The organism is Streptomyces sp. NPDC037410, assembly GCF_055602235.1.
Genome location: NZ_JBVJWR010000032.1, coordinates 1 through 57,671, shown reverse-complemented (window position 1 = coordinate 57,671; position 57,671 = coordinate 1). Strand labels below are relative to the sequence as shown.

General features: G+C 71.5%; 44 protein-coding genes and 1 pseudogene. 13 read left to right on the top strand and 32 right to left on the bottom strand.

Annotated features, from left to right (window positions below; translation table 11 throughout):
• Positions 1 to 191 precede the first annotated feature (191 nt).
• A complete protein-coding gene (locus tag ACZ7HT_RS34725; protein WP_471173424.1) occupies positions 192 to 560 on the top strand; it encodes a hypothetical protein in 369 nt (122 codons plus the stop codon).
• A 63-nt stretch (positions 561 to 623) separates the two neighbouring features.
• Here the strand turns inward: ACZ7HT_RS34725 and ACZ7HT_RS34720 are convergent, their stop codons facing one another.
• From ACZ7HT_RS34720 to ACZ7HT_RS34700, 5 genes are all read right to left on the bottom strand, one after another.
• The gene (locus ACZ7HT_RS34720) at positions 624 to 5,291 is read right to left on the bottom strand and encodes a hypothetical protein (protein WP_471173422.1); all 4,668 of its coding nucleotides are present in this window, start codon (positions 5,289 to 5,291) and stop codon (positions 624 to 626) included.
• A gap of 56 nt (positions 5,292 to 5,347) precedes the next feature.
• Complete coding sequence (locus tag ACZ7HT_RS34715) at positions 5,348 to 6,250, bottom strand: hypothetical protein (protein ID WP_471173421.1); 903 nt, start codon at positions 6,248 to 6,250, stop codon at positions 5,348 to 5,350.
• Positions 6,247 to 6,789 carry a hypothetical protein gene (locus ACZ7HT_RS34710; RefSeq protein WP_471173418.1) on the bottom strand — a complete coding sequence of 181 codons (543 nt, stop codon included), beginning with the start codon at positions 6,787 to 6,789 and terminating at the stop codon, positions 6,247 to 6,249. Before ACZ7HT_RS34710 ends, ACZ7HT_RS34715 begins: the two co-directional genes overlap by 4 nt.
• Positions 6,786 to 8,330, bottom strand: a complete 1,545-nt coding sequence (locus tag ACZ7HT_RS34705; RefSeq protein WP_471173417.1) for a hypothetical protein — start codon at positions 8,328 to 8,330, stop codon at positions 6,786 to 6,788. The genes ACZ7HT_RS34710 and ACZ7HT_RS34705 overlap by 4 nt, the downstream gene beginning before the upstream one ends.
• 88 nt (positions 8,331 to 8,418) lie before the next feature.
• Entirely contained in the window at positions 8,419 to 9,123 is a 705-nt protein-coding gene (locus tag ACZ7HT_RS34700; RefSeq protein ID WP_471173414.1) for a GntR family transcriptional regulator, read from the bottom strand.
• Positions 9,124 to 9,346: 223 nt separating this feature from the next.
• On the opposite strand from ACZ7HT_RS34700, the gene ACZ7HT_RS34695 reads away from it, so the two are divergent.
• The 3 genes from ACZ7HT_RS34695 to ACZ7HT_RS34685 are packed head-to-tail and all read left to right on the top strand — an operon-like array spanning position 9,347 to position 11,588.
• Positions 9,347 to 10,111 (top strand): LamB/YcsF family protein, encoded by a 765-nt coding sequence (locus tag ACZ7HT_RS34695; protein WP_471173411.1) that lies wholly within the window; start codon positions 9,347 to 9,349, stop codon positions 10,109 to 10,111.
• Positions 10,108 to 10,728 (top strand): 5-oxoprolinase subunit B family protein, encoded by a 621-nt coding sequence (locus ACZ7HT_RS34690; protein ID WP_471173409.1) that lies wholly within the window; start codon positions 10,108 to 10,110, stop codon positions 10,726 to 10,728. Before ACZ7HT_RS34695 ends, ACZ7HT_RS34690 begins: the two co-directional genes overlap by 4 nt.
• A complete protein-coding gene (locus ACZ7HT_RS34685) occupies positions 10,725 to 11,588 on the top strand; it encodes a 5-oxoprolinase subunit C family protein (protein WP_471173406.1) in 864 nt (287 codons plus the stop codon). The genes ACZ7HT_RS34690 and ACZ7HT_RS34685 overlap by 4 nt, the downstream gene beginning before the upstream one ends.
• A 99-nt stretch (positions 11,589 to 11,687) precedes the next feature.
• Here ACZ7HT_RS34685 and ACZ7HT_RS34680 read toward each other — a convergent pair whose 3' ends face one another.
• From ACZ7HT_RS34680 to ACZ7HT_RS34655, 6 genes are all read right to left on the bottom strand, one after another.
• Positions 11,688 to 15,281 (bottom strand): hydantoinase B/oxoprolinase family protein, encoded by a 3,594-nt coding sequence (locus tag ACZ7HT_RS34680; protein ID WP_471173404.1) that lies wholly within the window; start codon positions 15,279 to 15,281, stop codon positions 11,688 to 11,690.
• On the bottom strand, positions 15,278 to 16,165 hold the full coding sequence (locus tag ACZ7HT_RS34675; RefSeq protein ID WP_471173402.1) for an SGNH/GDSL hydrolase family protein: 888 nt from the start codon (positions 16,163 to 16,165) through the stop codon (positions 15,278 to 15,280). The genes ACZ7HT_RS34680 and ACZ7HT_RS34675 overlap by 4 nt, the downstream gene beginning before the upstream one ends.
• Complete coding sequence (locus ACZ7HT_RS34670) at positions 16,162 to 17,346, bottom strand: glycosyltransferase (RefSeq protein ID WP_471173401.1); 1,185 nt, start codon at positions 17,344 to 17,346, stop codon at positions 16,162 to 16,164. The genes ACZ7HT_RS34675 and ACZ7HT_RS34670 overlap by 4 nt, the downstream gene beginning before the upstream one ends.
• On the bottom strand, positions 17,343 to 18,464 hold the full coding sequence (locus ACZ7HT_RS34665) for a glycosyltransferase family 4 protein (protein WP_471173399.1): 1,122 nt from the start codon (positions 18,462 to 18,464) through the stop codon (positions 17,343 to 17,345). The genes ACZ7HT_RS34670 and ACZ7HT_RS34665 overlap by 4 nt, the downstream gene beginning before the upstream one ends.
• 240 nt (positions 18,465 to 18,704) lie before the next feature.
• Positions 18,705 to 20,120 carry a HEAT repeat domain-containing protein gene (locus ACZ7HT_RS34660; protein ID WP_471173397.1) on the bottom strand — a complete coding sequence of 472 codons (1,416 nt, stop codon included), beginning with the start codon at positions 20,118 to 20,120 and terminating at the stop codon, positions 18,705 to 18,707.
• 258 nt (positions 20,121 to 20,378) lie between these two features.
• Entirely contained in the window at positions 20,379 to 20,771 is a 393-nt protein-coding gene (locus ACZ7HT_RS34655; RefSeq protein WP_471173395.1) for an ankyrin repeat domain-containing protein, read from the bottom strand.
• Positions 20,772 to 21,079: 308 nt separating this feature from the next.
• Here ACZ7HT_RS34655 and ACZ7HT_RS34650 point away from each other — a divergent pair, with 308 nt between their 5' ends.
• Positions 21,080 to 21,274 (top strand): hypothetical protein, encoded by a 195-nt coding sequence (locus ACZ7HT_RS34650; RefSeq protein WP_352024406.1) that lies wholly within the window; start codon positions 21,080 to 21,082, stop codon positions 21,272 to 21,274.
• A gap of 37 nt (positions 21,275 to 21,311) precedes the next feature.
• Positions 21,312 to 23,015, top strand: coding sequence for a hypothetical protein (locus ACZ7HT_RS34645; RefSeq protein WP_471173393.1), 1,704 nt, complete (start codon positions 21,312 to 21,314; stop codon positions 23,013 to 23,015).
• Positions 23,016 to 23,141: 126 nt separating this feature from the next.
• On the opposite strand, the gene ACZ7HT_RS34640 is transcribed toward ACZ7HT_RS34645, so the two are convergent.
• Positions 23,142 to 24,644: an SCO1417 family PLP biosynthesis transcription factor gene (locus ACZ7HT_RS34640; RefSeq protein ID WP_471173391.1), complete on the bottom strand. Its 1,503-nt coding sequence runs from the start codon at positions 24,642 to 24,644 to the stop codon at positions 23,142 to 23,144.
• 64 nt (positions 24,645 to 24,708) lie between these two features.
• Between ACZ7HT_RS34640 and yczE the strand changes: the two genes are divergently transcribed.
• From yczE to ACZ7HT_RS34620, 4 genes are all read left to right on the top strand, one after another.
• A complete protein-coding gene (gene yczE / locus ACZ7HT_RS34635; RefSeq protein WP_471173389.1) occupies positions 24,709 to 25,449 on the top strand; it encodes a membrane protein YczE in 741 nt (246 codons plus the stop codon).
• Positions 25,446 to 26,210, top strand: a complete 765-nt coding sequence (locus tag ACZ7HT_RS34630; protein WP_471173387.1) for a glycerophosphodiester phosphodiesterase — start codon at positions 25,446 to 25,448, stop codon at positions 26,208 to 26,210. The genes yczE and ACZ7HT_RS34630 overlap by 4 nt, the downstream gene beginning before the upstream one ends.
• 56 nt (positions 26,211 to 26,266) lie before the next feature.
• Entirely contained in the window at positions 26,267 to 27,622 is a 1,356-nt protein-coding gene (locus ACZ7HT_RS34625) for an MFS transporter (protein ID WP_471173453.1), read from the top strand.
• Positions 27,623 to 27,877: 255 nt separating this feature from the next.
• Positions 27,878 to 28,252, top strand: coding sequence for an RNA polymerase-binding protein RbpA (locus tag ACZ7HT_RS34620; protein WP_015032218.1), 375 nt, complete (start codon positions 27,878 to 27,880; stop codon positions 28,250 to 28,252).
• Positions 28,253 to 28,389: 137 nt separating this feature from the next.
• Here ACZ7HT_RS34620 and fxsA read toward each other — a convergent pair whose 3' ends face one another.
• From fxsA to ACZ7HT_RS34600, 4 genes are all read right to left on the bottom strand, one after another.
• The gene (gene fxsA, locus ACZ7HT_RS34615; protein ID WP_471173386.1) at positions 28,390 to 28,983 is read right to left on the bottom strand and encodes an FxsA family membrane protein; all 594 of its coding nucleotides are present in this window, start codon (positions 28,981 to 28,983) and stop codon (positions 28,390 to 28,392) included.
• An 85-nt stretch (positions 28,984 to 29,068) separates the two neighbouring features.
• Positions 29,069 to 29,845 (bottom strand): polyprenol monophosphomannose synthase, encoded by a 777-nt coding sequence (locus ACZ7HT_RS34610; protein WP_086824078.1) that lies wholly within the window; start codon positions 29,843 to 29,845, stop codon positions 29,069 to 29,071.
• Between the two features lie 467 nt (positions 29,846 to 30,312).
• A complete protein-coding gene (locus ACZ7HT_RS34605; protein ID WP_471173384.1) occupies positions 30,313 to 31,950 on the bottom strand; it encodes an amidohydrolase in 1,638 nt (545 codons plus the stop codon).
• A gap of 94 nt (positions 31,951 to 32,044) precedes the next feature.
• Positions 32,045 to 32,485 (bottom strand): Lrp/AsnC family transcriptional regulator, encoded by a 441-nt coding sequence (locus tag ACZ7HT_RS34600; protein ID WP_116162068.1) that lies wholly within the window; start codon positions 32,483 to 32,485, stop codon positions 32,045 to 32,047.
• Between the two features lie 225 nt (positions 32,486 to 32,710).
• Between ACZ7HT_RS34600 and ACZ7HT_RS34595 the strand changes: the two genes are divergently transcribed.
• On the top strand, positions 32,711 to 33,079 hold the full coding sequence (locus ACZ7HT_RS34595; RefSeq protein ID WP_471173382.1) for a hypothetical protein: 369 nt from the start codon (positions 32,711 to 32,713) through the stop codon (positions 33,077 to 33,079).
• 9 nt (positions 33,080 to 33,088) lie between these two features.
• On the opposite strand, the gene ACZ7HT_RS34590 is transcribed toward ACZ7HT_RS34595, so the two are convergent.
• From ACZ7HT_RS34590 to ACZ7HT_RS34555, 8 genes and pseudogenes are all read right to left on the bottom strand, one after another.
• On the bottom strand, positions 33,089 to 34,180 hold the full coding sequence (locus ACZ7HT_RS34590) for a phosphotransferase family protein (RefSeq protein WP_471173380.1): 1,092 nt from the start codon (positions 34,178 to 34,180) through the stop codon (positions 33,089 to 33,091).
• A gap of 10 nt (positions 34,181 to 34,190) precedes the next feature.
• Positions 34,191 to 35,252, bottom strand: coding sequence for an Rv3169 family protein (locus ACZ7HT_RS34585; RefSeq protein ID WP_471173451.1), 1,062 nt, complete (start codon positions 35,250 to 35,252; stop codon positions 34,191 to 34,193).
• 99 nt (positions 35,253 to 35,351) lie between these two features.
• Positions 35,352 to 35,852, bottom strand: a complete 501-nt coding sequence (locus tag ACZ7HT_RS34580) for a hypothetical protein (protein ID WP_471173378.1) — start codon at positions 35,850 to 35,852, stop codon at positions 35,352 to 35,354.
• A 172-nt stretch (positions 35,853 to 36,024) separates the two neighbouring features.
• Positions 36,025 to 37,197: an acyl-CoA dehydrogenase family protein gene (locus tag ACZ7HT_RS34575; protein ID WP_471173377.1), complete on the bottom strand. Its 1,173-nt coding sequence runs from the start codon at positions 37,195 to 37,197 to the stop codon at positions 36,025 to 36,027.
• Between the two features lie 165 nt (positions 37,198 to 37,362).
• A complete protein-coding gene (gltX, locus tag ACZ7HT_RS34570; RefSeq protein ID WP_471173450.1) occupies positions 37,363 to 38,748 on the bottom strand; it encodes a glutamate--tRNA ligase in 1,386 nt (461 codons plus the stop codon).
• 303 nt (positions 38,749 to 39,051) lie between these two features.
• On the bottom strand, positions 39,052 to 39,474 hold the full coding sequence (locus ACZ7HT_RS34565; protein WP_471173375.1) for a hypothetical protein: 423 nt from the start codon (positions 39,472 to 39,474) through the stop codon (positions 39,052 to 39,054).
• Entirely contained in the window at positions 39,471 to 39,929 is a 459-nt protein-coding gene (locus ACZ7HT_RS34560; RefSeq protein WP_471173374.1) for a hypothetical protein, read from the bottom strand. Before ACZ7HT_RS34560 ends, ACZ7HT_RS34565 begins: the two co-directional genes overlap by 4 nt.
• A 442-nt stretch (positions 39,930 to 40,371) precedes the next feature.
• Positions 40,372 to 40,512, bottom strand: a pseudogene (locus ACZ7HT_RS34555) (peptidase C39 family protein); the annotation flags it as partial.
• A gap of 275 nt (positions 40,513 to 40,787) precedes the next feature.
• Between ACZ7HT_RS34555 and ACZ7HT_RS34550 the strand changes: the two are divergent.
• Positions 40,788 to 40,967: a helix-turn-helix domain-containing protein gene (locus ACZ7HT_RS34550; RefSeq protein ID WP_471173372.1), complete on the top strand. Its 180-nt coding sequence runs from the start codon at positions 40,788 to 40,790 to the stop codon at positions 40,965 to 40,967.
• 82 nt (positions 40,968 to 41,049) lie between these two features.
• Here the strand turns inward: ACZ7HT_RS34550 and drmC are convergent, their stop codons facing one another.
• The 4 genes from drmC to ACZ7HT_RS34530 form a co-directional block, all read right to left on the bottom strand.
• Positions 41,050 to 41,784, bottom strand: coding sequence for a DISARM system phospholipase D-like protein DrmC (gene drmC, locus ACZ7HT_RS34545; RefSeq protein ID WP_471173369.1), 735 nt, complete (start codon positions 41,782 to 41,784; stop codon positions 41,050 to 41,052).
• On the bottom strand, positions 41,777 to 43,804 hold the full coding sequence (drmB, locus tag ACZ7HT_RS34540) for a DrmB family protein (protein WP_471173367.1): 2,028 nt from the start codon (positions 43,802 to 43,804) through the stop codon (positions 41,777 to 41,779). The genes drmC and drmB overlap by 8 nt, the downstream gene beginning before the upstream one ends.
• Entirely contained in the window at positions 43,801 to 47,523 is a 3,723-nt protein-coding gene (drmA, locus tag ACZ7HT_RS34535) for a DISARM system helicase DrmA (protein ID WP_471173365.1), read from the bottom strand. The genes drmB and drmA overlap by 4 nt, the downstream gene beginning before the upstream one ends.
• Before the next feature lie 202 nt (positions 47,524 to 47,725).
• Positions 47,726 to 48,508 (bottom strand): tyrosine-type recombinase/integrase, encoded by a 783-nt coding sequence (locus ACZ7HT_RS34530; RefSeq protein ID WP_471173363.1) that lies wholly within the window; start codon positions 48,506 to 48,508, stop codon positions 47,726 to 47,728.
• A gap of 134 nt (positions 48,509 to 48,642) precedes the next feature.
• Here ACZ7HT_RS34530 and ACZ7HT_RS34525 point away from each other — a divergent pair, with 134 nt between their 5' ends.
• Entirely contained in the window at positions 48,643 to 49,518 is an 876-nt protein-coding gene (locus tag ACZ7HT_RS34525) for a type IIL restriction-modification enzyme MmeI (RefSeq protein ID WP_471173362.1), read from the top strand.
• Between the two features lie 42 nt (positions 49,519 to 49,560).
• Here ACZ7HT_RS34525 and ACZ7HT_RS34520 read toward each other — a convergent pair whose 3' ends face one another.
• The 4 genes from ACZ7HT_RS34520 to ACZ7HT_RS34505 all read right to left on the bottom strand — a co-directional run bounded on the left by ACZ7HT_RS34520 (position 49,561) and on the right by ACZ7HT_RS34505 (position 57,469).
• A complete protein-coding gene (locus ACZ7HT_RS34520; protein ID WP_471173359.1) occupies positions 49,561 to 53,175 on the bottom strand; it encodes a DNA methyltransferase in 3,615 nt (1,204 codons plus the stop codon).
• A 28-nt stretch (positions 53,176 to 53,203) separates the two neighbouring features.
• A complete protein-coding gene (locus ACZ7HT_RS34515) occupies positions 53,204 to 53,530 on the bottom strand; it encodes a hypothetical protein (protein ID WP_471173357.1) in 327 nt (108 codons plus the stop codon).
• On the bottom strand, positions 53,527 to 56,730 hold the full coding sequence (drmD, locus tag ACZ7HT_RS34510; protein ID WP_471173355.1) for a DISARM system SNF2-like helicase DrmD: 3,204 nt from the start codon (positions 56,728 to 56,730) through the stop codon (positions 53,527 to 53,529). The genes ACZ7HT_RS34515 and drmD overlap by 4 nt, the downstream gene beginning before the upstream one ends.
• A gap of 610 nt (positions 56,731 to 57,340) precedes the next feature.
• Positions 57,341 to 57,469 (bottom strand): hypothetical protein, encoded by a 129-nt coding sequence (locus ACZ7HT_RS34505; protein WP_471173354.1) that lies wholly within the window; start codon positions 57,467 to 57,469, stop codon positions 57,341 to 57,343.
• Between the last annotated feature and the right edge of the window lie 202 nt (positions 57,470 to 57,671).

Here is a 57,671-nt window from a genome sequence, read left to right as displayed (position 1 = left end):
ATTTCTCCGGCCTGCGCGGATGGCTGGAACTGTTTGTTCCGCGGGGACGCGGGCCGCGTTCATCCCCACCCGGACGAAACCTTTTCCCTCACTCGTGCGTCAATGAGTGCGGGGCGGGTTGTGTCCGTGTAAAGGCGCTCATGACGGGCAGCCAACCCTGAGGTCGTTCAGTGGTGGGGAGTGACGGGACAATGGAACACGAGGCGCGGCCGGCGCGGCAGTTGTGGGTCGAGGAGGAGCGGGGTCGGCGGCGGATGCCCGATCCCGTGCGCGGCGCCGCCGTGCGGGCCGTGATGATCACATCGGTGACGCTCATCCAGGCCGTGGTGGCCTTCTTCGGTACGGTCGCGGGCTCCTGGCTCGGCTTCCCGGTGACCGTCACCGCGGTGGCGTCGACGGTCGTGGCCACCTGGAGCGTCCTCGACGTCTGGATCACCCGTCAGGTGTGGCGTCAGCGCAACGGCGTGGTGTCGGAGCCGAGCAGCACGGCCCGTCCGTCGATACGGACGCGACGCGAGGAGAGCCGGGCGGAGACGCCGCCGCTGACCGAGGCGGCCTGAGACGACGGCGACGGCCCGGCCCCCTTTCGAGGGAGCCGGGCCGTTCGTCATCGTTCAGACCGGCTACGCGTCCACCGCCGGGGCGCCGTCGTCGGACTGGTGCCGGCGGAACATCCGCGTCGCCGTGATCTCGCCGTGGATCGTCTCCCCCTCCGCGGCGGGCTGCGGAAGTCCGGGGCGCAGGTGCTCCTCCACGCTGATGTACTTCAGTCCGGCCCGCAGGTCCGCGTCGTTGCGCAGCCGGATCACCAGCGGGAACTCGGCGAGCGCGGTCGTGTCGAACAGGCCCGTCGTGTAGAGGAGCTGGACGCCCAGCGCGTCCGACACGGCCCGCTGGAGCTCCAGGAGGTACGTGGCGTTGGCGCGGCCGATCGGGTTGTCGAGGAACAGCGTGCCCGCGTGCCGGTGCTTGTCGCGGCCCCGGTCGTTGGAGCGGAGCGCCGCCATCGTGCAGTACAGGGCGATGGCCGCGGTGAGCAGCTGGCCGCCGGAGAAGACGTCGCCCATCTGACCGACGGGGACCCGCTCGGCGCGCAGCACCGCGTCCGGCTTGAGGATCTCGACCGAGACGCCCTTGGGTTCCAGCGCGGCCTGGACGCCCCTGAGGAGCAGGGACATGCCGTCGCGCCGCAGGTCGGAGTTCTTCCTGACGGCGGCGCGGGTCGCCTCGTCGACGACCTCGCCGAGCCGCTCGGCGAGCGTGGCCTGGTCGGGTTCCTCGAAGCGGATCCGCAGGAACTCCTGGCCCGACCACTCACCGAGGCCCTCGGGGAGCCGGGAGAGCCGCTGGGCGGAGCGGAGCGTCGCGAGCGAGGACTCCACGAGGCCGCGCAGCCGGTCCACGATGGAGTCCCGGTTGCGCTCCAGCTGCTCCAGCTCGTCGGTGAGGACCCGCAGCCGGGGCGCGAAGGCCTCGGCCCACTTGGCGGCGTGCTCGGGCAGCGCGGACGCGGGCAGTTCGCGGATCTGCTGGCGGGCGGGGGTGCGGACCTGCTCGTAGCGGGTGGAGTTGGCGTGCCGGACGAGGATGTCGCTCGCCTCGCGCACGGAGGCGTCGGCGGCGGACAGTTCGGCGGTGCAGGCGCGCAGGGCGCGGCGCGCCTCGGCGGCCGTCGTGCGGGCCTCCTCCAGGGTGCCCGGGTACGGCTCGGTCTCCTCCTGCTCCTCGTCGGTGTGGTCGCGGAGCAGGTCCCGCAGCAGGGCGGCCGTCTCGTCGAAGCCGCCGGCGGCGTCCTCGGCGGCCCGGTGGTCGCGGAGCAGTCCGGCGTGGGCGGACCGCGCGGCCTCCAGGGCGTCGGTGCGGGTGGCGAGTTCGGTGGTGGCGGTACGGAGCAGGGCCTGGGCCCGCTCGGCGTCGGCGGGTACGAGCTCCTCGGGCAGTTCGGTGTGCGCCTCGCCGTCCTCGGGGGCCAGGCGCTCGGCCTCGCCGCGGAGCCGGCCGAGCTTCTCGCTCGCCTCGGAGGCGCGGGTCTCCAGCATCTGGACCAGGGCCTCGGCGCGGGCGGCGGCCGCCTGCCGGGAGGGGCCGTCGGCGCCGTCGGTGGACTCCAGGAGCTGTTCGGCGCGGGTGCGGACCTTGTTGGTGAGGCGGTCGAGCTCGGCGAGGGCGGCGGACTCGTCGCTCTCGGCGCGGGCCTGCTCGGCGCGCAGGTCGGCGCCGACGCCGACCTTCTCGTACACCTGGGAGGCGGCCCGGTACGCCTCGCGGAGGGTGGGCAGCGCGGCGCGCGGGGCGTCGGCGTCCTCCTCCGGGAGGTTCTCGGGGGCGCCGGCGATCTCGGCGCGCTCGGCCCGCAGGGCGCGGGCGGTGCGGTGGGCGTCGTCGGCGGCGCGCTGGGTCGCGCGGCGGTCCTCGTCGGCGGCGCGGGCGCGCTCCAGGCAGGTCTGGGCACGGGCCTCGGCCTCGGTGGCGTCGTCGGCGAGTTCGCGGAGCTTGGCCTGCCAGGCGGACCGCTCGCGCAGCCGGAACGCGAGGCCGGCGAGGGCGTCGGCGGCGCGGCGGGCCCGCTGGGCCGCTTCCTGGCGCTCGTCCCGGAGCCGGGCGGCTTCGGCGGCGGCCTCGTCGGCCTCCGTACGGGCCGTGCGGGCCTCGTCGAGGGCGGCGGCCGCGGCCTCGGCGGTCTCGCGGGCGGTGGAGGCGACGGACGCGAGCTCGGCGAGCATCCCGAACGGGCAGTCGGCGCGCCAGGCGCCGATCCGGGACGCGAGGGCCCGGTCACCGGCGAGGCGGCCGGCGAGGGTGCGGATCTCCTCGTCGCGGGCGGTGGCGCGGGCACGCAGCGCCTGCCGCTCCTCGTCGGCCGCGTGCTCGTCGTGCATGGCCGGGTTCGGCGGTACGAGGAAGACACCGGTGTCCTCCGACTGCTCCTGCGCCGGTACGGGGGCGAGCAGGGCGGCGGCGGTGCCGACGGCGACGGCGGAGCGGGGCAGCAGGGCGGCGCTGCCGAGGACCTCGCGGGCGCGTCCGTACGAGACGGGGTCGGTGATCACGACGCCGTCGACGAGCTCGGGCCGGGCGGCGAGGACCCGGGCGTGGTCGGCGGGATCCACCGCCTGGGCGAGGTAGCGCCAGCCGGGGAGGGCGGGGATGCCGTGCTCGCCGAGGTACTCGACGGTGGCGAGGACGTCGGGGCCGGGCGGCAGCAGGCCGCCGTCACCGAGGGCCCCGAGGATGCGGGAGTCGTCGGCGGCGGCGGTGCGCAGTTCGAAGAGCTGCCGCTCGGCGGAGGTGACGGCCTGGTCGAGCAGGCCGCGCAGCTCGTCGGCGTACCGGTCGAACTCGGTGACGGTGAGCGGGCCCTGGGGCTCCGCACGCGTCCCGGCGTCCTCCTCGGGTTCGGCCTCGGAGCCGGTGGCGGCGCGCTGGCCGGGGAGCGGGGAGCCGGAGGACGGCAGGCTGAGGAGTTCGGCGAGGCGCTCCTCGGAGGCGAGGGACTCGGCAGCGCGGCGCTCCGCGTCGTAGGCGTTCCCCGCGGCCTCGGCGGCGTCCGCGGCGCGGGCGGCGGCGAGTTCGGCGCGGGACTCGGTGCCGGCGGCCTCACGCGCGCGTTCGGCCGCGGTGCGGGCGGCTTCGCGGGCGGTGTCCCAGGCGGCGACCGTCGTCTTCTCGGCGTCGCTCGCGGCGAGGGCGGCGCGGGCCGGGTCGGCGTCCGGCGCGGTGTCGTCGAGCCAGCCGGCGCGGACGGCCTCGGCGGTCTCCTGCTCGACCTCGGCGAGCCGCTGGCGCAGGTGGCCGGCCTCGCTGCGGGCCCGCTGGGCCTCGGTGGCGGCTGCGGTGGCGTCCCGGTGGGCGGTCTCGCCCGCGTCCTGGAGGGCGGTGGAGCGTTCCTCCTCCTCGGCGGCGTGGCGCTCGCCCTCCTCGGCGGCGGCGGCGAGGGCCCGTACGAGATCGGCGGCGGCCTTGGCGCGGGCGGCCAGGGCGGGGGCGGCGTCGCGCTCGGCCTCGCGGATGGCGGCGGCCACGCGCGCGGAGCGGTCGCCGGCGGCCCGGTGGCGGAGCACCGCCTCGGCGGCCTGCCAGGCGGAGTACAGGGTGCGGGCGTCGGTGAGTTCACGGCGCTGGGCGGCGGCGCCCTTCTCGGCGGCGGTCAGCGCCAGGGAGGCGTGCCGGTAGGCGAGTTCGGCGGCGATGAGGGAGCTGCGGCCGCGGGCGGTCTCGGCCTCGGCGACGGCGTGCCCGGCGGAGGTGACCTGCTGGGCGAGTTCGGCGGCGCGGCCGCGCTCCTCGGCGGCGCGGGCGGAGAGCCGGCGGGCGAGGGTGCGGGTGCGGCGCTCGGCGCCGGCGTGGACCTCGCGCGCGTGGGCACGGGTTCCGCCGGCCTCGACGATCCGGCCGAGGAGGTCGACGGAGCCGGCGGTGAAGTCGCGCTCGGCGGTCAGTTCGGCGCGGCGGCCGAGCTTGTTGCCGAAGCCGCCGACGAGGTCGGCGAGGCCGTCGGTGTCACGGGTGTCGGTGACGGCCCGCAGCAGCAGGTCGGTGAAGTCGGAGTCCTTCTTGACCGCGAAGAGGCCGGCGGCCTCGCCCTCGTCGGCGTTCATCTCGCGCTGGTAGCGGAAGAGTTCGGGGTCGAGGCCGAGGTCGCCGAGGTGCTCGTTCCAGCGGTCGTGGATCTCCTCCCAGACCACCTCCAGGTGCGGGTACGCCTTCCCGGCCTCGGTGAGCGCGTCGCGGAAGCCCTTCATGGTGCGGCGGCGGCCGCGCGCGCCGGAGGCGCCCTCGACGGGCGGGCGGACGGAGGTCGCCTCGGCGACGGGGAGGTTGTCCAGGCTGAGTCCGGGGCCGGGACGGAAGGAGTACCAGGCCTCGGCGAACTTCCGCGGGTCGTTCGAGACCTGGCGGCCGCGCCACTCGCTGGCCTTGCCGACGACGACGAGTTCGCCGGTGAGGGTGTGCTGCCACTCCAGGGCCACATGGCCGCAGTCGTCGGCCAGCAGGAACTTGCGCAGCACGCCGGAGCTGGCGCCGCCGAGGGTGTTGCGGTGGCCGGGGAGCATGACCGAGAAGATCAGCTTGAGGAGGACGGACTTGCCGCCGCCGTTCTCCAGGAAGAGGACGCCCGCGGGGGCCGGGCGGCGCGGCGGGCCGACCGGCTCCTCCTCGAAGAACTCCGCCTGGGTGGGGGCGGGGTGCGGCACGGGTGCGCCGACTCCGCGCAGGTCCAGGACGGTGTCGGCGTAGCGCGCACCGGCGGGACCGATGGAGTAGAGGCGGACCCGGGACAGCTCGTACATGCGGCGGACTCTCGTACTGGAAGGGGGCGGTGGCGCGGGGCGGTCAGGCGGGGCGGTCACGCATGGAACGGCAGTCCCGCGTCGGCGGCGAGTTCCAGGTCGTCGCCCTCGGGCGGCGGGAGGAGGGTCGCGGAGCCGTCGCTGACGGGGACCACGCCGAGTTCGAGGAGCTCGGCCATGGCGGCGGAGCCGGCCATGTCGCGGACCTGGAGCTGGTAGCGGGCGGTGGTGCGGTAGGAGCCGCCGCCCTCGTCGCCGGTGCGCTGGAGGAAGCCGGAGTCGGTGAGGAACGCGGCGGCCTTGCCGACGATGCCGGTGGTGGATCCGGCGAGGCGGCGGGCGTCCTTGGTGGCGCCGGTGGCGCTGCGGCGCGCGTAGATCCGCCAGGCGGCCTCCAGGCCGGGGGCGTCGGAGGCCGGGTCGGTGTTCTCGCCCTGCTCCTCGGCGCGCTGCTCCAGGCGCAGACAGGCCTGGCGCACGAAGGCGTCGACGCCGTTGACCGTGAGGCGGCCGATGTACGCGTCGTCGGCGAGGTCCTCGGGCCGGGGGAAGGCCATGGCGGCGACCGCGAGGTGGGCGAGGCCGTGCAGGAAGCGGTCGGCGGAGTCGGTGTTGGCCCGGCGGGCGTAGTCGCCCATGCGGACGGCGAAGACGGAGTCCTCGCCGGCGGTGACGGCCATCCCCGCGCGCGGGGAGACCTCCAGGACGACGAGGCCGAGGCCGGTGGCGACGGCGTCGGCGAGGCGCGCGAAGGCGGGGTCCTCGCGGTAGCGGCGCAGGAGTTCGGTGTACTCGGCGTCGCGGGCCGGGAGCAGCTTGGGCTGGAGGCCGAAGGAGACGAGCCGGGCCGCGTCGGCGGCGTCGGCGGGGGTGACGGCGGAGGTGGTGGACGCGGCCGGGGGCTGCGGGGGCTCCTGCTCGCTCCACGCGTCGGTGTACTCGGCGTGGGTTTCGCTCACGGCTGGGGCTCCTCGGTACGGCTCTCGGTCGGTGCGGCGCGGGGTACGGGCAGCGGGACGGGGGTGACGGCCGCGGCGCCGGCCGCGGGCCGGTCCACGGGCGCGGGCGGCTCGTCGGTGAGCCGCACGGCCCGCACGGCCGGGAGGTCCCGGCGCCGCGCGGGCGGGGTCCGGACCGGCTCGGGAACGGACACGGTCCCGAACCGCGGCCGTCCGGCGGAGGCGGGGCCTGCGGCGCCGGGCGCGGGGGTCGGCTCGGGTACGGGTACCGGTATGGACTCGGGCTCGGGTACCGGTACGGACTCGGGCTCGGACTCGTGTACCGGTACGGACCCGGACTCGGGCTCCGACTCGGGTACCGGTACCGACTCGGGCTCGGGCTCGGGTACCGGTACGGACTCGGGGCCAGGTACGCGCTCCGCCTCGGGCTCGGGCGCGGCCTCGGGCACGTTCTGTCGTGCGGACTCGGTGTCCGGCACCGGAGCGGGTGCGTGCCCGGGGGCGGCCGCGCTCGGCCGGGCCTGGGGGACGAGGGTCACGAGGCCTCCGTGCGGTCCGCGGCCATGCCCGCCGCGTCGAGCATCGCCGTACCGACGATCAGGTCGGCGCCGCCGAACTCGTGGTCGTCGAGCGGGGTGCCGTCGTCGACGGCGAAGAGGAGGCGCTCCTCGCCCTGGCGGTAGGCGGTGCCGACCGGGGGGCTCGCCGCGTGGACGGCGAGGAGGGCGACGAGGTACGGAAGGTCGGGGTCGAGGCGGCGGGCCTCGGCGAGCAGGCCGGAGAGGCGGCGGGGCGCGTCGTGCTCCAGGTCGAGCAGGCGCATGGCGCTCGCGAGCTGCTCCTCGCTGAAGCGGGAGTCGTCGGGGGTGGCGATGAGGTCGGGCTCGGGCATCTCCGCGCCGAGGTGCTCGCGCTCGACGGGCGGGGTGAGGAGCAGGTCGACGAGGTCGCCGAGGCGGACGGAGGCGGGGGTGCGCAGTCCGGTGCCGCGGGCGAAGAAGGCGTCGGTGACGCGGGTGGCCTGCTCGACGGGGAGCGGCAGGACGGGGGCGACCAGCTGCCCGTACAGGTCGAGGCCGGTGTACGCGGTGGGGGCGGCGAAGGCCTGCCGGTCCTGCTCGGCGCGGAAGAGCGGCCCGGCCTCCAGGAGGCGGGACTGGAGCTGGGTGTGGCGGCGGATGCAGTCCTTGACTATGTCGACGAGCTCGGCGGCGCGCCGCTTGTGCTCCGCGGTCTTCGCGTCGGTCGCGGCCTCGGCCTCGTCGCGGGCCTTGCGGATGTTGGTGAGGATCGCGTTCTCGTGGCGGTAGCGGTCGGCCACGTGGTCGAGCGCCTCGGCGATCATGTCGGGGACGGTGTGGAGCCAGTCGACGGCGCGGACGTTGCGCCGGGTGGCCTCCAGGGTCTTGCGGAGGGTCTCGGCGTACTGCACGGTCCGGTAGCGCGCCTGCTCGGCGGCGAGCTGGGCGTCGGCGAGGCGGCCCCGGTTGATGAGGACCTCCAGCTTCACCTCGGCGGCGATCTGGGCGCTGGTGACGTCGGTGTCGAGGGCTCCGACGAGGACGTTGACCGCTTCGTCGGTGGTGCGGAGGTAGACCCCGCCGCCGTAGCCGGGGACCTCTTCGATGAGCTTGAAGTCGTAGTCCCTGCGGACGTAGACCCCGTCGGTGCCGAAGGTGCCGTAGACGGCGCGGAAGCCGCGGTCGACGCTGCCGACGTTGATCAGGTTCTCCAGGACCCAGCGGGCCACGCGCTCGTGCTCGGCGGCGGGGCGGGCGGGTGCCTGGGCGGCGACGCGGGGCAGCAGGCGGGCGACGATCTGCTCGTGGTCGGCGCCCGTGTCGAAGTCCATGTTCAGCGTGATGAGGTCGATCGCGGAGAGGGCCACCTCGGCCATCGCGTAGACCGTGTACTCGCCGGCCAGGTTCGCCTTGCGCGCGTCGAGGTCGTGCAGCGGGGCGGTGCACGCGAGCGCGCGGAGCCGCCGCGCGAGCCCTTCGTCGGCGGCCGGGCCCTGCGCGGGGCGCGGCCCCGCGCTGAGCTGGGGCGGAGCGAGGTCCGTCGAGGCAGGCGAAGTCACGGTGGACAGATTAGGTCCTCACCCTGACAACGGTCGAAACGGCGCAGATACGCCCGGCCCCCTCGGTGGCCTCGTACGGGCTCCGCCCTCAGCCGTCGGAGCCCGCCGGAGCGTCGACGGCCCGGGCGTAGACGGCGACCACGCGTGCGCGTGAGTCGTCCAGATAGCGGGCGAGCAGCCGCTCCGCGGAGGCCCGTTCCCCGGCCCGCAGGGCGTCCAGGATCTCCCGGTTCCTCCGGAGGTAGGGCTCGTGCAGGGCGCGCGGGTCGTCGACGACGTGGAAGGCGAGGCGGAGTTCGGCGAGGACGCCGCGCATCAGTTCGTCGGTACGGGCGCTGCCCGCCAGGGCGACGAGTTCGCGGTGGAAGTGGATGTTGGCCGTGGAGACGCCCGTCCAGTCGCCTGCGCGGGCCGCGTTCTCGCCCCCGGCGACGGCGGCGGCGAGGGCGTCGACGGCGAACGGCGGCTGCCCCAGGCCCCGCACGACGGCGCATTCGACGAGCCGCCGGGTGCGGTAGATGTCGTCCACGTCACCCACGGCGAGGACGCGGACGAAGACGCCCCGGTTGAGCTCGTGGACGAGCAGGCGCTCGTGGGTGAGGAGCCGGAAGGCCTCGCGGAGTGTGTTGCGGGACACACCGAGGGCGCCGCCGATGCTCTCCTCGGAGAGCCGGACGCCCGGCGCGAAGAAGCCCTCGGCGATCCGGGTGCGCAGGATGTCCGCGACCCGCTCGGCCGTGCTCGTGCGTCCCAGGAGTACGCGGTCGTCCGTCAGCCCGCCGGCCCCAGTCACGTCCACAGCGTCTCGCCCCTTCCGTCGTCCGCGGCCGAGTCAAGCGCAGAAACGAGGAAGCGACAACACGCATCTTGTCGGATCGTTGAACAATCCTCTAGCTTGGCGGGCACGCTTCAGCGGCTTCGGCCCTATCCGCGGCCTCGGCTCCGTACACGGCTTCGACTCCTTCCCGGCATTCGGGTCTTTCCCGGCATTCGGGTCCTTCCCGAGGAGGCTTCACATGACCTTGGTCCCGATCGATCTCAACGCCGATCTCGGCGAGGGCTTCGGCCGCTGGACGCTGACCGACGACGAGCGGCTCCTGTCCGTCGTCACCAGCGCCAACGTGGCCTGCGGCTTCCACGCCGGGGACGCGGCCACCATGCGACGGGTATGCGAGCTCGCGGCGGCACGCGGGGTACGGATCGGGGCCCAGGTGTCCTACCGGGACCTGGCCGGCTTCGGACGGCGCGCGATGGACGTCCCGGCGGCGGAGCTGGCCGCCGAGGTGGCGTACCAGATCGGCGCCCTGGAGGTCTTCGCCCGGGCGGCGGGCTCGCGCGTCTCGTACGTGAAGCCGCACGGGGCGCTCTACAACCGGGTGGTCCGGGACGCGGAGCAGGCCGCGGCCGTCGTCGAGGGCGTGCTGCTCGCGGACCGGACGCTGCCGGTCCTCGGGCTGCCGGGCTCCCGGCTGCACGAGGCCGCCGCGGCGGCCGGACTCCCGGTCGTCGCCGAGGCCTTCGGCGACCGGGCCTACCGGGCGGACGGCTCGCTGCTGCCGCGGGGCCGGGAGGGGGCCGTCGTCACGGACCCGGACGAGGTCGTCGAACGGTCGGTGTCCATGGCCCGGTTCGGGGTCGTCACGGCGCACTGCGGGAGCTCCGTCGCCGTGCGGGCCCGGTCTCTCTGCCTGCACGGCGACACCCCGGGCGCGGTGGGCCTTGCCCGGCGGGTCCGGGAGCGGCTCGAAGCCTCCGGCGTGCGCGTGGAGGCCTTCGCGTGAGGGTGCTGAGGGTGGGCGGCCGCGCCCTCCTGGTGGAGCTGGACGACGGCGGGGCGACCGAGGCCCTCCACGCCGAGCTGCTGCGCCGGCGGGCGGCCGGTGCGCTGCCCTCCGTACGGGAGATCGTTCCGGCGGCGCGGACGGTGCTCCTCGACGGGGTGGACGCCCCGGAGCGGCTCGCGGCCGAGCTGGCCGGCTGGGATCCGGCGCCGCTGCACGCGCGCGTGGGCGCGGCCGTCGAGGTGCCGGTCCGCTACGACGGGCCCGACCTGCCGGAGGTCGCCGCGCTCTGGGGGGTGTCCGTGGAGGCGGCGGTTCGGATCCACACGGCGGCCGAGTTCCGGGTCGCCTTCTGCGGGTTCGCGCCCGGGTTCGGCTATCTGACCGGGCTCGGCGAAGGGTACGAGGTGCCGCGCCGGGCCACGCCGCGCACGGCCGTCCCGGCCGGGTCGGTCGCCCTGGCCGGCCCGTACACGGGTGTGTACCCGCGCTCCTCCCCCGGCGGCTGGCAGCTGATCGGCACCACGGACCTGGTGCTGTGGGACGCCGAGCGGGTCCCGGCCGCGCTGCTCACGCCCGGCACCCGGGTCCGGTTCACGGCGGGGGGCGGGCGATGAGCGACCGGGCCGTCGCCGTGGTGCGGGCCGGGGCGCTGACCACCGTCCAGGACCTGGGCCGCACGGGGTACGCGCACCTCGGCGTGCCCCGCTCGGGCGCCCTCGACCCCGCGGCCGTACGCCTCGTCAACCGGCTCGTCGGCAACCCGGAGGACGCGGCCGTCCTGGAGACCACCGTCAGCGGCTGCGCGCTGCGGCCCCGGGGCGCGGTGACCGTGGCGGTGGGCGGGGCGCCGTGCCCGGTCCGGGTGGACGGTCGGCCCGCCGCCTGGGGAACGACGGTCCGGGTCGGCGCCGGATCCGTCCTGGAGCTCGGCGCGGCCGTGCGCGGGCTCCGGTCTTACGTGGCCCTCGGCGGCGGGATCGCCGTCGCGCCGGTGCTCGGCAGCCGCTCCACCGACCTCCTGTCGGGCCTCGGCCCGGCGCCGCTCGCGGAGGGCACGGTGCTGCCGCTGGGCCCGGACACGGGCGTACGGGTCGCGGTGGACGCCCCGCCGTGGCCGGGCCCGCCGGACGAACTCGTCCTGCCCGTCCGGCTCGGCCCCCGCGACGACTGGTTCACCGCCGGCGCGCTCCGGACCCTCTCCACGCGCGCGTACCGGGTGTCGCCTGCGAGCAACCGGATCGGGCTGCGCCTGGACGGCCCGCCCTTGGAGCGGGCCGTGCCGGGCGAGCTGCCGAGCGAGGGCATGGTGCTCGGCGCGGTGCAGGTGCCGCCGGACGGGCGACCGGTGGTGTTCCTCGCGGACCATCCGACGACCGGGGGCTATCCGGTGGTCGCGGTGGTACGGGAGGCCGACCTGGGCGCGGCGGCGCAGGCGGTCCCGGGGACACCCGTGCGGTTCGTGCCGGGGCGCTGAGGGCTCGTTCGTTCCCGCGCGCCGAGGGCTCGTTCGTGCCGGTGCGTTGAAGGCCCGTTCGTTCGTTCCGGTACGCCGAGGGACCGGTGGCGGGGCGGCTCAGAGGGCCGGCGGGCCGTAGCCCCCGCCGCCGGGGGTCCGCAGGACCAGGACGTCGCCGGGGCCCACCTCCGTGGTGGCGGCGCCTTCGAGGTGCTCGACGGTGCCGTCGGCGCGTTCCACGAGGTTCTCGCCGAGGGCGCCCGGCTCGCCGCCGGCCATCCCGTACGGCGGGACCCTGCGGTGGCCGGTCAGGAGGGCCACCGTCATCGGCTCCAGGAAGCGCAGGCGCCGCTCGACGCCGTGGCCGCCGTGCCACCGGCCGCGCCCGCCGCTGCCCTCCCGTACCGCGAAGGCGTCGACCCGGACCGGGTGGCGCCACTCCAGGATCTCGGGGTCCGTGAGCCGGGAGTTGGTCATGTGGGTCTGGACGGCGTCGGCGCCGTCGAAGCCGTCGCCCGCGCCCGAGCCGCTCGCCACGGTCTCGTAGTACTGCACGCGCGCGTTGCCGAAGGTGACGTTGTTCATGGTGCCGGACCCCTCGGCCTGGACGCCGAGGGCCGCGTACAGGGCGCCCGTGACGGCCTGGGAGGTCTCGACGTTCCCCGCGACGGTGGCCGCCGGGGGGACGGGGGCGAGCATGGAGCCGGGCGGGACGCGGACCTCCAGGGGCTCCAGGCAGCCGCTGTTGAGCGGGATGTCCTCGTCGACGAGGGTGCGGAAGACGTACAGGACGGCGGCCATGACGACGGCGGTGGGCGCGTTGGCGTTCCCGGGCAGCTGGGCGGAGGTGCCGGTGAAGTCGAGGACGGCGGAGCGCCGTTCGCGGTCGACGCGGACGGCGACCCGGATGACCGCGCCCCCGTCGGTCTCGTAGCGGTACGCGCCGTCGTCCAGGCGCGCGACGATGCGCCGGACGGACTCCTCGGCGTTGGCGCGGACGTGCCGCATGTAGGCCTGGACGACGTCGAGCCCGAACTCCTCGACCGTGCGGCGCAGTTCCTCGATGCCCTTCTCGTTGGCGGCGATCTGGGCGCGCAGGTCGGCGAGGTTGGTGTCCGGGTCGCGGGAGGGGTGGCGGGCGCCGGTGAGCAGGGCGCGCGTCTCGGTCTCGCGCAGGTGTCCGTCGCGGACGAGCAGCCAGTTGTCGAAGAGGACGCCCTCCTCGTCGACGGTCCGGCTGAAGGCGGGCATGGAGCCGGGGGTGATGCCGCCGATCTCGGCGTGGTGGCCGCGGGAGGCGACCAGGAAGCGGAGTTCCTGCCCCTCGTCGTCGAACACCGGTGTCACGACGGTGACGTCGGGGAGGTGGGTGCCGCCGTGGTACGGGTCGTTGATCGCGTAGACGTCGCCGGGGCGCAGGTCGTCGCCGCGCCGGCGGAGCACCTCCTTGATGGACTCCCCCATGGAGCCGAGGTGGACGGGGATGTGGGGCGCGTTGGCGATGAGGTTGCCCTCGGCGTCGAAGAGGGCGCAGGAGAAGTCGAGGCGTTCCTTGATGTTGACCGACTGGGCGGTGTTCTCCAGGCGGACGCCCATCTGCTCGGCGATGGACATGAAGAGGTTGTTGAAGACCTCCAGGAGGACGGGGTCCACGTCCGTGCCTGCGGCCACGCGCGCGGGGCGGGGGACGACACGGCGCAGCAGGAGGTGGCCCTCGTCGGTCGCGGTGGCCCGCCAGCCGGTGTCGACGACGGTGGTGGCGTCGGCCTCGGCGAGGATCGCGGGCCCGTCCACGTCGTCGCCCGGCCGCAGGTCCTCGCGCCGGTGGAGCGGGGTGTCGTGGGGTGTGCCGTCGCTGTGCGTGCGGACGGTGGCCACGGGAGTGAGGGCGCCGGTCCGTTCGCCGGTGTCCACGAGGACCGGCCCGTGCGGACCGGCGCTGCCGACGGCCTCGACGGTGACGGCCTCGATGACGAGCGGCCGGTCCAGGGTGAAGGCGTACCGCGCGCGGTGAACGTCTGTGAACGCGGTTTTCAGCTCGTCGGGCGGTGCGAGGTCGACGGGGAGACTCGCGTCCGTGCCCGCGTACCGCAGGAGCACGCGCGCGTGCGTGGTGATCGCCGTGTCCGGCAGTCCGTCGGCGCGCAGCTCCTCGCGGGTGCGCTCGGCGAGTTCGGCGCAGAGGTCCGTCACGCGGGCGTGGGTGCCGTCGGCGTCGAGCTCGGCCTCGACGGACCGCTCCCGCATGGCGGTGGCGTCGGCGAGCCCGATCCCGTACGCCGAGAGCACCCCGGCCAGCGGGGGTACGAGGACGGTGTCGACGCCCAGGGCGTCGGCGACGGCGCAGGCGTGCTGGCCGCCGGCGCCGCCGAAGCTGGTGAGGGCGTACCGGGTGACGTCGTGGCCGCGCTCCACGGAGATCTTCTTGACGGCGTTGGCCATGTTGAGGACGGCGATCTCCAGGAATCCGGCGGCGACCTCCTCGGGGGTGCGACCGCCGCCGACCTCCTGGGCGAGGGCCGAGAACTTCTCCCGTACGACCTCCGCGTCGAGGGGGAGGTCTCCGCTCTCGCCGAAGACGGCGGGGAAGTGGTCCGGCTGGACGCGTCCGAGCATGACGTTGGCGTCGGTCACCGTCAGGGGGCCGCCGCGGCGGTAGCAGGCGGGTCCGGGGACGGCGCCTGCCGAGTCGGGGCCGACCCGGTAGCGGCGCCCGTCGTAGTGGAGGACGGAGCCGCCGCCCGCCGCGACGGTGTGGATGTTCATCATGGGCGCCCGCATCCTCACCCCGGCGACCTGTGTACCGAGTTCACGCTCGAAGGCGCCCGCGTAGTGCGACACGTCGGTGGAGGTGCCGCCCATGTCGAAGCCGATGACACGGTCGTGCCCCGCCTGCGCCGAGGTGCGGGCCATGCCGACGACTCCGCCCGCCGGTCCCGACAGGACGGCGTCCTTGCCGCGGAAGTGGGCCGCCTCGCGGAGTCCTCCGTTGGACTGCATGAACATGAGGCGGATCCCGGCGAGTTCACGGGCGACCTCGTCGACGTACCGGCGCAGGATCGGCGAGAGGTAGGCGTCGACGACGGTGGTGTCCCCGCGCGGGACCAGCTTGATGAGCGGGCTGACCTCGTGCGAGCAGCTGACCTGGGTGAAGCCGGCGGCGCGGGCCGCCTCCGCGACCCGGGTCTCGTGCTCGGGGTGCCGGTAGCCATGCAGGAGGACGACGGCGGCGGAGCGGAGGCCTTCGTCGTGGGCCGCGGCGAGTGCCGCGGCGACGGCGGGCTCGTCCAGCGGGTGGACGACGTGTCCGTGGGCGTCGACCCGCTCGGGCACCTCGATCACGCGCGCGTACACCGCTTCGGGCAGCACGATGTGGCGGTCGAAGAGCCGGGGGCGGTTCTGGTAGGCGATGCGGAGGGCGTCGCGGAAGCCCTCGGTGATCAGGAGCACGGTCGGCTCGCCGCGCCGCTCCAGGAGGGCGTTGGTGGCGACGGTGGTGCCCATCTTGACGACGGCGATCCGGTCGGCGGGGACGGGGTCGTCGGGGCCCAGGCCGAGGAGGAGGCGGATGCCTGCGACGGCCGCGTCCTGACGGCGGGAGGGGTCGTGGGAGAGCACCTTGCGGCTGACGAGCCGGCCGTCGGGCCGTCTCCCGACGACGTCGGTGAAGGTGCCGCCCCGGTCGATCCAGAACTCCCAGCGCCCGCTCATCCTCCCATTGTGGCCGCGAGGGCGGACGCGAGGGCGTCGTCCGCGCGCGCGTCGAGGGGGGCCGTGCCGCTGCCGTCGGCCCAGTGGCGCAGTTCGGCGCCGGCGAGCAGGAGGAGCTGCGGGAGCAGGTCGTGGCTGCGGCGCAGGACCCAGCCGGTGCCGGCGGTGGCGAGCCAGAGCAGGGCCTCGGTCCGGGTCGGCGGCGGCTGGAGGGGCTCCGGGGAGGGCGGCGCGCCGTGCGCGAGTCCCCGGGCGGCGAGGAGACGGTGGAAACCGGTGGCGACGGCCCGGTGGCCGCGCTCGCCGGGGTGCAGCCGGTCGGCGCTCCACAGGGCCCGGTCCTCGGTCCATTCGGGGTCGGCCAGGTGCAGGTGGACGGCGCCGTACCGGGCGGACAGCGCGTGCACGACCGCGTTGACGGAGCGCTGGCGGCGGGCGAGCGGGCGCGCCAGGGGCGGGGGCAGGCCGAGCATCCGGCCGGGATCGGGAAGGCAGGCCGTCAGGAGTACGGCTCCGAGGGCGTCGAGATCGGCGCAGACCCGGTCCAGGCGGCGGGCGAGGAGGGCGATGTCGAAGGTGCGGCGCAGGGTGTCGTTCACCCCGACGACGACGGAGGCGAGGTGCGGGCGGAACGCGAGGGCGCGGGCGGCCTGCCCGTCGGCGACGTCCGCGCTGAGCGCGCCGCTGGAGGCGAGGTTCAGGAAGGCCGTCCCCCGCCCGTCGCCGGCGAGCCCCTCGGCGAGCAGCGCCGCCCACCCCCGCCAGGCCCCGCCGGCCCGGTCCCCGACGCCCTCGCTGAAGGAGTCCCCGAGGACGACGAACCGGACGGGTTCCCTGGCGCCTTCGGTCGTGGTCGCGCCCGCCTCCACCGTCTCCCGTCTCATCTGCGGGCCTCCTCGGACACGAGCGGCCGGGGTGCCGGGAAGGCGTCGTGGGCGGCGAGGAAGGCGGTGACGGCACGGTCCCAGGAGAAGACCTCCGCACGCGCGCGTGCGGCCCGGCGGCGGACGCTCTCCGGGATCGCGAGGAGCCCCTGTACGCCGGTGGCGAAGGCACTCGGCGTGTCGGCGGCGGCCGCGCCCGCCGTGCCCACGACCTCGGGCAGCGCGGAGGAGGCGCTGACCACGACGGGGGTCCCGCAGGCGAGGGCCTCCAGGGCGGAGAGGCCGAACGTCTCCGCGGGCCCGGGTGCCAGGCACACGTCAGCCGCCGCCTGGAGGTCCGCCAGGGCCTCCCGGTCGGCCACGTGCCCGAGGAACCGCACGGGGAGGCGCCGCTCACGCGCCCGCCGCTCCAGGGCGCCCCTCAGCGGCCCGTCCCCCGCGACCACGAGCGCCGCCGCGATCCCCAGGCCCCGCAGCTCCTCAAGCGCGTCCAGGGCCGTGCCCGGCCGCTTCTCGACCGAGAGGCGCGAGCACAGCAGGAGCAGCACCCGCTCGCCGTCGGCGTACCGGGCCCGCAGCGCCGCGTCGCGGCGGCCGGGCCGGCAGCGCTCCAGGTCCACGCCGAGCGGGGCCCGTACGACGTTGCGCGCCCCGATCCGTACGAACTCGCGCTCCGCCCACTCCGTCGTGCACACGATCCGCGCGAAGGCCCAGGCCGTGCGGCGGTTGAGCCGGTCCGCCGCGCCGGCCGCGAGCGCGGGCGGCACGCCCCAGGTGCGCAGCACCCCGTCCGCGGTCTCGTGGGAGACCATGGCCGACGGCACGCGCGCGCGTCGTGCCCACTCCCCCGTCCACCGCAGGGTGGTGCGGTCCGAGACCTCGATCCGGTCGGGGGCGAGTTCGTCGAGGAGCCGGCGGACCCGGCGCCGGTCGGCGAGGACCCGGTAGCCGCCGGTGCCGGGCAGGACGGGGCCGGGGAGCGTGACGACCCGGCCCTGCTCGGTGAGGTGGTCGCCGGCGGTGGCGCCGGGGACGACGAGGACGGGCTCGTGACCGGCGGCGAGGTAGCCGCGGCCGAGCTGGTCGAGTGCGGTGCGCAGGCCGCCGGAGGTGGGGGTCACGAAGTTCGCGAGCCGTACGATCCGCAGCCCGGTGCCGTCTCCCGTACGGACGCCGCTCATGCCGCCACCGCCGTCCGCTCGCGCAGCACCTCCAGGTAGTGGCCTATCAGCTCGTCGCCGAGCGCCTCCCAGGTGCGTCCCTCGACGGCGGCCCGGCCGGCCCGGCCGTGGGCGGCGCGCGTGTCGGGCGAGGCGGCGAGCCCGGCGACGGCCTCCCGCAGCGCGTCCCGATCCCCCGGGGGTACGAGGAGTCCGGTGCGGCCGTGGTCGACCAGGTCCAGGGGTCCGCCGGCGGCCGGGGCGATGACCGGCACCCCGCTGGCCATGGCCTCCTGGACGGTCTGGCAGAAGGTCTCGTACGGGCCGGTGTGGGCGAAGACGTCGAGGGAGGCGAAGATCCGGGCGAGGTCGTCGCCGGTGCGGCGGCCCAGGAACCGGGCGCCCGGCAGGGCGGTGCGCAGGGCGGGCGCGCTGGGCCCGTCCCCGACGACCACGACCCGCACTCCGGGGAGCGCGCAGGCTCCGGCGAGCAGGTCCACGCGCTTCTCGGGGGCGAGGCGGCCGACGTAGCCGACGAGGACCTCCCCGTCGGGGGCGAGTTCACGGCGCAGGGCGGTGTCGCGCAGTCCTGGGCGGAAGCGGACGGTGTCCACTCCGCGTCCCCAGCGCCGGACGCGCCCGATGCCGTGGGCCTCCAGGTCGCGCACGGCGGCCGTGGACGGGGCGAGGGTGCGGTCGGCGGCGCCGTGCACGGCGCGCAGGCGGCGCCAGGCGGCGCCCTCGCCGGTCCCGACGTACGTGCGCGCGTAGCCGGCGAGGTCGGTCTGGTAGACGGCGACGGCGGGTATGCCGAGCCGGGCGGCGGCGGTCATGCCCCGGACGCCGAGGACGAAGGGTCCGGCGAGGTGGACGAGGTCGGCGCGGTGGGCGGCGATGGCCGCGGCTACCCGGCGGCTGGGCAGGGCGACCCGTACCTGCGGATAGCCGGGCAGGGGCAGGGAGGGCACCCGGACGACGGCGCAGGGGGCGTCGGCGTCCGCGGCCTGGCCGGCGACGGCGGGGGCGATGACGAGCGGGGTGTGGCCCCGCCGGACGAGGTGGCGCGCGGTCTGCAGGGCGCAGTGCGCCACACCGTTGATGTCGGGAGGGAAGGATTCGGTGACGATGACGACACGCATACGGGTGTTGTCGTCGTGCCCGGCGTGTACCCGCCGACGTGGATCTGGACGGGGAGGGAACGTCCCATGAGCGTTTCCCCCCGGGGACGGCGGAACGCACCGGCCCCCGGGGCGGGGCCACGGTCGGCGGGTTGTCCGCCGCAGGCCGCGCCGCCCCGGGGGCCGGGTGGCGGGTGGCTCGGGTGCGCGAGGTCGGGCCGGGAGGGGGTGGTCGGACCTGTCGCTGCCCCGGAGCCGGGGTCAGACCTGGAGGTCCGGCCCTATCCGATTGCGCACCGCCGTCTGGACCTCGACCTCTTCGGCCGGGTCCGCGGCGAGGCGGCGCAATCGTTCGGCGACGCGCACGTCACCGGTCTCGGCGTGCTGGGCCGCGACCTCGCGGGTGGTCTCCTCGCAGTCCCAGAGGCATTCGACGGCGAAGCCGGTCGCGAAGGTGGGGTCGGTGGCGGCGAGGGCGCGGGCCACACGGCCGCGCAGCTGGGAGGAGGTCGTCTCGCGGTAGACGTGGCGCAGCACGGGCGCCGCGCAGGCGATGCCGAGGCGCCCGGCGCCGTCGACGAGGAAGGCGAGCTCGGGGGCGTCGGGGCCCTCGGAGCGGATGGTGCCGCGCAGGGCACCGAGGACGAGCGCGGTGTCCTGGGCGGTGCCGCGGCAGGCGAGGACCTCGGCGGCGGCGGTCCCGAGGGCGTCGGTACGCCGGACCCACGCGCGGGCGCGGGCGACGGCGTCCTCTCCGCACATCCGCCGGTAGGCGGCGACGGCGGCGTCGGCGGCCTCGCGGGAGTCGCCGTCGGCGGCGGCCTCGACGAGGTCGAGGACGGCGGGGTCCCGTGCCTCGGCGAGGTGGTGCAGGGCGGCACCGCGGGCTCCGGGCGCGCCGTGCCGGGCGGCGGTGAGGATCTCGGGCCGGTCCTCGGGTCCGGCGACGGCGGTCAGGCAGCGGGCGGCGGGCCCGTAGAGCAGGGCTCCGCGCTCGTACCCCTCCTGCGCCCAGTCGAGGACGGCCTTGACGCTCCAGCCGGGGCGGGGCCCGGCGGGGCGCATCTGGCGCTGCCAGCGGTCGAAGGAGCCCTGTTCCCGGGCGGCCTTGACCCGGGCGCCGACGGCCTCGCGCGGGTCCTCGGCCCACAGCCGCCAGGGCCGGGGCTCGAAGGCGTCGCGGACGGTGCGCGCCAGTTCGGCCTCGCCCTCGGGGTCGGCCGGGAAGCGGGCGAGTACGGGCAGGGCGAGCGCGCGGAGTCCGGCGTCGTCGTCGCGGAGGGCCAGCTCGTCCAGGGCCCAGGCCCAGTTCGCGCCGGTCGCGGCGTACCGCCGGAGGAGCAGCAGGGCGTCCTGGCGCCCGTAGGAGGCGAGGTGCCCGAGGACGGCGAGCGCGAGCCCGGTCCGGGACTCCTCGGTGTCGAGGTGGTCCTCGGCACCCAGGAGGTGCGCCTCGATCTCTTCCAGGCCGCCGTGGAGGTCCAGGTAGAGACGGGCGTAGTAGAGGGAGCGGTTCTCGACCTGCCAGTCGTGGCGGGGGTCGTCGAGAACGCAGCGGTTGAGGGCCGCGAGGGCCTCGGCGCGTGGTGCGGCGAGTGCGTGCAGGGTGCCGTCGCCGCGGCCCCGCTGCAGCAGGCCGAGCAGGGTGCCGCTCGGCGCTATGACTGGATCGAACATGGAAGACGCCTCACATCAAGCTGTCGACACGACCGGGGGATACCGGGGGGAAGCCGGTCGGGCGGTACATCGCCCGTACGCCTAGGCCGTGCGGCAACATTCGGGGCCGCCCGTCGTCGTGATTCGCCTGCCAGTGCCCATCTTCCTCAGCCTCTCGTCGGTGGCCCGTTTTGCCGGGCCCGACGTCATGATGACCCACCCATTTCGCCACCGCGACCACATTTACGACGCCGCTCCCACCTGGGGTTCAACCGCCGTTCACCTGGCTCCGAAGAGCTCCAGGAGTTCGGTCTTGCCGAACATGCGGGCGGTGTCGAGCGCGGACGGAGTGCCGGCCTCCGGATTTGCGCCGGCGGCGAGGAGGGCGCGGATCACGGCGTCCTCGCCCTTGAAGACGGCGCCGGCGAGCGGGGTCTGGCCGCGGTCGTTGGCGCGGTCGGCCTCGGCGCCGCGCTCCAGGAGGGCGGTGACCGCGGCGGCGTGGCCGTGGTAGGCGGCGAGCATGACGAGGGTGTCGCCCTTGTCGTTGGTGAGGTTCGCGGGGACGCCCGCGTCGAGGTAGGCGGCGAGGGCGTCGGCGTCACCCGTGCGGGCGAGGTCGAAGACCTTGGACGCCAGCTCGATGACCTCGGGGTCCGGAGTCTCGCTCATCGGGTGGGACCGCCTCTCTCCTGCGTTGTCGACCGGTGCACGGCAAGCGCGGCCGTACGAGTGAATCGACAGGGTACTGCCCGTCCGGCGACATGACCTCGCCCGACCGAGGCAAAGATCACGACATCCGATACCGGCCCCCACCCCTAGCGCATGCCGGGTATTTCGCCACCCGGAGCGGCGTCCGCCGTCCGCCGGTCAAGTGAAATCACCCGTTTTTCACTCTAATGCACCTTTAGTCACATAGATACTTGCTGTGAACCTGGAAGGACTCATGGTGACTGTCCCCTCAACCAGGAGATCAACCAATGATCCTGTCCATGTCAGGCGTGGTCCTGCTCGGCATCATCTGCTTCCTGTTCTTCAAGAAGGACGGGATGAAGGCCTCGCACGCCCTTGTCAGCGCGCTGTTCGGCTTCTACCTCGCGGGCACCGCCATCGCCCCGAGCATCACGGCGGGTGGCCAGAGCCTCGCCGGCCTCCTGGGCGGGATCAAGTTCTGACGCCCTCCAGTCCCTTCCACCGATTCAGGAGTACTTCGTGGCCCGGCGACCACTCCCCCGCATTCTGAGCAGCGGCAGCGCACAGATCGCTCGCAGTCGAGAGATCGCGCGCACGGCCGCCGACAGCGCCACCGACGTGCTCCATCCGCTGATCACGGTCTCCCGTGGTCTGCGGAAGCTGGCCGCGACCGCGCGCGCCAAGTGGGCCGCGACCCCGAAGGAGCGGCGTGGTCCCACGCTGCTCCTGGTCGCGGGCTGCGTCCTGGTCATCGCGCTCATGCCGTACGGGCCGCTCCTCGCGCTCGTCCTGCTCATGGCCGTGGCCGCCTGGATGGGCCGAGAACGCCCGGTCGTGAAAACCGGGCCCGACGACGCGGAGATCGCGAAGCTCAAGGGCCTGTACGAGGCCCTCGTGCCGTACTTCTCCGTACCGGAGGACCCCGCGCCGCTCTTCGCCCACGGCGGCGAGTGGAGCGGCGCGTTCGGGGACCACGCCTTCGACGAGGACGGGCGGCTGACCCGGCTGAAGATCGCCTACCCCCCGTACTTCGCCGACGGCGAGCCGGCCGCCCGCGCCCGCGTGGAGCAGCTGCTGCACGCCAAGTCGGGGCGCGGCCGCGAGTACCTCTTCGACTGGGACGAGGAAGGCAACCGGCTCGTCATGAGCGTGCTGCCCGCCCTGCCCACCACCATCGCCGCCCAGCGCTTCGTCACCGTGCCGGGCGAGACCGTCCTCGGCTTCACCGACGCCGACGCCGTGCAGCGGACCGTGCCCGTCGTCTCGGCGGACGGTACGGAGGACGCGCCGGCCGTCGTCTGGCGCACCGGTCCCCGCTCCACGGAGCCGCACCTGCTCGTCGTCGGCCAGCCCGGCAGCGGCACCACCTCCCTGCTGCGTTCGATCGCGCTCCAGGCCCTCCCGGACGGCGACGTGGTGATCGTCGAGGGCGGCGGCACCGGCGAGTACGCGTGCCTCACCGGGCGCGCCGGCGTCCTCGCCGTCGAGTGCGGGCTCGGCGGCGCCCTCGCCACCCTGGAGTGGGCGGCGCACGAGACGGAGCGGCGGCTGATCGCCGCGAACCGGGCCGCCCAGGCCGGGCAGCCCGCGCCCGAGGACACCCGCCGCCCGCTGTGGATCCTCCTCGACCGGCCGGGCGTCCTCGGCCAGCTGGCCGCCGCCGACGGCCGCCCCGACCCGCAGGAGCTGCTCCAGGTGCCGCTGCGGCACGGGCGCGCGGCGCAGGTCACGGTGGTGGTGGCCGAGCAGTTCGACAGCACGGACACGCTGAGCGAGTCGGTACGGACCCACACCAGGGCCCGGATCGTCCTCGGCCCGGCCGCCCCGGAGCAGATCGCGGCCGTCCTCGGCGCACGGCCGCACACCACGCCGACGCCCGAGGTCCCGGCGGGCCGCGGCTACGCGCGCCTGGGCACCGGTCCGGTCCTGCGGATCCAGGTGCCGGCGACGCCCGACCCGTACGACGACGCGACGAACGAGGCGCAGCGCCAGGCGGTCCTGGACCTGCTCCCGGAGCGTACGGTCACGGCCCCGGCCGTGCCCGCGTCCCCGCCCATGGTCACGGTCAAGGCCCCGGCCGTGGTCACGTCCCAGGACACGGTCTCGCTCCCGGCCGCCGCGGTGGAGACGGTCACCGGCTCGGCCCCCGAACCGGCCCCGGCGCCCCGGGCGGAACCGGACTCCGGCACCCCGTTCCACACCCCGGTCCCCGCGGAGGGCTGAGGACGTACGAAAGGGTCCCCACGCGCGCGCGTGGGGACCCTTTCGTACGTCCGCGTCAGCGGGTCTCGCCCCGCGCGACGAAGCAAGCGGGGCACGCCCTCTGCCACGAGGTGAGCGGGTCAGGCCTTACGCCACGAACGACCTCGGCGGTTCCGTTCCCCCGCTGCCCGCGCCGGACTCGACCAGGCGGGCCGCGGCGGCAAGGCGCACGGCCGCCTCGTCGGCGACCGGGCCGCCGACGGTGAAGGGCAGCCGGACGAAGCCCTCGAAGGCGCCGTCGACACCGAACCGGGGCCCGGAGGGGACGCGGACGCCGACCCGCTCCCCCGCCTCGGCGAGCCGGGAGCCGGACAGGCCGCCGGTGCGGACCCAGAGGGTCAGACCGCCGCGCGGCACCGCGAACTCCCAGTCCGGCAGCTCCCGGCGGACGGCGGCGACGAGCGCGTCCCGGTTCTCCCGGGCCTGGTCCCGGCGCAGGTTCACGGCCTCCTCCCAGCCGCCCGTCCGCATGAGCCAGTTCACGCCGAGCTGTTCGAGGACCGGGGTGCCGAGGTCGGCGTACGCGCGCGCGGCCACCAGGGAGCGGATGACGTCGGGCGAGGCCCGGACCCAGCCGATGCGCATGCCCGCCCAGAAGGCCTTGCTGGCCGAGCCGACCGTGAGGACGGTGGCGCCCGCCGGGTCGAAGGCGCAGACCGGCCGGGGCATCTCCAGGTCCTCGTCCAGGCGCAGTTCGGTCATGGTCTCGTCGACGACGAGGACCGTGCCGGCCGAGCGGGCCGCCTCGACGAGCTGCCGCCGCTGGTCCTCGTCGGCGAGCGCGCCGGTCGGGTTGTGGAAGTCGGCGACGACGTACGCGAGGCGGGGTGCCGCGTCCCGCAGCACCTGACGCCAGCGGGGCAGGTCCCAGCTGCCGAGACCCTCGGCCATGGCGACGGGCACGAGCCTGGCGCCGGCCGAGCGCATCAGCTGGAGGATGTTCGCGTACGAGGGGGACTCGACGGCGATCCGCTCGCCGCGCCCCGCGAAGAGGTGGCAGATGGCGTCGATGGCACCCATGGCGCCGGTCGTGACCATGATCTGCTCGGGCATCGTGGGGATCCCGCGCGCGGTGTACCGGTCGGCGAGCATCTGCCGCAGCGCGGGCAGCCCGGCCGGGTAGTCCCCGTGCGTGTGGGCGTAGGGCGGCAGCTCCTCCAGGGCGCCCTGGACGCCCCGGGTGAGCCAGGGCTCGGGCGCGGGCAGGGCGGCGCAGCCGAGGTCGATCATCGAGCCGAGGGCCTCGGGCGGCAGCGGTTCGAGGCCGCGCGCGGGCAGCGGGTTCCCGGCGGGCACGGCGGTCCAGCTGCCGGCGCCGCGCCGCGACTCCAGGAAGCCCTCGGTGCGCAGGGCCTCGTAGGCGGCGGCGACCGTGGTGCGGCTGACGGTGAGCGCGAGGGCGAGTTCCCGCTCGGCGGGCAGGCGGGCGGCGACCGGTACGCGGCCCTCCAGGACGAGCAGCCGGATGCCGTCGGCCAGGGCGCGGTAGGCGGGCGGCTTGCGGGCGCCGGGTCCGGCGGGCCGGGGCTGCTGCGCCTGGAGCTGCCGGGCGAGCTGGGCCGGCCCCACCGCCGAAGTCCACTGAGCCATGGAAATCAGTCCACCTTCCTCGAATTGGCCATGGTTGACATCCGATCTCCCGCCACAGAGTGTCATGAGTCAGTCCACTACCACCACCTTGGGGGGCAGTTCCTTGTCCATCGCCTCCGGTCCCCGCGGCCGGCACCTCGCCCGTCGGCTCGTCCAGCTGTACGTCGGGCTGACGCTGTACGGGGTCAGCTCGGCGCTGCTCGTGCGCAGCGGGCTCGGCCTGGAGCCCTGGAACGTCCTCCACCAGGGTCTCGCCGAGAAGACCGGGCTGACCATCGGCGTGGTGTCGATCGTCGTCGGCGCGGTGGTGCTGCTGCTGTGGCTGCCGATCCGGCAGCGGCCGGGGCTCGGCACGGTCTCGAACGTGTTCATGATCGGTCTGGCGCTGGACGGCACCCTGGCGCTGGTCCCGGAGGTCCACGGCCTGGTGGGGCAGGTGGCGCTGCTCGTGCTCGGCATCGTCCTCAACGGGGTCGCGACCGGCCTGTACATCGCGGCGCGGTTCGGGCCCGGCCCGCGCGACGGTCTGATGACCGGTCTGCACCGGCTCACCGGCCGGTCGATCCGGCTGGTGCGGACGGCGATCGAGGTCGCGGTGGTCGCCACCGGCTTCCTGCTCGGCGGCTCGGTGGGGGTCGGCACGGTGCTGTACGCGCTGGCGATCGGACCGCTCGCCCAGTTCTTCCTGCGCTGGTTCGCCGTCCCGGAGCCCGCCTCCGAGACCGCCGCGCACACCCCGGAGCCGCACGCCGGCAGCGTCCCGGTCGCCACCGGGACACCGGAAGGCGCCATACTGCGGCCGTGACTCGCGTACGCCACCCCTATCTCGACCATCCCTCCCCCCTCGCCTTCGCCCATCGCGGCGGCACGGCGAACGGCCTGGAGAACACCGCGGCCGCCTTCCGCCGGGCCGCCGCGGCCGGCTACCGCTACTTCGAGACCGATGTGCACACCACGTCCGACGGGGTGCTCGTCGCGTTCCACGACGCGACCCTCGACCGGGTAACGGACGCCTCGGGCCGGATCCGCGACCTGCCCTGGGCGGCGGTGCGGGAGGCCCGGGTCGCCGGGAAGGAGCCGCTGCCGCTCTTCGAGGACCTCCTGGAGGAGTTCCCCGAGGCCCGCTGGAACGTGGACCTGAAGGCGGAGCCGGCCCTGGCCCCGCTGATCGACCTGATCCGCAGGACCGGCGCCTGGGACCGGGTCTGCGTGGGCTCCTTCACCGAGTCCCGGGTGGCACGCGCGCAGCGCCTCGCCGGCCCGAAGCTCGCCACCTCGTACGGGGTGAGCGGGGTCCTCGGCCTGCGGCTGCGCTCCTGGGGGATCCCTGCGGCGCTGCGGGCCGGAGCCGTGGCGGCTCAGGTCCCGGAGCGGCAGGCCGGGGTCCCGATCGTGGACCGCCGGTTCGTGCGGGAGGCGCACGCGCGCGGACTCCAGGTCCATGTGTGGACGGTGAACGATCCGGCGCGGATGAACTCTCTCCTCGACCTGGGAGTCGATGGCATCATGACCGATCACCTGGAGACGCTGCGCGGCGTGCTCACCGACCGGGGAGCGTGGGTCTGAGCCGCGTCCCGGCCACGGGAACGAACGAGGGGGGCGTGGCCTTGACCGCAGACACCATGGAGCCGGAGGAGTACGCCTCCGATCCCGCCGAGCGGCGGCGCGAGCAGAGGGGCTGGTACTTCTACGACTTCGCGTGCTCGGTGTACTCGACGAGCGTGCTCACCGTGTTCCTGGGGCCGTACCTGACCTCGGTGGCCCGGGCGGCCGCCGACGCCGACGGGTTCGTGCACCCGCTGGGGATCCCGGTGCGGGCGGGCTCGCTCTTCGCGTACGCCGTGTCCGCCTCGATCGTGGTCGCGGTCGTGGTGATGCCGCTGGTCGGCGCGGCGGCGGACCGTTCGGGCCGCAAGAAGCCGCTGCTCGCGGCGTCGGCGTACCTGGGGGCGACGGCCACGGCGGGGATGTTCTTCCTGGCGGGCGACCGCTATCTGCTCGGCACCTTCCTGCTGATCGTGGCGAACGCCTCGCTGTCGGTCTCGATGGTGCTCTACAACGCCTATCTGCCGCAGATCGCCGAGCCCGACGAGCGGGACGCGGTCTCCTCGCGCGGCTGGGCCTTCGGGTACACGTCCGGCGCGCTGGTCCTCGTCCTGAACCTGGTCCTCTACTCGGCGCACGACTCCTTCGGCCTCACGGAGGGCGAGGCGGTCCGCATCTGTCTGGCCTCGGCCGGTGTGTGGTGGGGTGCCTTCACCCTCGTGCCGCTGCGGCGGCTGCGTGACCGGCAGGTCCGCCCTGAGGGGGCCGGACGGGCCGGCGAGGGCGCGGTCGGCAGCGGCTGGGGCCAGCTGCGGGCGACCCTGAAGGACATGCGCCGGCATCCGCTGACGCTCTCCTTCCTCCTCGCGTACCTGATCTACAACGACGGCATCCAGACGGTGATCTCGCAGGCCTCGATCTACGGCTCGGAGGAGCTGAGGCTCGACCAGACGACGCTGATCACGGCGGTCCTGCTGGTCCAGGTCCTCGCGGTGGCGGGCGCCCTCGGGATGGGGCGACTCGCCCGGTCGTACGGTGCCAAGCGGACGATCCTGGGCTCGCTGGCGGTCTGGACGCTGATCCTGGCGGCGGGCTACTTCCTGCCGGCCGGCTCGCCGGTGTTCTTCTACTGGCTGGCGGGCGCCATCGGCCTGGTCATGGGCGGCAGCCAGGCGCTGTCGCGCTCGCTGTTCTCGCATCTGGTGCCGCGCGGCAAGGAGGCGGAGTACTTCTCGGCGTACGAGATGAGCGACCGCGGGCTCAGCTGGCTGGGTCCGCTCGTGTTCGGTCTCGCGTATCAGCTGACCGGAAGCTATCGGGATGCCATCATCTCCCTGGTGATCTTCTTCGCCGTCGGCTTCACGCTGCTCGCCCGGGTCCCGGTCCGGCGCGCGGTCGAGGCCGCGGGGAACCCCGTACCCGAGCGGATTTAGACGTGGCGAGGAAAGGGCGGTAGTGTACGCGTTTGGCCTGCCAGGCGGACCGTTACTGCGTGCTGCTTTGGTGAAGACACCGGGTCACATCTGCCGCCAGATGTGACAAAACGGGCACTGGTGGGTACAACAAGGGGCGGCACGACGGGCGACGCATGACCCGGAACGGGAATCTTCACCGCCGACCGGACGTTGACCGGATAACGACGACAGCGACACCTGTCCTGTGGGCGACAAGCCCGGGAGGCACGATTCATGAGTGAGCGAGCTCTTCGCGGCACGCGCCTCGTGGTGACGAGCTACGAGACCGACCGCGGCATCGATCTGGCCCCGCGCCAGGCGGTGGAGTACGCATGCGAGAAGGGACATCGTTTTGAGATGCCCTTCTCGGTCGAGGCGGAGATTCCGCCCGAGTGGGAGTGCAAGGTCTGCGGAATCCAGGCACTCCTGGTGGACGGGGACGGACCCGAGGAGAAGAAGGGCAAGCCTGCGCGTACGCACTGGGACATGCTCATGGAGCGGCGCACCCGCGAGGAGCTGGAGGAGGTCCTCGCCGAAAGGCTGGCCGTCCTGCGTTCCGGCGCCATGAACATCGCCGTACATCCGCGCGACAGCCGCAAGTCCGCCTAGCGGACCGCTGCACCACAACGCCGCGGGGCCCGGTACACGATCTGTGTACCGGGCCCCGCGGCGTTCCCGTGCCCCGGCCCCACACGCGCGTGCCCCGGCCCCCTCTCGGGAGAGGGAGCCGGGGCACGTGCGACGGATCAGGGCGTCAGGGGCGGGCGCGATCCCTCGGCTCGGGAAGGCCCCTGGGGCGCGTCCTGGCGGATGACCTCACCCGGCACCACCTTGCCGTCCGGCCGGTGGATGCGGGCCTGCTGGAAGGCGTCCTGGAGGCTGCCGGGAGCTGCGGCGCTCATCCGGCGCTCGACCGCCTTCTCCGCGTACCGCCCGAGGAAGGAGCGGACCTGCGGGATCAGCAGGAGCAGACCAGCCGCGTCCGAGAGCAGGCCGGGGATCATCAGGAGCAGGCCGCCCAGCATCAGGAAGCCGTTGCGGTCGTCCGCGCCGGCCCGGTCGGCGGGCGCGGGCGCCACACCCGTCTGCGCGGCCGCCTGGGCCTCCTTGAAGGTCGAGGTGAGGTTGCGGAAGGCACGGCGGCCCGCCCGCTTGACGACGGCGGCGCCGAGCACGGCACCGCCGACGAGCAGGGCGAGGACGGTGAGTCCGCCCGCCGCGTTCGCCACCACCGTGAGCAGCCAGATCTCCAGGACCAGCCAGGCGGCGACGCCGAGCGGAAGGTACGTACGCGCGCGTGAGCGCTTGGGGGCGAGGGGAGGCGGTGCGCCGGTCGTCATGATGCCCAGTGTGCCTGGCGCCCCGCCGGAACGTCGTAAAGAAGGGATCAGTACGAAGGGTCGGTGCGGAGGGTCGGTACGGACGTCAGGAGGACTTGCGGCCGAGCAGCTTGCCGACCTTCTCCGCCCGCGCCGTCAGGCCCCAGCCGGTGACCCGCCACAGCGCCTCGACGACGATGTTGCGGCTCATCTTGGAGTCGCCGATCTCGCGCTCCACGAAGGTGATCGGGACCTCGACGACGTGGAAGCCGGCGGCGATCGCGCGGCGCGCCAGGTCGACCTGGAAGCAGTAGCCCGCCGAGGCAACGTCCTCCAGGCCCAGGCCCTCCAGGGTCTCCTTGCGGAAGGCCCGGTAGCCGCCGGTGACGTCGCGGATCGGCACGTCGAGCATCACGCGCGAGTAGAGGCTGCCGCCCCGGGAGATGAACTCGCGGGACTTCGGCCAGTTCACGATCCGGCCGCCCGGCACCCAGCGGGAGCCGAGGACCAGGTCCGCGCCCTTGAGGGCGGTGAGCAGCCGCGGGAGCTCCTCGGGCTGGTGGGAGCCGTCGGCGTCCATCTCGACGAGGACGCCGTAGCCGTGCTCGATGCCCCACCGGAAGCCGGCGAGGTAGGCGGCGCCGAGCCCCTCCTTGCCCTTGCGGTGCAGGACGTGCACGTGATCGTCCTCGGACGCGATCTCGTCCGCGAACTTGCCCGTGCCGTCGGGGCTGTTGTCGTCCGCGACGAGAACGTGCGCCTCGGGTACGGCTTCCCGCACCCGCGCGACGATCGGCTTGATGTTCTCCGCCTCGTTGTAGGTCGGAATGATCACCAAGGCCTTGCCGAGCGGGCCGTAACGCCTCTGGCCACCGTCGTTCACTACTGCCCCTTCGGATACATACGCAGACCCCCACCATAGCGAGGTCCCCGGCGCGCTCCGGCGCGGCGGGTCGGGTGGTCCGGGTGACAGACCGGACGGAAGGGACCCACGGGACGGTTGACGTGCGGTGCGGGGCCCGGCGTCCTTCGGTCCGACCTGGGATCCGCTGGCTGCGGGTCGACCGAGAGCCGTTGTCTACTGAACGTCCGGGCCCCACCCGGGTCGCACCTTCCGCCGGAGAAACCTTCCCTCGCAGCCGAGGCGCGGGCGGCGTTCGGCTACGGCGTGGAGGTGCGGTCCGGTCGGACGTCCTGTGGTGGACGCGGTGAACCTACCCGCCCCTGACGGGCGACTGTCAACACCCGCTTGACCTGCGAAGACTCCGTGAAAGGCCAGGCCGGAGGGGAAGATCCGCAGGTCGGGGACAAGCGTGCGGGGCGGCACCGCGAGGTCGAAATGTCCCGACATCACTCGTTCGGCCGTACGAACACCGTCTGGCCGTACACCACCGTCCGCAGGCAGACGGGGAGATCCACACCGGGCGACAGATCGGGCAGACCGGGCGTTCCGGAGCGGGGGTCGGTGGACCAGCGGGCGACCCGGTCGTCGGGCGCCTGGACGACGAGCTCCTCGGTGCGCCAGACCGCGTAGTCGGCGGGGGCTCCGGGGACCAGCGTCCCCGCGTCGTCCCGGCCGACGGCCCGCCAGCCGCCCCGGGTGTGGGCGGTGAAGGCGGCCCGGGCGGAGATCCGGTGCTCGGGGGTCCGGTGGAAGGCGGCGGCCCGGACGGTGCCCCAGGGGTCGAGCGGGGTGACCGGGCTGTCCGAGCCGAAGGCCAGCGGCACGCCGGCGCGGAGCAGCGCGGCGTACGGGTTGAGGGTGCGGGCCCGCTCGGCGCCGAGCCGGTCGGCGTACATGCCCTCCTCGCCGCCCCAGAGCGCGTCGAAGGCGGGCTGGACGGAGGCGGTGAGCCCCAGCTCGGCGAAGGCGGCGATCGTCTCGGGGGTGAGCATCTCGACGTGCTCGACGCGGTGCCGGGCGGCCCTGATCCGGGCCAGGCCGAGCTTCTCGGCGGCGGCCCTGACACCCTCGACGACGGCGGACACGGCGGCGTCCCCGATGGCGTGGAAGCCGGCCTGGAGGCCCGCCTCGGTGCAGGCGACGACGTGCAGGGCGATGGCGGCCGCGTCCAGGTGGGCCGAGCCGCTGTGCCCGGCGTGGTCGGCGTACGGCTCGTGGAGGCAGGCCGTGTGGGAGCCGAGGGAGCCGTCGGCGAACAGGTCGCCGGCCGCGCCGAGGGCGCCCAGGGCCCGCGCCCGCTCGACGTCGAGGTCGGCCCAGTAGCCGACGACCCGGGGCCCGGCCTCCTCGCGCGCGAGGTCCAGGAGCCCCGTGAAGTCCTCCTCGGAGGAGATCTGCGGCCCGCCGCACTCGTGCAGGGTGCCGATGCCGAGGGAGGCGGCCCGGAGCCGGGCGGCGCGCTGCGCCTCGGTGCGCTGGAGCGGCGACACGGCGGCGAAGGCGGCCGCGCGCACGGCGTGGTGGGCGTCGCCGGTCAGCGGCCGCTGACCGTCGTGGAAGCCGTCCAGGTCGCGGATGCCGGGCACGAGGTCGAGCAGGGCGGTCGTGACGACGGCCGAGTGGACGTCGATCCGGGTCAGGTAGAGCGGGCGGCCGCCGGTGAGTTCGTCGAGCTCGGCGCGGGTGAGCGGGCGGCGCTCGGGCCAGCGGGAGGCGTCCCAGCCGTGGCCGATGAGGATGCGGTCCCCGGGCCGGGCGGCGGCGTGGGCGCGGATCAGCTCCGCTGCCTCGGCGAGCGAGGCGGCGGAGGACAGGTCGAGGCCGGTGAGGGCGAAGCCGGAGGCCGTGGTGTGCACGTGCGCGTCGACGAACGCCGGGGTGACGAGCGCGCCCTCCAGGTCGACGACCTCGTCCACGCCGGACGCGAAGGCGTCGGCCGCACCCTCCGAGCCCACCCAGGCGACGTGACCGCGCTCCACCACCATGGCGGTGGCGAAGGGGTCGGCGGGGCTGTGGACTTCTCCACCGCGCAGCAGCACGGTGCGGTGTTCGACGGCGGACGCGGGAGGCATGGACTCGCTCATGGCACCAGGCTAGGACCTGCCAGGACACGGTTTGTCCGGCAGGTCCCCCTGGGCGGCCCCGGTCGCCGGTCGCCCGGCGGATCGCGGGGGCGCGTCAGATGCGGGGCGGCCTGGCCTCGTACGGCGTGGAGAGGACGACGGTCGTGCGGCTGGAGACCCCGGCCTGGGTGCGGATGCGGGTGAGCAGGTGCTCCAGCTCCAGCGGGGTGGCGACGCGGACCTTGAGGATGTAGTTCTCGTCACCCGCGACGCTGTGGCAGGCCTCGATCTCCGGGATGTCGGCGAGCCGGTCGGGGGTGTCGTCCGGGGCGCTGGGGTCGAAGGGTTTGACCGAGATGAACGCGGTGAGCGGCAGGCCCACGGCCTCCGGGTCGACGACGGCGGCATAGCCGCGGATGACACCGCGCTGCTCCAGGCGGCGGACGCGCTGATGCACCGCCGACGTGGACAGGCCGGTGGCCTTGCCCAGGTCGGTGTAGCTCATGCGCCCGTCCTTGACGAGCAACTCGACGATCTGACGATCCAGCTCCTCCATGCGGTGACCCTAGTGCTCCGCGCGGGCGGGGGCACAGTCGGGGGCGGCGCTTATAGGGCGCTATGGGCGGTCACGGGGCACCTGCGACGGGCATGTGACGAACGCCACAGGTTTGCGCCCGGCCCGGGGTGCCGCCTCACGGTTATGCGGAGTTCCGCATGGGAAGTGCTTGCTGTGGTCGAGGCCGCAGAGATCCGGCCGACCCAGCCGAGGGGGAGAATCCCAATGCAGGAGCCTGTTGAATCGGTCGACACGTCCGACGAGCTCGACGCGTACGACACCTTTGAGATGTTCCGGGTGGTCTGCCCGGAGTGCGAGCAGCCCATCGCGCTGCTCGCGGACGAGGACGCGCTGCCGGAGCACGCGCTCTGCCCGACGCCGTGGAACCCCTTCGTCCTGACGGTCTGCCAGGGCACGGGCCTCTCGGCCTCCGAAGCCAGCTCCGCCGACGACGTCCCGGGCGTCCAGGAGCAGGACACCGCACTGCTCCTGACGCTCCCCCAGGGGCTCGACTGGCGCACGCAGCCCTTCTCGCACGTCGGCGGTCCGGGCTCGCGTCCGATCCGGGTGCCGCAGATGCGGCGCGCGGCCTGAGGCCCTCCGCTACCAGTAGGTTCCCCGCACCATCGCCGCGAGCGCGGCGTGGTGCAGGATCAGGCCGTCCGGGTCGCCGGGCACCTCGACCTCTCCGAAGTGGGCCTGGCGGTACGCGATCCTGAGCATCACGATCGCGTGCCGCAGCGCCGCGTAGAGCGTGTGGAACTCCATGTCGCGCGGGGTGTGCCCGGTCAGTTCCGCGTACCGCCGCTCGACCGCGTCGCGCCGCAGGAAGCCGGGGAGCCCGGGCTGGCCGAAGCCGACGGTCAGGTCCTGGAAGAAGCGGTGCAGATAGACCGTCCAGCCGAGGTCGACCTCGCGGGGGACGTACGAGGCCATCTCCCAGTCGAGGACGGCGGCGGGGGTGAAGCCGTCGTAGACGATGTTCCCGATGCGCGCGTCGCCCCAGCCGAGGACGGCCGGACCCTCGTCGGCCGGCCAGTGCTCCTCCAGCCGGGCGAAGGCCGACTCGATGAGCGGTGAGGGCGCGAGTCCCTCCACCACCCAGGCGTAGTAGGCGCGTTGGGCGTCGACGTGCCGGCGCAGCGGGCTCCCGGTGCCCTCGGGGAGCAGGAACTCGGCCTCCTTCGCGGGGAACTGGTCGTGCAGCCTGGCCAGTACGGAGACGGACTCGGCCTCCAGGAGGTCGCGTTCGGCGTCGGTGGCGGCGTGCAGCCAGTTCCCCTCGTACGTGTAGGGCATGACGTCCGGCGGGACGCGGCCCTCGGCGCGGGCCATCACGAAGAAGGGGGCGCCGAGCGGTTCGGGGTCCTCCTCCAGCCAGAGCACGCGCGGCACCGGGACGTCGGTGTGCTCGCCGACGAGCCGCATGACCCGGTGCTGGCGCGCCATGTCGTAGACGGGGAAGACGGTGTACGCGGCGGGGTCGGCGGCCAGCCGCAGGGCGCAGCCGCGTACGGGGGCGTCCGGGTGGTCGATGTCGAAGAGCAGGGTCTCGCTGGACATGCCGTTCGAGCCGGGGACGGCGAGGCCGGTGACGCGGGCTCCGGGCAGGTACCGGTCGAGCCAGGCGGTGAGCCGCCTGCCGAGCTCCTCCGGGTCGCGGGTGGTGGTGCGGGGGCGGGGCGCGGTGGCCACATCGGCCTCCTCAGTTGGCTGTCGAGGTGTGGTCGGCGAATCCGCTGGGGTCGTGGCGGCCGAAGGAGCCGTGCTCGAAGATGCCGTAGCCGGTGCGGCCGTCGAGGGTGAAGCGGGCGGCGTGGTCGGTGACGCCGTAGGCGGCCATGGGGTGGGCCGCGGGGTCGGAGAGGTCGTAGACGCGGCGGTCGGTCCAGCCGCGGCCCTGCCAGGTCCCGTGCTGCCAGTCGGTGGCGGGCGGGTACCCGGCGCCGACCGCCAGCGGTGAGGAGGCGAGGATCTCGACGCCGATCTCCAGGGGCTTTCCGGCCGGGTCCGTGAGGTGGACCGTGGCCCGCTCGGGGTGGCGGGTGCCGGAGCGGTAGGTGATCTCGGTGCGGGGCCAGCCGAGTTGGGCGTCACGGCGGCCGTTCCGTACGAGGAGGGCCTCGTTGAGGGTGCGGTAGCCGTCGGCGTCCTCCTGGGCGATGACCATGAGGAAGCGGTCCTCGAAGCGCATCGGGATCCAGAGCCAGTGGAAGCCCTCGGGGCGGAACTCGGCGGCGCGGCCGGGTTCTTCGCCGGGCAGGGGGCGCACGCCCCAGCTGCGGTCGCGGGTGCCGGTCCACTCCCCCGCGGTGACGGCGAACTCCTCGCCGCCGGCCCTGATGGTGCCCGCGCAGTGGCCGGCCTGGACGAAGCGGCGGCCTTCGAGGGTGAGCCTGCCGCCGTGCCGCTGGGTGTGGTGGGGCTCCCAGACGGCGGGGAAGTCGCCGGTCCAGGTGAGGTCGAAGGAGAGCCCGCCCGGGTCGTCGGGGTCGGCCGCGCAGTGCAGGGCGAGGCGCTTGAGGGGCTCGTCGACGGTGATGGTCAGCGGCCCGACGGAGAGGTGCGTCCGGTCGTCGCCGAGGGCGTCGGAGGCGCGGACGGCGTGCAGCCGGTCGCCGGTGCGCAGGGTGGCGTAGGCGTCGACGACCCCGGTGTTGGGGTAGACGCCGAGGCCGGCGATGAGCAGGGCACGGCCGGTGTGGTCGAAGACGTGGAAGATGCACCGGTCGTAGGCGTTCCGGTCGCCGCTGACGTGGTGCTTCATCGAGAGCGGTGCCTGGTGCACGGGGTATTCGTCGAGCGCGACGGGCCGGTCGTCGTCCACGGCTGACCTCCTGAGCGGCGAGTGGGATCTGACGGTACGTCAGGTGCCGTCCGGGGGGCCAGAGCCGTGCACCGGGTACCGGGCGAACTGCCGCTCGAATCCGCTCGGCGGTGACCCCGGCCGCCGGGGCGCGTTGGTCCCGGCATGACCACGCTGTACACCACTCCCAGCGGTCTCGGTCGGCATCGGCAGGCCGAACCGCGCGGTGAAGAATCGGTTCCTCAGTCGCAGGCGCTCCCGGCGGCGAGGCCGGCACCGGCCACCGCGCCGGTCTCGGCCCCCGTCCCCGTACCGGCGCAGGTGCACGGACAGACCCAGGTACATGGGCAGATGCAGGCGCAGGCCCACGGGCAGATCCAGGCACAGGCCCAGATGCACGGGCAGGCCCAGGTCCACGGGCAGACTCAGGCACAGGCCCAGATGCACGGGCAGGCCCAGGTCCACGGGCAGACTCAGGCACAGGCCCAGATGCACGGGCAGGGTCAGCTGCACGGGCAGACTCAGGCACAGGCCCAGATGCACGGGCAGGGTCAGCTGCACGGGCAGGCCCAGCCTCAGATGCAGGTGAAGCCCCCCGCCCCCGCCGACCCGCCCATCTACCGGGACGTGCTCTCCCTCTGGGCCAGCCAGGGCCGTACGCTGCCCGGTCACCGGGACCAGGAGTGGACCCGGCTGGCCGCCGGACCGGTCTGGGCGGACCGCACCGTACGCGTCAGCGGGATTCTGGTCCGACCAGGTGACGGGCGATGACCACGCGCTGGATCTGATTGGTCCCCTCGACGATCTGGAGCATCTTCGCCTCGCGCAGATACCGCTCCACGGGGAAGTCCGCCGTGTAGCCGTAGCCGCCGAGCACCTGCACCGCGTCCGTCGTGACCTGCATGGCGGCGTCCGTGCAGAAGAGCTTCGCCATGGCCGCGCACCGGCCGAAGGCCCGCCCCTCGTCCCGGAGCCGCGCCGCCTCCAGGTACAGCGCCCGGCCCGCCTCGATCCGGGTCGCCATGTCGGCGAGCAGGAAGCGGAGCCCCTGGAAGTCGGCGATCGGACGGCCGAACTGGCGGCGCCCCCTCGCGTACGCCACGGCCTCGTCCAGGGCCGCCTGGGCAAGACCCACGGCACAGGCGGCGATGCCGAGCCGCCCCGAGTCCAGGGCGTCGAGCGCGATCGCGAATCCCTGCCCCTCACGGCCGAGCCGACGGTCGTCGCCGACGCGCACCCCGTCGAAGTGGAGCTGCGCGGTCGGGGAGCCCTTCATGCCCATCTTCCGCTCGGGAGGGGCGGCGCTCAGCCCCGGCGCGTCCCCCGGCACCAGGAAGGCGGTGATGCCGCGCGCGCCCGGTCCGCCGGTCCGGGCCATGACCGTGCAGAAGTCCGCGATCCCACCGTGCGTGATCCAGGCCTTGGTGCCGTCGACCACCCACGCGTCCCCCTCCCGGACGGCGCGGGTCCGCAGGGCCGCCGCGTCCGAACCGGCCGAGGGCTCGGAGAGGCAGTACGCGCCGAGGAGCCCGCCGCCCAGCATCGCGGGCAGGTGCGCGGCCCGCTGCTCCTCGGTGCCGTAGCCCGCGAGCGCGTGGCAGGACAGGCTGTGGACGCTCACCCCGAGCCCGACGGTGAGCCGGGCGGCGGCGAGCTCCTCCAGGACCTGGAGGTAGACCTCGTACGGCTGACCGCCCCCGCCGTACTCGGGGTCGTACGGCAGTCCGAGCAGCCCTGAGCGGGAGAGCAGCGCGAACACCTCACGGGGGAAGCGGCCGGCGGCCTCCTCCTCCGCGGCGTGCGGGGCGATCTCCCGCCGGGCGATGTCCCGCACGAGGGAGAGCAGTTCCCGGGCCTCGTCGGTGGGCAGTCGGCGTTCCACGCCGTCCGCGGTGCTGTCGGCCATGGCCGGACGCTCCTCCCTGCCGGGCGCGGGGCGCGGCGATCGGGGGGAGTATGCCCGTTCCGTACCGGAGGATCACACGGCCGCGGGGGATGCACACGGTTGCCGGTTCAACGGCTCCGATGGGGCCTGCCACCGTCACGGCCGAGGGCAGAGGCATCCTTCGGCCTACCGGGACGCCTCGTCGTCGACGGACAACACCCTGGCGGCGGCATCGAGACGGGCCAGCACGCGGTCACGGCCGAGCAGCTCCATGGACTCGAACAGCGGGAGTCCGATCGTCCGGCCGGTGACCGCGACCCGGATGGGCGCCTGGGCCTTGCCGAGCTTGAGGCCGTGCTTCTCGCCGACGGCGAGCAGGACGGCCTTCAGGTCGTCCGCCTTCCAGTCCGCGACGGCGGCCAGCTCGGCACGGGCGTCGGACACGACGCCTTCGGCGCCGGCCTTCATCGCCTTGTTCCACGACGCCTCGTCCCGGACCGGCTCGTCGAGGAACAGGAAGTCCACGTAACCGGTGATCTCCGACAGCAGCGCCAGCCGGGTCTGGGCCAGGGGCGCCGCCGCCTCGAAGACGTCCTTGTCGAAAGCCTCCGGGCCCCACGGCGCGTACGGGGCGACGAGCCACGGCGCGCAGGCGTTGGCGAACTGCTCAGGCGAGAGCGCGCGGATGTAGTCGCCGTTGAACGCCGTCAGCTTCTTCACGTCGAAGAAGGCCGGCGCGGTGTTGACGTCCTCGATACGGAAGAGCTGCTCCAGCTCCTCGTGCGGCATGATCTCCCGGTCGTCGCCGGGGCCCCAGCCCAGGAGCATGAGGTAGTTCACCATCGCCTCGGGCAGGAACCCCTCGGCGAGATAGGCCTCTAGCGCGACCTTGTCACGGCGCTTGGACAGCTTCTGCCGCTTCTCGTTCACGATCACCGGCAGATGCGCCCACACCGGCGGCTCGGCGCCGAACGCCTCCCACAGCAGCTGCTGCTTCGGCGTGTTCGACAGGTGCTCCTCGCCGCGGATGACCTGCGTGATGCCCTCGTCCAGGTCGTCGACCACATTCGCGATCAGGAAGACCGGGGACCCGTCGCCACGGGCGATCACGAAGTCCTCGATCGCGCTGTTCGGGAACGCCGGCTCCCCGCGCACGAGGTCGACCACGACGGTCTCGCCCTCGTCCGGCGTACGGAACCGCAGCGCCCGCCCCTCCTCGAAGGCCAGCCCGCGCTCCCGGCAGAACCCGTCGTACCCGAGGTGATCCGACCCGGTGCGCTCCTTCAACTGCTCCCGGGTGCAGTCGCAGTAGTACGCCCGCCCGGCCGCGAAGAGCCGCAGAGCCGCGTCACGGTGCCGGTCGGCGTTGTGCGACTGGAAATACGGCCCCTCGAAGGCCGGGTCCCCACCATCGATACCGATGGCCGCGAGCGCGTTGACGATCCCGTCGATCCACTCCGGCTTGTTCCGCGCCGTGTCGGTGTCCTCGATCCGCAGCACGAAGGTGCCGCCGGACTGTCGCGCCACCGCCCAGTTGTAGAGAGCGGACCGCGCACCACCGACATGGAACATGCCGGTCGGGGACGGGGCGAAACGAACACGAACCGGAGGAGTAGACATGCGCCCCACGGTACCGATGCCGCCCGCCCCTCCGGATCACCCCGCCCCCGGCAACGTAATCAATCCAGGCCGAGCGCCTGCAGCGCGCGCTGCTGGCTCGGTGTGGGTCTGGCCGGCCAGTAGAGGTAGCAGACGGCGCTGACTCCGGCCCCTCGCGGGAGCCTGGCCCCGTCGAGCGAGGACGACGAAGAAACCCCGCCGGGGTCGCCGGCGGGGTTTCCTTTTCATCGAGCCGTCAGGCCCGACAAGCAGAGATCAGGGTCGCAGACCCTTCACGTACACCGCACTTCCGTGCGCGTGCGGATCCGGTTTCTCGACCTGGAATCCGGCCGAGGCGAGGATTCCCAACAAGGCGCCCTGCATGATCTTGTGAATGTCCCGGTGGTGGCGCACGACCGGAGGTGGATCCGCGTAGCCGATCCCCTTCTCGAAGAGTTCGAGGGCAGCGGTCCGCAATTCCGCGTCCGTCCGCCAGTCCACGTACACCCCGCCTTCGAGAATCCGGTCCACATGAACGTCCGCACCGGGCCTCTCCAGCGCGCCACCGTCGAGGTCGACTCGACGGGCGGGAAGTCCTGCCCGGGCCAGTTCACGGCAGACCTGGTCGGCCAGCTCGTTCCACTCGGCGAGGACTTCTGGCGTGGCCTTGGGGGGCAAGTTGAACTCGTTGTCCCTCATGCGCCCGGTGGAACGAAAGTGGGTCGCAGTCCGGGGGGCAGGTCGGACACCTGCCCGAACACCAGGACGTGTTCCGGGTTCGTTTCGTCGTTCTCAGGGGTGGCAATGATCCCCGCCGACAAAAGGATTCTGATCAGCGCACCCTGCATATGGAGAGCGATCGCTCCGGGCAACCGGACGGCCGGGGCGTCAGCAGGGCTTCCGGAGGCGAGGGAGTCGACGGCGGCCCGGAGCAGGCCGACGTCGCACCTCCACCCCACGGACACAGCCGCGGAAGCCGTCTCGGCGTCAGGATCTATGTGGACCACCGCGCCCGACCGGTCTACGCTGCCGGAATCCCTTTCGCGGAAGGCGGGCAGGCCGGCACTCCCGAGTGCCTGGACGACCTGCTCGGCCAACTCGGTTCGAATGGCGAGGACGTCATCGGAAGCACGGGGGAATCCGTACTCGGTCATGGATTTTCCTCACTTCTTCCGGTGGGCTGCGGCGGATGTCGCGAACGGGTCCGCCTCGTCCCGACGCACGCCCTGCTGATCGGCGGCGCTGAAGGAGGACCTTCCTCCGAACGCCCGGATCGTGTTGTAGAGGAGAGAGCCCGAGCCGGGCCCGTCGGGGATGGACCACGATATCGGCGTCCCCGGCTTCAGGACATCCGCCAGCATGGGTGCACACACGGGGCAGGGGCTTCGCTCGGGGGCGATCTTCTGGGCGCACCTGGTCGACGCCGGACGCAGCCGCCCCAGGCGAGCTTGTCCCAACGGGTGTCCATTCACGAGGTGTCTCGCTGGCTCGGACATCGTTCGATCAAGGTCACGGTGGACCGGTACGGCCACCTCACGCAGGACGGCCAGGAGTGCTGCCGTCAGGTCGTCGAGACGACCGTCGGGCCGCACATGCTCACACCAGGCCGAGCGCCTGCAGCGCGCGCTGCTGGCTCGGTGTGGGTCTGGCCGGCCAGTAGACGTAGCAGACACCGCCCGTACCGCTTCTGACCTTGCCGTTTGCGTCGTAGCGCTTGGTGCGGAGCCAGATGTTCTCCAAATGGGAGGGCGCCACTTACCATGCGGCACCCTCCTGCGCAAACATGCAGGTCAGAGGCGCGGACCGCGCGAGGCAAATCGAGCGCGGATGCGCTCGTGCTGACCTGGTGCTGACTTCCGCCGGCGTCCGTTCCGGTCCGTTCGGGTGCGTCGTGCTGGATCGGTGCTGACTCCGGGGCCCTCGTCGCCCGGCCGGCCTCCACCCGTTTGGCGCGGCCGCCCTTCCTCACTACCGTCCTCGCAAACAGCTGAAGCAAGCGTAGAGGAATACTCATGAGTGAGCCGATGTGGGACGTCAAGGCGCTTGCCGTATATCTCGGGAAGCCCACTTCTTGGGTGTACGACAACCATCTCAAGGAGGAACTGCCGAGCTTTCGCGTAGGCCAACAGCTTCGGTTCTCACCGACGGAGGTCCGTAAATGGCTGGAAGAACGATGCCGAATGGTCGCATAATCGCGAAATTCAGAACTCGGGATCCCAAACCCCGTACACGCCGAGCGCACACTCTCGACTGACACGAACAGAGCCCCACCGATCAAGGGACCTGTTCATATAGAGCCCCTCGCGCCTCCCACAGCTCACGCTCGACGGCTTCGGTGAGACTTGGGTTATCGATAAGAACGCCGAACTCAACGTTACTATTCTCGGCGCTCCAAGAGAAGTTCGCGCTGGTGACCAGCAGGAGATGGTGGTCAATGGCAAGAAACTTGGCGTGGTTACGGACGTAGCCGCCGTCGAATTCCTTGGTACGCCATACCCTGGCCGGGGCCAGGTGCGCCGCTACCTCTGCGGTCGAGGGAGGCGCGTACGGTCCGTGGCCTTCAGCGGCCCGGGTGTCCATGTAGACGCAGACGGCTACGCTGTCACGCTGCGCGGCCGTCCGAAGTGACGTCCAGAGCGCCGAGCTGCGCTGGAAGTTGAAGGTTGAGCAGGTGATCGCGTGCCGGGCACTGTCTACGAGTCGGGTGACCGAAGTGGTAAGGGGTCCGCTCTGAGCAAGATGTCCAGGCATGGTCCACAGCGGCGACAGGGCTGCCGGAAGAGCCCGCGCACCCTCGATCGCCCGTAGGACGCATATCTGCTGGTGTATCGCTCCGGCGTCTCGCCCCATCGTCTCCAGCAGGCGCCGGACCTCTGCTCGATGGCCGGCCGCGACGACCTTGAGTGCAGTGGTCAAGGTGTCGCCGTCGGCCAGGCGGTCCGCTATGTCTTTGGCCTCGGTTCCGGTCAGAAGCCGACCGAGCTGCCGTGGCGCGTCAGCGTCACTCATGGGTTTGGAAGAAGCCGAGGTCACTGCCAGGCAGGTCGAGAAGGAAACGGCGGTCCAGAAAGCGGTTGGCGCGCTCGCAGGAGGTCTCCGAGGCCATGACGCAGCAGTGGCAGGCGGCGCCGTGAAGGAAATCCTCGGGGTCCTGTGGGGTGCGCTTGGAGCAGATGGGGTCGGAGGAGCAGCGTGCGGCCTTCCGCAGAGCGCTGCTGACGACCTGTTGGAGGCGCGTGGGCTCGCTGAGCTGTACGAGGCCGCCGAGGGTGCCGTCGCTGTCTGAGGCGGTGGTGCAGATGAGAAGACCAGCCGCAGGGTCGCGGCCTTCGGCTGCGGGCCATGCGTAGAGGCGCTCGCTGAGGCTGGCGGCCGAGTATCCGCAGGTCAGGGCGAGTTCGCGGATGAGGATGTGGGCGAAGGTATGGACGAGCCAGTAGCGCGGGGGCTTCAAGCGAGTGTCGGGATGGACCTGGTCGGCGGTCTCGGAGAAGCGACGCTTGAAGTTCCTCTCGTGTGCCTTGCGGTGGAGCTCCCACAGGTGGGTGTCCAGGACGCGCTCTTCCCACGCGGCGACGGCTTTCTCGTCGAGTTGGAGGAAGATACCTTCGCCCCGGTCCTCGGTGGCCACGGTCCAGCTCGGCCGGGACGTACGCGTCAGCGGGGCCAGGCGGCGCGGGAGGTCACCGACGCGGTCCATGTCGTCGATGCGGGTAAAGCCGACCAAGGCATTCACCTTGCGGAGGCGTTCGACCGCGAGCACACGGGTGATCTCTGGTTGCAGGGCGTCGCCCCGATCACGGGTGGAGAGGGTGAGTCCGCTCTTGGGGTTCTCGACGCGGGCGCCGACGATGTCGCGCAGCAGGTATCGCCATTCGGGGACGAGGAGGTCGACCGGGTCCCAATCACGGAGCTTCTCCTCCTGCTCCTCGGGAGTGTCAGTCGGAGCGGAGGCCGCCTGGAGGACCTGTTCCAGGTCGTAGTCGGGCATGGCGGTGACGTCGACGCGGTCGTCGAGAAGGTCCCGAATCATGTCCAGGTTGTGGCGGTACTTAGCGAGCTTGTCGCCGAGGGCGGTGCGGACCCGGTCGGCCAGGTCACTTTCCTTCTCCTCCTGAGACTCCGGCATCACGATGATCGACTGAGTGGCCGGGAACCACAGGTTGGAGGCGCCGACGAGCATCAAGCGGGTCTCGTTACGACAACCCTTGGGCTCGAACGCGTCCAAGTGAGGGTGGCGACCTCGGCACTGCGGAAGTTTCGCCCTGCCGGCCTCGCCCTGGGCCTCGTTCATCGGTCGCCGCATGTCACAGGACGCGCAGTGGATGACGGCCGAGGCGCCCTTACCGGCGGTCCGGTCGACCATCTTCAGAGCGGGCAGTTCCGCCTTGCTGCATCGCTGCCCGTGATGCACCCACAAGTCGTACGGGAACTCGTCCAGGTGGCCGTCGACACAGGCCAGCAGATACCGGGCTGGGATGGCGGTGCGGCGCATCGCCTTGCGGGTGCCGGACCCTGCCCGACCTGTGCACTTCGCATGCTCAAAGACCGCCAAGTCGGTTCGGAAAGGATGCGTGTTGCGGTAGTCGAACTGGGCAAGCAGTCCGAGCATGTCGCAGCCCGTGCACCGAAGCCACTGCGGGAAAACCCGAGACGGGACTCCGAGGTCGTTACCTTCGGCAGACCGACTGTACTTCTTCGGCTGCCAGGGGAAAGGCCGCAGCTGCACGTCGGGCGAGCGCAGCATCATCCGAACCACGTCACGCAGACGCGGAGCATGGATCTGCGGAGGCGCGGAATCACGGCGTCGCCAGATGCGGTCCCAATCGTCCAGACCGGTCGGCATGATCGTGAACTGCGGCAGGTCCATGATCGCGCCGGGACCATAGGTATAGAGCAGGGAGGAGGGGCGGGCCGAACCGACCTTGGCACGGTTGTGCTTGGTGGCCTTGTCCGCCTCCTGCTCCAGGTCGCCCAGCGGGTCCACTGCGTGGGCGACGTCGTAGACGAAGCGCGTCTCGTCACTCACGAGTTGTCCTCCGGCATCTTCCACTGAGGGGCATGGTCGGGTGCGCGGTACACGAGTCGTTCCTTGATCGGGCTCACCAGAAGGTTGATCTCTGGCTGTACCTCGCGCATCGAGTTCGCCACGACGAACGGCGCGGCATCTCGGGCGTCGATGCCCGCCTTGGCGTTCTCCGCGCTCATCATCAGCGCGTCGTGCCGGCCGTCGTCCAGAACCCTCTCGTACACCAACGACTTACGGTCCTCCATGAGGCTCTTGCGTCGCTTGCCCCATTGGTCGAGCCGGTTCTCCAGACGCAGGCGGGCACGGTGGGCGGCGTCCTCGCCACCGGCCCGCACAACACGGCGGACCAACGCGTCGACGAGTTCGCCCGCGAAGTGCTGCTCGGCCTCGATACGGGCCGCCCCGTCCTCTGGGGACAGTCCTTGGCCGTGGCCGGCCTTGGCGGCCTGCAGGACACGGGCGGCGCTGACCAGCACTCCGTCCAGACCACGCTCCATGGAGGTCACCGAGAACGGCGTCACGGACAGCGCCTCCACCTGGGCGTAGAACGTCTCATGGTAGTGGCGGAACTGCTCGAAGTGGGCGAGGTCCCTCGGTCGCGCCCAGTTCCCGAGCGCGACCACCAGGCCTGGCCGGTCCGCGGTACGGCCGACACGGGAGGACGCCTGGATGTACTCCGCTGTGTTCTTCGGCTGTCCGACCACGAGCATCAGACCGAGGCGGGTGACATCCACACCCACCTGGAGCATGGAGGTGGCCAGGACCACGTCGTACGGATTGACCTCACGCGTGGGTTCGTTTTTCTTCGCCTCCCGCAGGGCGCGCCGGTTCCTCTTGCCTGCGGTGGAGTCGAAGCCCGGGTCGAACGCCGTCGCCATCTGATCCAGGGTCGCGGTGATGTCCGCGCTGGCCACACGCGAGGTCAGCTCGGCGACGTGCAGCGAACCATAATCGGTGCCGGTGCGACGCGGGAGCTTCGACCACGGCCGGCCCTTAGCGAGTGCGGTCTGGATGTCGTCGCTCATGTATCGGGCCATACCGGCGAGTTCGCGAGTGGCACTGAAGTACCCGACCAGGCTCATGTACGGATCGGCCGCGCGTCCGAAACGGTCGAGAAGCAGTTGCCCGCCGGCCAGGAGCACCTCGGCGACTCGAATCTCCGCCGTGGTCAGGCGGACCCCGGTCGTGCTGATCCCGATGTACCGGCGGCCCGGGTGCTTCTCGGAGACCGGGATCTCCTTGGAGAAGTATGTGTTCCCTGCGTCCAGGACCTGCGGCGGGAAGATGGTGACGTCGCGCCCGTACAGCGCGCGCACTTGTTCCCAAGCGTTTCGGGCAGTGGCCGTGGAGGCGACGAGCAGCGGACGCACCGGGTTTCCGTCCTTCGTCCGCCAGTCGGTCATCACGTCGATGGCCACCTCGAAGAGGCCCACTGTCGTGCCGAGCGCTCCGGTGATCAGGTGCAGTTCGTCCTGGATGACGAGATCCGGGGGACGTAGCCGCGTGACCGGGTGGACAGGGGCCGCCGGCCGGCCGTCCTTCTTCGGATGCTTGTTGCCGTCCTTGATGTCGCACTGCTGGTAGTCGGGATGCACGAAACCATGCCGTTCGCAGCGCCGCGAGACGTGCCCGAACAGCGAGGCGGCCTCCCCTTCCCTCGCAAGGCGGGCGAACTTGTCCACGGTCGCGATGACGAAGGCAGGCGCGAGCCGGTAGATCTCCTCGTCCACCGTGAGAACAGGCAGCCCCTCCGGGACCTCGCCACCATCGGCGAACGGACAGTCAGCCAGCTCGTCACCGCAGTACACGTACACCCGACGCAGGATGGGCTCCGTGCGCACATCGCGTGCCTCGACCCGCGTCCCGCACCACGGGCAGCGCTGGATCTGCAGCACCGTCAGCCGATAGCCACGACCCCCATGCGCCTTCTGCAACTGCTCGGCAGCCTCGTCGTACCGCTTCGGGCTCACATCGGTACCCACCCACAGCCCGATCCGGAACGGCTCTTCCCCCCACATCACCTCATCATCGCGCCGCGCCAGCTCCGCCGCGCACACCAGGGCGGTGGCCCGTTGGAACTGCTGGGCGGTGAGCAGGCGCAGCGTGTACCGCATGAGGACGGCGACTCCGGACCGTCCGTCCAGCGGACCGTCGAAGGCGTTCACTACGCCCTGGCGACGGCGGATGGCGAAGGTGTACGCGGCAAGCCCGAGGTACGCCTCCGTCTTGCCACCACCGGTCGGGAAGAACAGCAGCTGCGCTCTGGCCAGATCCCCCGACCGCTTCTCGGCCGCCGGGTCGGACAGCATCGGCAGCTGCATGAGCACGAAGGCAAGCTGGAAGGTGCGCCACGAATGCGCCAGGGTCCCCTTCTCGGCGAGGATTGCCTCACGGGCCTCCTCGATGCTCTCCTCCGGCCGACTCGCACGCCGCTCCGCGACCTGCGACTGCACACGCTGATCGGCCATCACCCGGTTCATGAACCGGAAGCAGCGCAGCGCCTCTTCGTCCTCAAGGAGATGTTGCAGACCATCCTCAAGCTGGTGCTGTACCCGACGCGCTTCGTCAACTGCGTCCAGACCCTCGGATCGCAGGTGTTCGGGGAGTGCCTCGGCCCTCCGCTCCTCGCCGTCCAACCAGGCCGTGTAGCCGGCGACGATCGGCTCAAGCCCCGTACGCAGCTCCTCGGCAGACGCTTCCTGGAGCTTGCGCATATCCAGCAAGGCGGCGCCGATCTCCTCGGCGGCAGTCTGCGGTGTCTCGCTCACCGGCAGCCATGTAGTCCAGACCTCGCTGGCTCGCCGCGCCCCCTCGGCCACCTTCCAGTCCACCGAGCAGGTCCGACCGTGGGCGAACTCGAGGCGGTTGCGGTACTGCAACCGCAGTCGCCGCAGTTCGTCGTCCTGCTCCTCTCGCGTGTCGAGGAGTACGTCGTTGACCGGCAGAAACACCTCAGCGCCATCGGCCGACACCGACAGCTTGGTCTGGTACAGCCACGCCTCGACCGGGATCTTCCTAGGTGTCTCCCGGTCGTTGCACAACGCCACCTCGATCAGCCGGCAGCCGCGCTCGGAGTCGTCGTATCGGTCGATCCGGAGCAGCACCTTGTCCTTGAGTACGATCTCGGTCGTACGGGAAGGCACCAGGTCGGCGACCTTGATCGCCTTCGTGAAGGCATGCGGGGTTCGCTGGAAGCGACGAAGAGCCGAGGCGGCTACGTTTTCACCGATCCCAGCCCCCTCCCCCCGCTTCTCCTTCACCGGCTCGTACGTGCCCCACGATGCGGTCACTCTGAACTCGTCCAGATCGTCCGGGATCTGAAGGCGCAACCCCATCGATGCCGGGATCATGAGCCCGCGCTTCTGCGGCTGGTCCTCGACCTCATCCTCATCAGAGCTGGCGCTGCTGTCATCGACGGCGGTAAGGGGTACACCCCGGCTCTCGGCGGCATCCACAGCGTCGCCCACATCCGTCGCGGCGTCGTCCGCCCCTGCTTCGCCGGGGTCGTCCTGGCCGGCGGTAAGGCGTACCGGTGCTATCCGACCGATCAGGTACGCCGAGTCCGGGACACCTTCGAGGATCTCATCCGGGCCGTTCGCCGGGCCGAGAAGCTCTCGCTCCAGGATGTCGGCCAGGTTCTCGCGGGCCGTCCAGGAGCGCCCGTCCGGCTCGAAGGAGAGCGAGTAGGACGAATCGAATGTGGGGTGGGGGACACTCACGCAGTTTTCTCCTCGCCCAGGTCAGTGTCAGCCCGTCCAGAGCCAGCTCGGATTGCTCCTTGCTCCACATCAAGGGCCAGCCGAAGCCTACTGCAACGGTTCCCACCGCTTTTGTGAGCGACCACAACCTCATCCCGTCCTTCGGGATCCGTTCCGGCTACCCCAGACACCGCACCCTCAGCCGTCGGCCAAGCGATCACCATCACAGTGCAAGAGCTCCAGGAAGGTCTCGCACGACTTCCTGGAAACGGTCGTCAGCAACCGCCGCGTAACCGGCGGTGGTCGCAGGAGACGCATGACGCATGAGTCTCTGGGTCAGGAGCAGGTCCTGCCCGGATGCTCGGTAGACAGCAGTCCCGAAGCGGTGACGAAGTTGGTGATACCGCATCTTCATCCCCATGGCCGCGGCGACCCTGGAGATGGAGCGCGAGACCTTTTCAGGCCGAAGGTCGGGCCAAAATCGCCCGCTCCCCTTGCGGTTCAGTGCGGCAAGGACCACGGGCGGCACTGGGACAACGTCAGTCCGCCCGCCCTTGCCCACTACGCGCAGGAGCGTTTGCCCGTCACTGCTGTCCTGCAGGTCTTCGGCAGCCAGTTTGGCAGTCTCATGCGCACGAAGCCCACAGAAGGCGCCAAGCAGCACCCACGCTCGGTGATCACGCCGCGTCGTGCGCAGCAGGTCCTTGAGGTCGCACTCCGCGATGGGGTTCGGCGTGGCACGAGGCGCCGGCGGCTTCCGAAGCCCATCGATGAGATTTTTACCGAGCCATTTTCCGAAAGATGCGAGGTGGTTGAGGTAGGTACGCCGTGTCCAGCTCGTCAGCGGACGAGTAGAAAAGTACGACTGGACGTGCTCTGCGCAGATTGCTTCAGGCAGCAGACCCGAATGTCTGGCGATCGCCTTGATGCAGTTCACTCGGGCACGGATGGTGTTGGCGGCGTAGCCATCCGCGCGCTGGGCCGCGACGTACCTTTCGATCACCATGCCGCGATCCTTGACAGCCCGCGCAACGGTTATTCCTGACAGTGACCCCAGAAAACTAGTCATACGATAACTGAATTCGCGTCCGGCTGGTAGCCAACCAGGGAAAATCGTTCATCGGGTCGTATGTGTTGGGTATGGGCTTCGTCTTGGAGCCCGAGCAGGCCCACGAGCTGATCGAGCGGGACCCCCGTAACAAGGACGTGCTCTTCCCCTACCTGAACGGCGAAGACCTCAACTCACGGCCCGACTGCTCCGCGAGCCGGTGGGTGGTCAACTTCCACGACTGGTCCGAGGAACAGGCGCGGAGCTACCCCGAAGTATTCAACATCATCGAGCACCTCGTGAAACCTGTGAGACTCAAGGTCACTCACAGCAAGAACGCTCGGGAGAAGTGGTGGCAGTATGAGCGCCGCCGCCCTGAGTTGTACTCGATCATCTCTGATCTCGACCGCGTCCTGGTGGTAGCACGCGTCAGCAAGACGTGTCTCCCGGTCTTCGCCCCAACTGGTCAGGTAATTAGCGAAACCGCTGTGATCTTTGCGAGTAATACCGCATCGAACCTCGCGCTACTCAGTAGTGGCATTCATTACTTGTGGGCGAGCACGTGGGGGTCCAGCCTTAAAGGAGACCTGCGCTATACGCCATCCGATGTTTTCGAAACATTCCCAAACCCACCCTCCTCGGGGATGAATGACCTGGCCGAGCTGGGCTCTCTCCTGGACGAGTCTCGATCCTCAATTATGCTTGAACATGACCTCGGCTTGACGAAGCTTTACAACAGATTTCATGACCCTGCTGTCATTGATGGGGAAATTGGCCAGCTGCGAGATATTCACGCCCGCATCGATGAGGCTGTGGTGAAAGCTTACGGGTGGGGCGATCTCGACCTCGAATACACCTTCCATCAGGGGAAGAGGGGAGCCCGTCGTGCTTTTGTCGGCGCCACGCAAGCGGAGATCCTTGACCGCTTGTTGGAGCTCAACCATGCGTGCAACCAGAGTGAGGCATGAGCATCGCCAGGCATCTTTCAAGCGTCGTGAGGGATTGATTCGCTAGTCCGACTCCGCGCGATGACGCTCATGGTTTAGCTCAAGCAATCGGTCAAGGATCTCGGCATTTACGGCGTCACCAAGAGTGCGGCGAGTGCCATTTCTCGTGGCGTGGAAGTCGTGCTGAATATCCAGGTCGCACCAGCCATACAGATCTGCGATCGCGTAATCAATGAGTTCATGCGCTTCTCGCAAGGCCCGAATTCCGGCATCAGTGATGGCGGGGTCATGGAAAGCGTTGTAAAGCTTCGTTAGGCCCTCACTGCGTTCCATCGCAAGCTCATTTCGAAGTCGATGCAGAGCTGCACCCTGCCCCCTGAGGTTGGGACTAAATTTGGGATGCGGAAGAGTCTCATACACATCGGAAGGTGAGTAGTTTAGATCTGCCTTCATTGTCGACGAGTTTCGCCATGCCCAGCTCGTGTGAAACGAGCTGGCCATGAAGGCAAGATGCTCGTCCCCATCTACCGTGAAGACGCAGAGCTTGTGAGCCAAGACCTGCTGACTGGACGTCCAAGTTGGCATCACCGTTCTGCTGACGAGAGCTACCACCAGGACACGGTCAAGCTCCCGGATGGCCTCATACAGCTTCGGAGCGCGCTCGGCGAACTGCCACCAACGTTCCCGACGAGCGGCTCGGCTGTTCTGCGCTCGTACGGGTTTCACGAGATGCTCGATGATGTTGAATACTTCGGGGTAGCTCCGCGCCTGTTCCTCGGACCAGTCGTGGAAGTTGACCACCCACCGGCTCGCGGAGCAGTCGGGCCGTGAGTTGAGGTCTTCGCCGTTCAGGTAGGGGAAGAGCACGTCCTTGTTACGGGGGTCCCGCTCGATCAGCTCGTGGGCCTGCTCGGGCTCCAAGATGAAACCCTTACCCAAGACATTGGATCCTTGGAAGGACTTACCGCGGTTGGCTACCAGCCGGAACGGCCGGCCCTCGACTCGGGACTTGCGGTCGAGTGAGGAGGTGATACCGGCTACCTTCTCGCCGTCCAAGACGCGTCCTGCTTCAGATGGGAGCTGCTCCTTGCTGGTCCACACCGCGCAGTACTCGAGCGCAGCTGAAGAAGACGGCCACGGCGCGCTCTTGATGGCACGTCGGATCTCGACGCCACTACCAGTGATCTGGTCCAGGCCCACTTCACGTGTATCGCCCTGGGCCAACGTGTTTGTAGCGATGAGGCCCGTGTTGCCCCGAGCAGCAAGGAGCTGATGAGCCCGGAGCGCGAAGTAGGCGACAAGGTCGGCGCTGCCCTTGCGGCCACTCGCGATCACGGCGACGAACCAATCGCGAACATTCGTACCCATGGCACCGGTGAGCTTCTGCCCTCCCAGGAACGGCGGGTTGCCGATGATCGCATCGAACCCACCCCGCTCCATCACGTCCGGTACGGCTAGAAGCCAGTGCAGTGGCTTCCACCGCTCGTAGTCCGTCGTCACCGTCGGTGTGAGCCCGGCCTGCTTGATTCCGTCGAGCATCCTCCGGTCCGCCTCCCCGCCATCGGCCGGGTACGCCATCTCCACCGCGAGGCGCAGATCGTCGTACGCGGCCTTCAGCTGCCTACCGGGCTTGCCGCCCCACCGCAGCCCGGCTGCGATCACCCCATCCGCGACATCGGCGAGCTGCGCCGTCAGTTCCTGGTACCGACGGAACTGACGGCGCTTGGTGGCGGCCGAGCGCTGCGGGTCGCTGTCATCGACCTCCGTGGCGAGCCGACGACGCAGACGACGCGCCTGATCCAGGATGTCGTCCACGTCCAGAGAGAAGATGCTGAACTGATTGCCGGCCGCAGTGGGGTCAATGTGGAGGCTGCGCAGCTGGTTGGCGTCAGCCAGACCGAGCAGCGCGTTGCCGTGCAGCACTTTGTCGTCGACGAACGAGAACGGGAGCTTCGGATCAAGCGACACCAGCCACAGCGACAGCTTGCACATCTCCACGGCCATGCCGTTGATGTCGGCGCCGTAAAGACACGTAGCGACAACGGTCCTTATCGCGTGGACGTGGAGGTCGTGCGGTGTCCTTCCGTACACCGCACCCTCACGCTGCCATGCCTCGACCAGCCGGTCGGCAAGGTACCGTGCCGCAGCCACGAGGAACGCGCCCGATCCACAGGCGATGTCGGCGATGCGCAGGTCGAGGAGCTGATCATGGTCGATTGGGCGCCATGCGGCTTGGTCCGAGGTTTGGTTCGGCCCGGGCGAGTAGACGAGAGGTTCCAGGGCGTGCCGGACGACATCCTCGGCCAGCGAGCGGGGTGTGTAGTGCGCGCCCGCTGAGGCGCGCGAGGGAGTCTCCACCAGCAGAACGCCACCAGGCTCGACCACCAATGGTCGGTTGCGCAGGTCGCGGCGGATGATTCCGATGTACGGGCGCAGCCGGTCGCGCAGTCCGGGGTCGTCGGTGACATCGCGCAGGGCGATCTCGGTGTCGTCGAGGGTGTTGCCCGCTTTCAGCGCCTTGATGAGGGCAGCTTTTCTGGACGGCTTCGCGGCCGGCTGGTGCTGCTTGATCCAGGCAAGGATCGCCTCGGCCAGCGCAGTCTCGGTGCGACTGGCCTGGCTGAGCTCTTCGAGGATGGTGAGGGGGATCTCAGGTTCGGATCCCGCACTGCCCATCAGACCGACGATGATCTCTTCGGCGGGTTCGCAGGAGTAGCCGAGCAGTCCTTCGTAAATGTAGCCGATCTGTTCGACGTCGATGTCGCGGAAGGAAATTCGTCGTGCTCCGCCGGTCAGCTGGGCGATCTGGACGGCGCGCAGAACTTCGAGCATCACGCGGTCGCTGACCGTGATGGCCAGGGTGTCCTGTGAGTCGCACGCGGTGAGGAAGGGGAAGCGAGCCGGGTCAAACAGGGAGCCGCCGTACTCAGGTAGACGCAGGTCCTCGAAGCTCGCGCCCTGGTAGAGAGCCTGCGAGGTGGCGAGGAGTCGGTGCCAGGTCAGGAATGTGGCGTCGAGGGCTTGTTCACCTTCATCATTCTCGCGGCTGTCAAGCAGGTCGAGTTCGTCGCTGATGCCGTATCCCATGGCGAAGAGGCGGCTCTGTGGCAACAGCCCGCGTTCTTCGGCGAAGAGTAGGAAGACGACGCGCATCATGACGGTGACGGCGGCCTCATAGACCTCGCCCCTTGCCGCCGGCAGGGGGTCGGGCTCGCCTCGCCGTTGTGCTTCCAGGGCGCCTTCGGAGAGGGCCTGAACGATCAGTTCGACGGCACGCCGGACCTGGGTTCCGAGCGCTTCGGTGATCTTCTCGGCAGCAGTGACGGATTCTCCGAACAGTTCGGTCAGCCGATCCTGCTGCTTGCCGCCGATCAGGCGGCGGCGCTGAAGGAGCTCAATGAAGGCGTTACGGGTCTGCGGCTCTTCGATCCAGGTCTGGGCGTCGACGATGCCGGAGGCAACCATGGTCTGGGGGCGGGCGCTGACGATCGCCCACCAGCGACCGTCGGTGACGACGCCCAGGGGGACATCGGAGGCGCGCAGCAGCTCTTCCATGCGATCGATGGGGCTGGCCGACCAGCCGTCGGTGAGCGGGTCGTGCAGGGAGTCCGTGGGGTCAGTGATCAGGACGAGAGCGCCGATCGCATCTCCGTGTACCAGAGCGCCGTCGGCGCACACGGTGACGGCGTAGTCGGGTGAGCGGACCTCAGCGGCGGCCGGGGCGGGAACGGGTGTAGGAGGGGCCCCAGCGCAGGCCCTGGCGCAGCACGAGGCCGACCCAGGTGTCGCGGGCCTCGCGGTAGAGGTCGAGAGCTGCTCTGTCGCCCGGGTTCTCGTCCCAGTTTTCCCATGCCTTCTCGAAGGCGGGCTTGGCGTCCTTGATGGCGTCGAGTGCCTGGGGGGCGGGCTGAGGGATCCCCTGGGGGTAGACGCGTTCCAGGGCAGGGACGGCGAGGAAGGGACCGTCCGCTTCGACGAGTTCGAGCCAGGCGCGGTGCAGGTCGGCGGCGGTCGGGAGGTTGCGACGGCTCATGCCTGGACCATTCCGTTCTTCGCGTCTTCAGGGGTGAGGGCGAACACGACCGCGGCGGCGGACACGTACGGCCTGATGTCGCTGTAGCGCTCCTGGATCGAGGCGACCTCGCGTGCCTCCTCGTCATCCAGGCTGTCGAGGCGCTCGTTCATGTGGTGCAGGTCCCGGCGTCGCTGCTTCTGTTGGTCGTCGGTGAACAGCAGTTCTTCCTCGGCGCGGATGGCATGCTCAAGGCGGTCGCGGGAGTCGCGGAGGTTGAGCCGGAAGGCTTCGAAGATCTCGTGGGCTCGCTTGATGTCGGAGTCCCGGCGCTGGGTGAGTGCCTCGGTGACCTTCTCCTGTCGGCTGGCGCTCTTGCGTTCCATCGCGGTCAGCAGGCGTGTACGCAGTCGGGAGCCGTCGTCGTTCCACTGGTCGGCGAGGTGAGTCCGTACCTTTTCATCGGCCAGGAGCAAGTCGGCGGAGTCGAGGGTTTCGTCAAGGACCTGTTCGACCTTGGACTCGGCAAGTGTCTGCCCGCGTAGCCGGACGCCGGTGAGGAACACCTCTTCGTGCAGGCGCAGCCCGCCGCGTCCGACGAGGACGAGTCGGGAGACGGCGGCGACACAGGACTCGGGAAGACCGGGGGCGATGACGGCGGTGACCCGGTTGACTGGGGAGTCCGTGCTGAACAGTGCGGAGCGCAGGGTGCGCGTGGCGCGTTGCATGAGGGCGTGCCCGAGGTGGATGTGGACCAGGTCGGTGCGTTGCTGGGCGGCCTGGTCGTCAAAGGTAATGGGGCGCGGGACCCCTGGCTCCAGGCGGGTGTCCAGACCGCGCAGGGCTGGCTGCCAGGAGCGGCCGAGGTTCGGGATCTCGAAGACCTGTGCCTCAGTGCGATCGTCGCCGATCTCCACGAGCGGGGGCTGGGCGGTCAGGGTGAGCGCGGTGTCCACCACGCGGCGTGCGTTCGCGGGCGTGAGGTGCATGGCGGCCTTGTGCTCGTCGTACGTCTCCGACATGCGGGTGAGCTGACGGTTCAGCTCCATCCCGCCGGCCAGCACGCGGGTGATCACTTCGTTGCCGTCGTCCTGTGCGGTCGGTCGGGCCTTGCGCGTCGTGCGGGTGGGGGCGAAGTGTTCCTGCACCTCGGCGTCGATGACCTGGTTGACCTTGCCGAGGTCCTTGGTGGCCTGTCCGACCTTGGTCGCGATGATCCCCATGAACTTCATGTCCGCGTCGTACGTCGTAGAGCTGGAGACCGACACGAAGTGGAAGATCTCCGGGTTCTTCGTCTGCCCGTACCGGTCGATGCGGCCAATGCGCTGTTCCAGGCGGGACGGATTGAAGGGGATGTCGAAATTGACCAGGCGGTGGCAGTAGGTCTGCAGGTCGATGCCCTCGCCGGCGGAGTCGGTGGCGAGCAGGATGCGGACCGGGTGCTTGTCGGGGCTCTCGGTGAAGCGGGCACGGATCTTCTCCCGCTCCTCGGTCGGGGTCGAGCCCTGGATGACCTCCAGTACGTCGTCGTAGCCGCGCTGCCGTAGGACGCGCTCGATCCATTCGAGGGTGGCCGCGTACTCCGTGAACACCACGACGCGTTCGTTGGTCCAGTGGGTACCGTCTGGCCGGCAGACTGCGGCAAGGAAGGTCAGCAGCTCTTCCAGCCGTGAGTCCGGCTTGTACTCGTACCTGCGCCCCCACTCGATGAGCGAGGCGATCTCGCTGCCGGTGGCTGCGGCCAGAGCGGCCGAGCCCTTGGACTGGCGCAACGCGGTGAACTCGGGGTGCTCGGCAGCGCCCTCTTCCTCGTCCGACTGGCCGCTGCCCAGGACCTCGGTGTAGTACGCGTCCTCGTCGTCCAGCCGGAACTGCCGGTGGCCGCCGTCCGTGTCCTCGTAGAGTTCAAGGGTGCGGGCGAACGACCACGGGCTGGACAGGAAACGCTTCTTCAGCAGCATGGCGACGATGTCACCACCCGAACCCTTGCCGTTCGCCCGGGCACTGTCCGCCAGGAGCCGCTCCAGCTTCGCGAACTGCAGCTGCTCCTCCTCGGACGGCGTAAAGGAGAGGGGCTTCAGCTTCCGGGTCTTGAACCCCTTGTCCGGCAGGTCGGTCTTCAGCCACCGCACCATCACCTCCTTCAGCGCGCGCTCGTCGATGCTCGCGCCGCGGGTGAACCGACGGCCGTCGATCATCTCCAGCAGGGCCGTGAACGACTCCGAATAGCCGTTGTGCGGCGTCGCGCTCAGGAACAGGCGATGCTCGCACGCCTCAGCGAGCTTCATCGTCGCCGTCGTCCGCTTGCTGTCCACCGCGTAGCCGCGCTGCCCCGGTGCCGTTGTCGGGCTGGCCGGCGCCACGTGGTGCGCCTCGTCGACCACCAGCACATCGAACGCGTACCGCTTGGCCGTGCCCGCGCTGCGCACGTCCGCCAGCACGTCGCGCAACAGGCGCTGCGCCCGCAGCGAGGGCAGCCACGCCATGCTCACGATCACGCGGGGGAAGAGCCGGAAGGGGTTGGCGTTCAGCCCGTGGCTCCGTCGTACCTTGGCCATCAGCTCGCTGTTGACGATGACGAAATCGAGGCCGAACTTTTCCCGCATCTCGTCCTGCCACTTCAACGAGAGGCTCGGGGGGCAGACGATCACCACGGACCGCGCACGGTGCCGCAACAGCAGCTCCTGCACGACGAGGCCAGCCTCGATGGTCTTGCCCAGACCGACGTCGTCTGCCAGCAGCAGGTTTGTACGCGAAGACTGCAGAGCGCGACTCAGGGGCACCAGCTGGTACGCCTCCACGTTCGCACCGCTGCGGGAGGGCGCCTGGTAGGAGTTGGCGTCCGCTGAGGTGACCGCACCCCAGCGGACCGCGTCCACGAAGGCGGCGAGGGAGTTCGGGTCGTCGAACGCCTCGGCTCGCACGGTCTCCGGAAGTCCCTGGTTGGGGGCGACGGTATGGCCGACCTCCAGCTCCCAGACCACCGTCAACTCTTGCCCAAGCCGGTCCTCGTCCAGCGACTGCAAGCTGACCACATGGGTCAGGCCCGGCGTTCCCTCGTCGGCGGGGCTGCGGGGCAAGCCCTGCTTCTGGATATCCGACACGGCCCAGGTGGAGCCCCGGACCTTGACGACCTGCCCCGGCTCCGGAATTGGCGGAATAGCCGCCGTGCTCAGGGTGCTGCTCGCCGATCCCTGCGGGTACTCCGTCGTGGTCGCCACCTGGGCAGACTCCTTCACCAACGCCGTCATTGCCGGAGCGTGATCACCTGGGCACACCACGCTGTCACATGCGATGGGAGATCACGAACGACCAGTATCCCCGAACCGGGTCCGCCCTTCTGCAAGTCCCTCGTATACGCCCCACCGGAATAGGTTCCTCCGGATCTCGATTACTGCCGTCCAGCGGTCACAGCCGGGGGGCGAGCATGGACGCCCTCATCACCCGCAGGGCGCGCGACGCCGCGTACCAGCCGGGCCGGCTTTCGCGGACGGTGCATCGCAGCCTCGTAGTGGCATGCCGGGTCAGGGTCAGGGTCGGGATCGGCTTCGATGCCTGGAGGCGTCGCAGCAGAGCCTGAGGGCCAATGGTTAGGGTGAGAGCCGTCGCGGACGAGCAGACTTGGGGACTTAAGGGCGGAGCTTGCAAATGGAAAGTACAGGCCGTCTACCATTGCCTCTGAGGGCTGATGCTGACCGATGGATGACAGTCAAGCCACTCCGGAGGGTGCTCGGCGTCGTACACAACATCACGTCGGCCACCCGACTTGTTGACCTACTCGCCATATTTTCCGGCGATGAGCGGATCCAAGTCGTTTTCACCTGTACCGAGTCATCCGCGCTCGACGGCGGCACGGCAGAATTCCTGACTTCCCGAGGCATGCTCAATATCCCATGGAATACGGCTATTTCCCAGAAGTTCGACCTGGCCCTCGCCACCAGCCGGGGTGGCGATCTCCACAAACTCCCCTTTCCGCTTATTGGCACACCGCACGGCGCTGGATATAATAAACAATTGAGCCGGGAGCCGGGAGCCGGGAGCCGGGAGCCGGGAGCCGGGAGCCGGGAGCCGGGAGCCGGGAGCCGGGAGCCGGGAGCCGGGAGCCGGGAGCCGGGAGCCGGGAGCCGGGAGCCGGGAGCCGGGAGCCGGGAGCCGGGAGCCG

Coding starts and splice junctions, on each gene's coding strand:
- ACZ7HT_RS34680 (WP_471173404.1), bottom strand. CDS start 15,281: ATGAGCGGGCGCTGGGAGTTCTGGATCGACCGGGGCGGCACCTTCACC.
- fxsA (WP_471173386.1), bottom strand. CDS start 28,983: ATGACGACCGGCGCACCGCCTCCCCTCGCCCCCAAGCGCTCACGCGCG.
- ACZ7HT_RS34530 (WP_471173363.1), bottom strand. CDS start 48,508: ATGGTGATCGAAAGGTACGTCGCGGCCCAGCGCGCGGATGGCTACGCC.
- drmC (WP_471173369.1), bottom strand. CDS start 41,784: ATGAGTGACGCTGACGCGCCACGGCAGCTCGGTCGGCTTCTGACCGGA.
- gltX (WP_471173450.1), bottom strand. CDS start 38,748: ATGTTCCATGTCGGTGGTGCGCGGTCCGCTCTCTACAACTGGGCGGTG.
- ACZ7HT_RS34595 (WP_471173382.1), top strand. CDS start 32,711: ATGCAGGAGCCTGTTGAATCGGTCGACACGTCCGACGAGCTCGACGCG.
- ACZ7HT_RS34620 (WP_015032218.1), top strand. CDS start 27,878: ATGAGTGAGCGAGCTCTTCGCGGCACGCGCCTCGTGGTGACGAGCTAC.
- ACZ7HT_RS34640 (WP_471173391.1), bottom strand. CDS start 24,644: ATGGCTCAGTGGACTTCGGCGGTGGGGCCGGCCCAGCTCGCCCGGCAG.
- ACZ7HT_RS34660 (WP_471173397.1), bottom strand. CDS start 20,120: ATGTTCGATCCAGTCATAGCGCCGAGCGGCACCCTGCTCGGCCTGCTG.
- ACZ7HT_RS34525 (WP_471173362.1), top strand. CDS start 48,643: ATGGGCTTCGTCTTGGAGCCCGAGCAGGCCCACGAGCTGATCGAGCGG.
- ACZ7HT_RS34515 (WP_471173357.1), bottom strand. CDS start 53,530: ATGAGCCGTCGCAACCTCCCGACCGCCGCCGACCTGCACCGCGCCTGG.
- ACZ7HT_RS34550 (WP_471173372.1), top strand. CDS start 40,788: ATGAGTGAGCCGATGTGGGACGTCAAGGCGCTTGCCGTATATCTCGGG.
- ACZ7HT_RS34575 (WP_471173377.1), bottom strand. CDS start 37,197: ATGGCCGACAGCACCGCGGACGGCGTGGAACGCCGACTGCCCACCGAC.
- yczE (WP_471173389.1), top strand. CDS start 24,709: ATGAGTCAGTCCACTACCACCACCTTGGGGGGCAGTTCCTTGTCCATC.
- ACZ7HT_RS34665 (WP_471173399.1), bottom strand. CDS start 18,464: ATGCGTGTCGTCATCGTCACCGAATCCTTCCCTCCCGACATCAACGGT.
- ACZ7HT_RS34585 (WP_471173451.1), bottom strand. CDS start 35,252: ATGAAGCACCACGTCAGCGGCGACCGGAACGCCTACGACCGGTGCATC.
- ACZ7HT_RS34675 (WP_471173402.1), bottom strand. CDS start 16,165: ATGAGACGGGAGACGGTGGAGGCGGGCGCGACCACGACCGAAGGCGCC.
- ACZ7HT_RS34725 (WP_471173424.1), top strand. CDS start 192: ATGGAACACGAGGCGCGGCCGGCGCGGCAGTTGTGGGTCGAGGAGGAG.
- ACZ7HT_RS34625 (WP_471173453.1), top strand. CDS start 26,267: ATGGAGCCGGAGGAGTACGCCTCCGATCCCGCCGAGCGGCGGCGCGAG.
- ACZ7HT_RS34670 (WP_471173401.1), bottom strand. CDS start 17,346: ATGAGCGGCGTCCGTACGGGAGACGGCACCGGGCTGCGGATCGTACGG.
- ACZ7HT_RS34560 (WP_471173374.1), bottom strand. CDS start 39,929: ATGACCGAGTACGGATTCCCCCGTGCTTCCGATGACGTCCTCGCCATT.
- ACZ7HT_RS34605 (WP_471173384.1), bottom strand. CDS start 31,950: ATGAGCGAGTCCATGCCTCCCGCGTCCGCCGTCGAACACCGCACCGTG.
- ACZ7HT_RS34685 (WP_471173406.1), top strand. CDS start 10,725: ATGAGCGACCGGGCCGTCGCCGTGGTGCGGGCCGGGGCGCTGACCACC.
- ACZ7HT_RS34565 (WP_471173375.1), bottom strand. CDS start 39,474: ATGAGGGACAACGAGTTCAACTTGCCCCCCAAGGCCACGCCAGAAGTC.
- ACZ7HT_RS34720 (WP_471173422.1), bottom strand. CDS start 5,291: ATGTACGAGCTGTCCCGGGTCCGCCTCTACTCCATCGGTCCCGCCGGT.
- ACZ7HT_RS34600 (WP_116162068.1), bottom strand. CDS start 32,485: ATGGAGGAGCTGGATCGTCAGATCGTCGAGTTGCTCGTCAAGGACGGG.
- ACZ7HT_RS34650 (WP_352024406.1), top strand. CDS start 21,080: ATGATCCTGTCCATGTCAGGCGTGGTCCTGCTCGGCATCATCTGCTTC.
- ACZ7HT_RS34655 (WP_471173395.1), bottom strand. CDS start 20,771: ATGAGCGAGACTCCGGACCCCGAGGTCATCGAGCTGGCGTCCAAGGTC.
- ACZ7HT_RS34695 (WP_471173411.1), top strand. CDS start 9,347: ATGACCTTGGTCCCGATCGATCTCAACGCCGATCTCGGCGAGGGCTTC.